The 57,671-nt window shown below is 69.0% G+C and carries 50 protein-coding genes and 2 riboswitches (2 of these 52 running past the window's edge); of the genes, 31 read left to right on the top strand and 19 right to left on the bottom strand.

Annotated features, from left to right (window positions below; translation table 11 throughout):
• Nucleotides 1-973, bottom strand: partial view of a sugar ABC transporter substrate-binding protein gene (locus ACQEU1_RS24355; protein ID WP_382442835.1) — the 5' portion only. It extends 302 nt beyond the left edge of the window; the window shows 973 of its 1,275 coding nt (coding positions 1-973); the start codon lies at nt 971-973; its stop codon lies off the left edge, out of view.
• Nucleotides 974-1,196: 223 nt separating this feature from the next.
• On the opposite strand from ACQEU1_RS24355, the gene ACQEU1_RS24350 reads away from it, so the two are divergent.
• Together ACQEU1_RS24350 and ACQEU1_RS24345 are read left to right on the top strand one after the other, a co-directional pair.
• Nucleotides 1,197-1,952, top strand: a complete 756-nt coding sequence (locus tag ACQEU1_RS24350; RefSeq protein ID WP_089910302.1) for a GntR family transcriptional regulator — start codon at nt 1,197-1,199, stop codon at nt 1,950-1,952.
• Nucleotides 1,949-3,409, top strand: a complete 1,461-nt coding sequence (locus ACQEU1_RS24345; protein ID WP_433205932.1) for an MFS transporter — start codon at nt 1,949-1,951, stop codon at nt 3,407-3,409. Before ACQEU1_RS24350 ends, ACQEU1_RS24345 begins: the two co-directional genes overlap by 4 nt.
• Here the strand turns inward: ACQEU1_RS24345 and ACQEU1_RS24340 are convergent.
• Both ACQEU1_RS24340 and ACQEU1_RS24335 read right to left on the bottom strand, forming a co-directional pair.
• Nucleotides 3,383-4,291 carry a threonine ammonia-lyase gene (locus ACQEU1_RS24340; RefSeq protein ID WP_433205929.1) on the bottom strand — a complete coding sequence of 303 codons (909 nt, stop codon included), beginning with the start codon at nt 4,289-4,291 and terminating at the stop codon, nt 3,383-3,385. The two genes, ACQEU1_RS24345 and ACQEU1_RS24340, sit on opposite strands and share 27 nt — an antisense overlap.
• Nucleotides 4,288-5,217 (bottom strand): threonine ammonia-lyase, encoded by a 930-nt coding sequence (locus ACQEU1_RS24335; RefSeq protein ID WP_433205926.1) that lies wholly within the window; start codon nt 5,215-5,217, stop codon nt 4,288-4,290. Before ACQEU1_RS24335 ends, ACQEU1_RS24340 begins: the two co-directional genes overlap by 4 nt.
• 64 nt (nt 5,218-5,281) lie before the next feature.
• Between ACQEU1_RS24335 and ACQEU1_RS24330 the strand changes: the two genes are divergently transcribed.
• Together ACQEU1_RS24330 and ACQEU1_RS24325 are read left to right on the top strand one after the other, a co-directional pair.
• Entirely contained in the window at nt 5,282-5,770 is a 489-nt protein-coding gene (locus ACQEU1_RS24330) for a hypothetical protein (protein ID WP_433205923.1), read from the top strand.
• A gap of 693 nt (nt 5,771-6,463) precedes the next feature.
• A complete protein-coding gene (locus ACQEU1_RS24325) occupies nt 6,464-7,282 on the top strand; it encodes a S1 family peptidase (RefSeq protein ID WP_433205920.1) in 819 nt (272 codons plus the stop codon).
• 56 nt (nt 7,283-7,338) lie between these two features.
• Here the strand turns inward: ACQEU1_RS24325 and ACQEU1_RS24320 are convergent, their stop codons facing one another.
• A complete protein-coding gene (locus tag ACQEU1_RS24320) occupies nt 7,339-8,238 on the bottom strand; it encodes an NADP-dependent oxidoreductase (protein ID WP_433205917.1) in 900 nt (299 codons plus the stop codon).
• A 49-nt stretch (nt 8,239-8,287) separates the two neighbouring features.
• Between ACQEU1_RS24320 and ACQEU1_RS24315 the strand changes: the two genes are divergently transcribed.
• Entirely contained in the window at nt 8,288-8,848 is a 561-nt protein-coding gene (locus tag ACQEU1_RS24315) for a TetR/AcrR family transcriptional regulator (RefSeq protein WP_433205914.1), read from the top strand.
• Here the strand turns inward: ACQEU1_RS24315 and ACQEU1_RS24310 are convergent.
• Together ACQEU1_RS24310 and thiE are read right to left on the bottom strand one after the other, a co-directional pair.
• Complete coding sequence (locus tag ACQEU1_RS24310) at nt 8,831-9,592, bottom strand: dioxygenase family protein (RefSeq protein ID WP_433205911.1); 762 nt, start codon at nt 9,590-9,592, stop codon at nt 8,831-8,833. The genes ACQEU1_RS24315 and ACQEU1_RS24310 overlap by 18 nt on opposite strands.
• A 31-nt stretch (nt 9,593-9,623) precedes the next feature.
• The gene (gene thiE / locus ACQEU1_RS24305) at nt 9,624-10,262 is read right to left on the bottom strand and encodes a thiamine phosphate synthase (protein WP_433205908.1); all 639 of its coding nucleotides are present in this window, start codon (nt 10,260-10,262) and stop codon (nt 9,624-9,626) included.
• A 26-nt stretch (nt 10,263-10,288) separates the two neighbouring features.
• Nucleotides 10,289-10,400, top strand: a riboswitch (TPP riboswitch).
• Between thiE and ACQEU1_RS24300 the strand changes: the two genes are divergently transcribed.
• The 5 genes from ACQEU1_RS24300 (at nt 10,395) to ACQEU1_RS24280 (ending at nt 13,255) form a co-directional block, all read left to right on the top strand.
• Nucleotides 10,395-11,348 (top strand): FAD-dependent oxidoreductase, encoded by a 954-nt coding sequence (locus ACQEU1_RS24300; protein WP_433205905.1) that lies wholly within the window; start codon nt 10,395-10,397, stop codon nt 11,346-11,348. (Overlaps the previous riboswitch by 6 nt.)
• Nucleotides 11,345-11,545: a sulfur carrier protein ThiS gene (thiS, locus tag ACQEU1_RS24295; RefSeq protein ID WP_433205902.1), complete on the top strand. Its 201-nt coding sequence runs from the start codon at nt 11,345-11,347 to the stop codon at nt 11,543-11,545. The genes ACQEU1_RS24300 and thiS overlap by 4 nt, the downstream gene beginning before the upstream one ends.
• A gap of 1 nt (nt 11,546) precedes the next feature.
• Nucleotides 11,547-12,302 carry a thiazole synthase gene (locus ACQEU1_RS24290; protein ID WP_433205899.1) on the top strand — a complete coding sequence of 252 codons (756 nt, stop codon included), beginning with the start codon at nt 11,547-11,549 and terminating at the stop codon, nt 12,300-12,302.
• A 125-nt stretch (nt 12,303-12,427) separates the two neighbouring features.
• On the top strand, nt 12,428-12,871 hold the full coding sequence (locus tag ACQEU1_RS24285; protein ID WP_245821941.1) for a MarR family winged helix-turn-helix transcriptional regulator: 444 nt from the start codon (nt 12,428-12,430) through the stop codon (nt 12,869-12,871).
• 3 nt (nt 12,872-12,874) lie between these two features.
• Nucleotides 12,875-13,255 (top strand): VOC family protein, encoded by a 381-nt coding sequence (locus ACQEU1_RS24280; RefSeq protein WP_433205896.1) that lies wholly within the window; start codon nt 12,875-12,877, stop codon nt 13,253-13,255.
• A gap of 5 nt (nt 13,256-13,260) precedes the next feature.
• Here the strand turns inward: ACQEU1_RS24280 and thiD are convergent, their stop codons facing one another.
• The 3 genes from thiD to ACQEU1_RS24265 all read right to left on the bottom strand — a co-directional run bounded on the left by thiD (nt 13,261) and on the right by ACQEU1_RS24265 (nt 17,197).
• Nucleotides 13,261-14,130: a bifunctional hydroxymethylpyrimidine kinase/phosphomethylpyrimidine kinase gene (gene thiD / locus ACQEU1_RS24275; RefSeq protein ID WP_433205893.1), complete on the bottom strand. Its 870-nt coding sequence runs from the start codon at nt 14,128-14,130 to the stop codon at nt 13,261-13,263.
• A complete protein-coding gene (gene thiC, locus ACQEU1_RS24270; RefSeq protein WP_433205890.1) occupies nt 14,127-15,767 on the bottom strand; it encodes a phosphomethylpyrimidine synthase ThiC in 1,641 nt (546 codons plus the stop codon). The genes thiD and thiC overlap by 4 nt, the downstream gene beginning before the upstream one ends.
• Nucleotides 15,759-15,881, bottom strand: a riboswitch (TPP riboswitch). It overlaps the preceding gene by 9 nt.
• A gap of 713 nt (nt 15,882-16,594) precedes the next feature.
• Complete coding sequence (locus ACQEU1_RS24265) at nt 16,595-17,197, bottom strand: LysE family translocator (RefSeq protein WP_433205887.1); 603 nt, start codon at nt 17,195-17,197, stop codon at nt 16,595-16,597.
• Nucleotides 17,198-17,288: 91 nt separating this feature from the next.
• Between ACQEU1_RS24265 and ACQEU1_RS24260 the strand changes: the two genes are divergently transcribed.
• Complete coding sequence (locus tag ACQEU1_RS24260; RefSeq protein WP_433205884.1) at nt 17,289-18,224, top strand: aldo/keto reductase; 936 nt, start codon at nt 17,289-17,291, stop codon at nt 18,222-18,224.
• Nucleotides 18,225-18,248: 24 nt separating this feature from the next.
• Here ACQEU1_RS24260 and ACQEU1_RS24255 read toward each other — a convergent pair whose 3' ends face one another.
• Complete coding sequence (locus ACQEU1_RS24255) at nt 18,249-18,824, bottom strand: peptide deformylase (protein WP_433205881.1); 576 nt, start codon at nt 18,822-18,824, stop codon at nt 18,249-18,251.
• 108 nt (nt 18,825-18,932) lie between these two features.
• On the opposite strand from ACQEU1_RS24255, the gene ACQEU1_RS24250 reads away from it, so the two are divergent.
• Nucleotides 18,933-19,211, top strand: a complete 279-nt coding sequence (locus tag ACQEU1_RS24250) for a DUF3263 domain-containing protein (RefSeq protein ID WP_382442815.1) — start codon at nt 18,933-18,935, stop codon at nt 19,209-19,211.
• The gene (locus ACQEU1_RS24245) at nt 19,211-19,816 is read left to right on the top strand and encodes a LytR C-terminal domain-containing protein (RefSeq protein WP_433205878.1); all 606 of its coding nucleotides are present in this window, start codon (nt 19,211-19,213) and stop codon (nt 19,814-19,816) included. The genes ACQEU1_RS24250 and ACQEU1_RS24245 overlap by 1 nt, the downstream gene beginning before the upstream one ends.
• A gap of 35 nt (nt 19,817-19,851) precedes the next feature.
• Here ACQEU1_RS24245 and ACQEU1_RS24240 read toward each other — a convergent pair whose 3' ends face one another.
• Nucleotides 19,852-22,005, bottom strand: a complete 2,154-nt coding sequence (locus tag ACQEU1_RS24240; RefSeq protein ID WP_433205875.1) for an AAA family ATPase — start codon at nt 22,003-22,005, stop codon at nt 19,852-19,854.
• A 210-nt stretch (nt 22,006-22,215) separates the two neighbouring features.
• Between ACQEU1_RS24240 and ACQEU1_RS24235 the strand changes: the two genes are divergently transcribed.
• The 4 genes from ACQEU1_RS24235 to ACQEU1_RS24220 all read left to right on the top strand — a co-directional run bounded on the left by ACQEU1_RS24235 (nt 22,216) and on the right by ACQEU1_RS24220 (nt 36,291).
• Nucleotides 22,216-25,482 carry a LamG-like jellyroll fold domain-containing protein gene (locus ACQEU1_RS24235; RefSeq protein ID WP_433205872.1) on the top strand — a complete coding sequence of 1,089 codons (3,267 nt, stop codon included), beginning with the start codon at nt 22,216-22,218 and terminating at the stop codon, nt 25,480-25,482.
• 168 nt (nt 25,483-25,650) lie between these two features.
• Complete coding sequence (locus tag ACQEU1_RS24230; RefSeq protein ID WP_433205869.1) at nt 25,651-28,884, top strand: LamG domain-containing protein; 3,234 nt, start codon at nt 25,651-25,653, stop codon at nt 28,882-28,884.
• A gap of 32 nt (nt 28,885-28,916) precedes the next feature.
• Nucleotides 28,917-35,603 (top strand): RHS repeat-associated core domain-containing protein, encoded by a 6,687-nt coding sequence (locus ACQEU1_RS24225; protein ID WP_433205866.1) that lies wholly within the window; start codon nt 28,917-28,919, stop codon nt 35,601-35,603.
• Nucleotides 35,604-35,712: 109 nt separating this feature from the next.
• Nucleotides 35,713-36,291: a hypothetical protein gene (locus ACQEU1_RS24220; protein WP_433205863.1), complete on the top strand. Its 579-nt coding sequence runs from the start codon at nt 35,713-35,715 to the stop codon at nt 36,289-36,291.
• Nucleotides 36,292-36,368: 77 nt separating this feature from the next.
• Here ACQEU1_RS24220 and pssA read toward each other — a convergent pair whose 3' ends face one another.
• The 4 genes from pssA to moeA all read right to left on the bottom strand — a co-directional run bounded on the left by pssA (nt 36,369) and on the right by moeA (nt 40,875).
• On the bottom strand, nt 36,369-37,337 hold the full coding sequence (gene pssA / locus ACQEU1_RS24215; protein ID WP_433205860.1) for a CDP-diacylglycerol--serine O-phosphatidyltransferase: 969 nt from the start codon (nt 37,335-37,337) through the stop codon (nt 36,369-36,371).
• A complete protein-coding gene (locus tag ACQEU1_RS24210) occupies nt 37,338-38,033 on the bottom strand; it encodes a phosphatidylserine decarboxylase (RefSeq protein WP_089908648.1) in 696 nt (231 codons plus the stop codon).
• 203 nt (nt 38,034-38,236) lie between these two features.
• Nucleotides 38,237-39,637: a M48 family metalloprotease gene (locus ACQEU1_RS24205; RefSeq protein WP_433205856.1), complete on the bottom strand. Its 1,401-nt coding sequence runs from the start codon at nt 39,635-39,637 to the stop codon at nt 38,237-38,239.
• Nucleotides 39,634-40,875, bottom strand: coding sequence for a molybdopterin molybdotransferase MoeA (gene moeA, locus ACQEU1_RS24200; RefSeq protein ID WP_433205853.1), 1,242 nt, complete (start codon nt 40,873-40,875; stop codon nt 39,634-39,636). Before moeA ends, ACQEU1_RS24205 begins: the two co-directional genes overlap by 4 nt.
• A 72-nt stretch (nt 40,876-40,947) precedes the next feature.
• Here moeA and ACQEU1_RS24195 point away from each other — a divergent pair, with 72 nt between their 5' ends.
• The 4 genes from ACQEU1_RS24195 to groL all read left to right on the top strand — a co-directional run bounded on the left by ACQEU1_RS24195 (nt 40,948) and on the right by groL (nt 45,014).
• Complete coding sequence (locus tag ACQEU1_RS24195) at nt 40,948-41,589, top strand: AIM24 family protein (RefSeq protein WP_433205850.1); 642 nt, start codon at nt 40,948-40,950, stop codon at nt 41,587-41,589.
• A gap of 88 nt (nt 41,590-41,677) precedes the next feature.
• Nucleotides 41,678-41,884 carry a cold-shock protein gene (locus tag ACQEU1_RS24190; RefSeq protein WP_030470913.1) on the top strand — a complete coding sequence of 69 codons (207 nt, stop codon included), beginning with the start codon at nt 41,678-41,680 and terminating at the stop codon, nt 41,882-41,884.
• A gap of 69 nt (nt 41,885-41,953) precedes the next feature.
• Entirely contained in the window at nt 41,954-43,189 is a 1,236-nt protein-coding gene (locus ACQEU1_RS24185) for a serine/threonine-protein kinase (RefSeq protein ID WP_433205847.1), read from the top strand.
• Nucleotides 43,190-43,394: 205 nt separating this feature from the next.
• Nucleotides 43,395-45,014, top strand: a complete 1,620-nt coding sequence (gene groL, locus ACQEU1_RS24180; protein WP_285642802.1) for a chaperonin GroEL — start codon at nt 43,395-43,397, stop codon at nt 45,012-45,014.
• A gap of 1,036 nt (nt 45,015-46,050) precedes the next feature.
• Here the strand turns inward: groL and ACQEU1_RS24175 are convergent.
• Together ACQEU1_RS24175 and ACQEU1_RS24170 are read right to left on the bottom strand one after the other, a co-directional pair.
• Entirely contained in the window at nt 46,051-46,527 is a 477-nt protein-coding gene (locus ACQEU1_RS24175; protein WP_382442885.1) for a carboxypeptidase regulatory-like domain-containing protein, read from the bottom strand.
• Between the two features lie 5 nt (nt 46,528-46,532).
• On the bottom strand, nt 46,533-47,138 hold the full coding sequence (locus ACQEU1_RS24170) for an RNA polymerase sigma factor (protein WP_093593868.1): 606 nt from the start codon (nt 47,136-47,138) through the stop codon (nt 46,533-46,535).
• Nucleotides 47,139-47,480: 342 nt separating this feature from the next.
• Between ACQEU1_RS24170 and ACQEU1_RS24165 the strand changes: the two genes are divergently transcribed.
• The 5 genes from ACQEU1_RS24165 (at nt 47,481) to ACQEU1_RS24145 (ending at nt 52,584) form a co-directional block, all read left to right on the top strand.
• Nucleotides 47,481-48,140, top strand: a complete 660-nt coding sequence (locus ACQEU1_RS24165) for a copper homeostasis protein CutC (protein ID WP_433205842.1) — start codon at nt 47,481-47,483, stop codon at nt 48,138-48,140.
• 82 nt (nt 48,141-48,222) lie between these two features.
• Nucleotides 48,223-49,500 (top strand): extracellular solute-binding protein, encoded by a 1,278-nt coding sequence (locus ACQEU1_RS24160; RefSeq protein ID WP_433211713.1) that lies wholly within the window; start codon nt 48,223-48,225, stop codon nt 49,498-49,500.
• 2 nt (nt 49,501-49,502) lie between these two features.
• Nucleotides 49,503-50,387 carry a carbohydrate ABC transporter permease gene (locus ACQEU1_RS24155; protein WP_433205839.1) on the top strand — a complete coding sequence of 295 codons (885 nt, stop codon included), beginning with the start codon at nt 49,503-49,505 and terminating at the stop codon, nt 50,385-50,387.
• A complete protein-coding gene (locus ACQEU1_RS24150) occupies nt 50,384-51,217 on the top strand; it encodes a carbohydrate ABC transporter permease (protein WP_433205836.1) in 834 nt (277 codons plus the stop codon). Before ACQEU1_RS24155 ends, ACQEU1_RS24150 begins: the two co-directional genes overlap by 4 nt.
• The gene (locus ACQEU1_RS24145; protein WP_433205833.1) at nt 51,214-52,584 is read left to right on the top strand and encodes a beta-N-acetylhexosaminidase; all 1,371 of its coding nucleotides are present in this window, start codon (nt 51,214-51,216) and stop codon (nt 52,582-52,584) included. Before ACQEU1_RS24150 ends, ACQEU1_RS24145 begins: the two co-directional genes overlap by 4 nt.
• On the opposite strand, the gene ACQEU1_RS24140 is transcribed toward ACQEU1_RS24145, so the two are convergent.
• Both ACQEU1_RS24140 and ACQEU1_RS24135 read right to left on the bottom strand, forming a co-directional pair.
• Complete coding sequence (locus tag ACQEU1_RS24140) at nt 52,585-52,815, bottom strand: PspC domain-containing protein (protein ID WP_433205830.1); 231 nt, start codon at nt 52,813-52,815, stop codon at nt 52,585-52,587.
• Nucleotides 52,816-52,898: 83 nt separating this feature from the next.
• The gene (locus ACQEU1_RS24135; protein WP_433205827.1) at nt 52,899-53,282 is read right to left on the bottom strand and encodes a VOC family protein; all 384 of its coding nucleotides are present in this window, start codon (nt 53,280-53,282) and stop codon (nt 52,899-52,901) included.
• Between the two features lie 29 nt (nt 53,283-53,311).
• On the opposite strand from ACQEU1_RS24135, the gene ACQEU1_RS24130 reads away from it, so the two are divergent.
• From ACQEU1_RS24130 to ACQEU1_RS24110, 5 genes are all read left to right on the top strand, one after another.
• Nucleotides 53,312-54,142, top strand: coding sequence for an AAA family ATPase (locus tag ACQEU1_RS24130; protein ID WP_433205824.1), 831 nt, complete (start codon nt 53,312-53,314; stop codon nt 54,140-54,142).
• Nucleotides 54,139-55,113, top strand: coding sequence for a vWA domain-containing protein (locus tag ACQEU1_RS24125; protein ID WP_433205821.1), 975 nt, complete (start codon nt 54,139-54,141; stop codon nt 55,111-55,113). Before ACQEU1_RS24130 ends, ACQEU1_RS24125 begins: the two co-directional genes overlap by 4 nt.
• Complete coding sequence (locus ACQEU1_RS24120) at nt 55,106-56,197, top strand: XdhC family protein (protein ID WP_433205819.1); 1,092 nt, start codon at nt 55,106-55,108, stop codon at nt 56,195-56,197. Before ACQEU1_RS24125 ends, ACQEU1_RS24120 begins: the two co-directional genes overlap by 8 nt.
• Nucleotides 56,198-56,277: 80 nt before the next feature.
• A complete protein-coding gene (locus tag ACQEU1_RS24115; protein WP_433205816.1) occupies nt 56,278-56,793 on the top strand; it encodes a (2Fe-2S)-binding protein in 516 nt (171 codons plus the stop codon).
• On the top strand, nt 56,790-57,671 hold the beginning of the coding sequence (locus ACQEU1_RS24110; protein ID WP_433205813.1) for a xanthine dehydrogenase family protein molybdopterin-binding subunit. 1,545 nt of this gene lie beyond the right edge of the window; only the first 882 of its 2,427 coding nucleotides appear in the window; its start codon is at nt 56,790-56,792; the stop codon falls past the right edge of the window. Before ACQEU1_RS24115 ends, ACQEU1_RS24110 begins: the two co-directional genes overlap by 4 nt.

Here is a 57,671-nt window from a genome sequence, read left to right as displayed (position 1 = left end):
CAGCGTTCTTGCTGGACGCCGGGATGGCGAGGTTCGAGCCGCCGAGGAACACCGGCGCGGCCGAACCGGCCTTCTTGGACGGGATCGGGAACGCCGAGGTCTTGTCGGCCAGGTCCGGCTTCGCCTTGACGGCGCCGCCGAGCTCCCACGGGAGGCCGACCATCATGCCGACGTTGCCCGTGCCGAAGACCTCCATCTGCTGGGGCTTCGCCTCGTCGATGTCCGCCGGGACCTTCTTGGCGGCCGACGCGTCGTAGAGCTCCTTGTACGCCTGGAAACCGGCCTTCGCCTGCGGCGTGTCGAGGGTGCCCGTCCACTTGCCGCCGTCCTGCTTGGCGATGTCGCCGCCCTCGTCCCAGATCAGGGACAGCAGGAAGTACCAGGACTGTCCAGGCAGGTACAGGGCCTGGAAGTCCGGGTTGGACGCGTTCGCGGCCTTCAGCTTGTTGATCGCGTCGAGCCACTCGGCGCGCGACGTCGGAGCCTTCTCCACGCCCGCGGCCTTGAGCAGGTCAGTGCGGTAGATCACGGTGCGGTTCGCGGCGTAGAACGGCACGCCGTACTGCTTGCCGTTCAGCGTCAGCGAGTCCTTGAGGCCGCCGAGCCACTCGCCACCGTTGAACTGGCCCGCGTCCGCGGTCAGGTCGGCGAGGGTGCCCTGGTCGGCGAAGCTCGCCGTCTGGGTGTTGCCGAGCTCGATGACGTCCGGCGGCGTGCTGCTCGCCAGCGCGGTGGTCAGCTTCTCCTGGATGCCGGTCCACTTCTGGACCTCGTACTTGACCTTGATCCCGTTCGCCGACTCGAACTCCTTGTTCAAGGCGTCGGTCAGGGTCGTCGGCGCGGAGCCGTCCATGAGCCACACGGTGATCTCTTTGGTCTCCGTGGCTCCACCGCTGCTCGTGCTCGTGCCACAACCTGACACGGCCACTGCCAGCGCGGCGGCACCGACAGCGAGTCCTCTCCAGCCCTTCACAGTTCGCGCCCTTTCACCAAGCCCGGCTCTCGGCCGGAACGTCCAAGTGGTGTAGACCAATGCGGAACAGCGTGTGCTGCGTCACCGCGTCTGTCAAGCGCGTTGCCAAGACGTTGCGAAGTCATCGGACGAATTTCGCGGCTCATGTCGGGGGTTCGGACGCACGAATCGGCACGGACAAGGCATCCTTGTGATGCGTGACATGGAGTGCGAGGAGGAGGCCATGCTGGAGACGACGCCTGCATCAGGCGTGGACGCCAGGACGCGTGCGCAACGCGAACCCAAGTACTGGGGTCTCAAGCGGCACCTGCTCGACCTGTTGAGGGCGCTGCCGCCCGGTTCGCCGATCCCCACGGAACGGTCGCTCGCGGCGGAGTTCGACGTCTCCAGGACGACCGTTCGCCAGGCGCTTGCCGAGCTGACGGTCGAAGGTCGCCTGCTCCGAGTGCAGGGCAAGGGCACCTTTGCGGCGGAACCGAAAGTCGCCCAGAGGTTGCAGCTGTCTTCGTACACAGAGGACATGCGGGCCCAGGGCCGCGTGCCGTCGTCGAAGCTGATCGAGGCTTCCGAGATGCCCGCGGAGGCCGAGCTCGCCCGGCTGCTCGGCGTGCGTCCGGGTGCCAAGGTGCTGCGCCTGCACCGCCTGCGCCTTGCCGACAACGAGCCGATGGCCATCGAGACCACGCACCTCGCGCTGGGCCGGTTCCGCGGTCTGCGCCGGTACCTGGCGCCCGGTGCGTCGCTGTACCAGGTGCTGTCCGAGCGCTTCGGCGTCGAGATGGGCCACGCCGAGGAGACGATCGAGACCGCCCTCGCGTCGCCTGAGGAGGCAGAGCTGCTCGGCGCCGACATCGGCCTGCCGATGCTGCTGCTCTCGCGGCACTCGTACGACACCGACGGCAACCCGATCGAGTGGGTGCGCTCGGTGTACCGCGGCGACCGGTACAAGTTCGTCGCGACCCTGAACAGGCCGTCTTGATCGCCTGGGGCACGCCGCGCGCCCGCTGGGTGCTGGCCACGACGATCCTCGGCTCGGGCATGGCGATGCTCGACGGGACGATCGTCAACGTGGCGCTGCCCCGGATCGGCGCCGAGTTCTCGGCGTCGGTCACCGATCTGCAGTGGATCCTGAACGGATATCTGCTGGCCCTGGCCTCGCTGATCCTGATCGCGGGGTCGCTGGGGGACCGGTTCGGCCGGCGCCGGGTGTACGTGATCGGCGTCGTGTGGTTCGGCGTGGCCTCGCTGCTGTGCGGTGCCGCCTGGAACGTTCCGGTGCTGGTCGCGGCCCGTGTGCTGCAGGGCGTCGGGGCGGCGTTGCTGACGCCCGGTGCGCTGGCGATCCTGCAGTCGTCGTTCAACCGGGAGGACCGTTCGCGGGCGATCGGCGCGTGGTCGGGTCTCTCCGGTGTGGCGACGGCGGTCGGGCCGCTGGTCGGCGGGCTGCTCGTGCAGGCCTGGTCGTGGCGGCTCGCGTTCCTGGTGAACCTGCCGGTCGCGGCGCTGTGCGTGTTCCTGGCGCTGAAGTACGTGCCGGAGTCGCGCGACGAGTCCGCCGGGCACCCGAACTACCTGTCCGCGCTGGTCGGGGCCGTGGGACTGGCCCTGCTGACCGGCGGGCTGGTCGAGCAGTCGTACGTCCTGGCGATCCTCGGCCTGGTCGCGATGATCGCGTTCGGGGTCGTGCAGAAGCGGTCGGCCGATCCGCTCGTGCCGCCCGAGCTGTTCCGCAACCGGACGTTCCTCGTGTCGAACGTGCTGACGTTCCTGGTGTACGCGGCACTGGGCGGCGTGATGGTGCTGCTGGTGCTGCAGCTCCAGATCTCCCTCGGATATTCGCCGACGGCCTCCGGCCTCGCGAGCGTGCCGATCACGATCATCATGCTGCTGGCGTCCTCGACGTCCGGCAAGATCGCCCAGCGCTACGGACCCCGGCTGCAGCTGATCGCCGGCCCGATCCTGGTCGGCCTCGGCATGCTGCTGCTCCGCAACGCCACGCCGGGCGCCTCGTACGTGTTCGGCGTGCTGCCGGGCGTGCTGGTGTTCGGCATCGGCCTCGCGATCGTGGTGGCGCCGGTGACGGCCACCGTGCTCGCTTCCGCGCCCGATCACCACGCGGGCGTCGCGTCCGGCGTGAACAACGCGGTCGCTCGCACCGGCAGCCTGCTCGCGATGGCCGTGCTGCCGGCGGCCGTCGGGCTGATGGGCGAGGACTACGCGAAGCCCGAGGTCATGACCGCCGGGTGGGAGATGGCGCTGGTGCTGTGCGCGGTCGCCGCGATCATCGGCGGGTTGCTGGCGATCGGGGTGGACAACGGCGTGCTGTCGGCCGCCCCGGAGCAGCAGGAGGCGCCGCATCCGGGGGAGTGCCTGCACTGCGGGGTGGAGGGACCGCCCACGCACATCCGCTCAGGCGGGGAGAAGGCTCACCAGTAGGTCCGGATCCACGTTCCCACCCGACACGATCGCGACGCCGGCCCCGCCGATCTTCTCCAGCGCCGCGACCGCCACAGCCCCGCTCGGCTCCGCGACCAGCCGCGCCCTTCGCGCCAAGCTGCCCACGGCCGTCAGGATCTCGTCCTCCGACACCGTGATCACGTCGTCCACGTGCGCGCGGATGTGCTCCCAGGTGAGCGCCGAGGGCTCGTCCCGCAACGCGTCAGCGGCCGTCTGAGCCCTTCGCAACGGGTCCCAGCGCACCAGTTCGCCCGTTTTGAGTGATTCGGCGATGTCGGCGGCCAGTTCGGGTTCCGCCCCGAGCACGCGGACGTCCGGGCGCAGCGACTTGATCGCCGTCGCCACGCCGGAGATCAGCCCGCCGCCCGACATCGGCACCACGACGGTCGACACGTCCGGCTGGTCGGCGAGGACCTCCAGGCCGATCGTGCCCTGGCCCGCGATGACGTCCGGGTGGTCGAACGGCGGGATCAGCGCGGCGCCGCGCTCGGCGACCAGGGCCTCGGCGCGTTCGACGCGTTCGGTGATGCCGACGATGAAGACCTCGGCACCCAGGGCCTTCGTGGCCTCGATCTTCACGGCCGGGGTGTTGTCCGGCATCACGATCGCGGCCGGGACGCCGTGCAGCCTGGCCGCGAACGCCACGGCCTGGGCGTGGTTGCCGCTGGAGTACGCGACGACGCCGTTCGCGCGGTTGTCCAAGCGCGCCAACGCGTTCAGGGCGCCGCGCAGCTTGAAGGCGCCGATCGGCTGAAGATTTTCCGGCTTGAGCCAGCCCTCGCCGTAAGACAGCAACGGCGTGCGCACCACGTGGGGCGCGATCACCGTTGCCGCCGAACGAACCTGTGAGAGCGTGATCATCCGAGGATCGACGCGAGCTGCGCCGGCTCGATGTTGCCGCCGGACACGACGGCGACCGCGGGACCGGAGGGCAGCGAGCGGTTCAGGTACGCGGCCACGGCGACGGCGCCGCTCGCCTCGGACACGACCCGCGTGCGGCGGGCGATCTGCTTCACGGCGTCGCGGATCTCGTCCTCCGACACGGTGATCACGTCGTCCACGTGCTCCTGGATGTGCGCCCAGGTCAGTTCGGACGGTTCGGCGCGCAGTCCGTCCGCGACGGTGCGGGCGCGGTCGTGCGCGTCCCAGTGGACCTGCTCGCCCGCGGCGAACGACGCGGCGGTGTCGCCGGCCAGTTCGGGCTCGACGCCGATGACGCGGACGTTGGGGCGCAACGCCTTCACGGCCACCGCGACGCCGGAGATCAGGCCGCCGCCGCTGACCGGCACCAGGACCGTTGCCACGTCGGGAAGATCCGCGCAGATCTCCAGGCCGACGGTGCCCTGGCCCGCGATCACGTCCGGGTGGTCGAACGGCGGGATCAGCGTCGCCTTGCGCTCCTCGACGAGCTCGTAGGCGCGCGACTCGCGTTCGGTGATGCCGACGACGAACACCTCGGCGCCGTGCGCGCGCGTCGCGTCGATCTTGAGCTGCGGCGTGTTCTCCGGCACGACGATCGCGGCCGGCATGCCGAGGGTCTTGGCGGCGTAGGCGACCGCCTGCGCGTGGTTACCGCTCGAGTACGCCACGACACCGCGCGCCCGGTCCTCGGAAGGTATGCGGGACAACGCGTTCACGGCACCGCGCTGCTTGAAGGCACCGATCGGCTGGAGCGACTCGGGCTTGATCCACAGTCCGGAGTCGAACGACAGCAGCGGGGTGTGGACGACATGCGGGGCGATCGCGGCGGCGGCCGCGTGGACGTCTTCGAGAGTCACCAGGCGCATGGCGTTGATGATGCACGTCACCGGGCCACAACCGGTGAACTGTGCCCAACGTCCTACGTGTGTCATGTCTGAGAAGGAGAAGATCACCCCCGTCAAGCTCGTCGCGAGTGTGCTCGCCGCCGCCACGGCGGCCGTGCTGAGCCTTCGCCTGAACCTCGTCGGCACCGTCATCGGCGCGATCCTCGCGAGCCTGGTGACCACTTTGGGTGCCGTGTTCTACCAACGGTCGATGGAACGCGAGAAGCGCTGGCAGGTCATCGCCGTCGGCGCGGTGCTCGTGTTCGTTGTGACCGTGCTCACAGCTACGAGCGTTCAGCTCGTCACCGGAAAACCCGTCACGGCCGATCCGGGCAAACCATCCACAAGCACTCATACCGAGACTCACACCGAGACCACGAAGACCGAGACGATCACCGTTTCGCCTAGTCCGACCACGTCCGTTCAGTCGCCGACCGAGAGCACGACGCCGACCGGACCGCCCTCGTCGACGACAGATTCCCGACAGTCTTCGGGCAGCTCGACGCCTCCGCCGACGTCCGACCCCATTCGGTGATCACGTCACTACGTTGAGCGATAGTTAACTGTCAATTGCTACGCACCGGAGTTGATCTGTCGTGAGCTGTGACACACTTCGTTCACGTTCGAGGCGGGGCGTCATAGCCGACAGGTCCGCAACTTCACTCGAACGGGCGTAAGGATTCGGTCCGAAAGAGACCGGGAGGAGGCGCAATGAGGCTCGTGGCACGTCCGCTTGAGCCCGGCGCCTGCCGTTCTGCCGAGAGGCAAGAAGGGATGGGAGGGGTGGGGCGACCCCTGCCGCCGCCCCACCACCCGTCCCCCTAGAGCCCCCGAGAGAGGTCCCTGCAACCGATCTCTCGGGTTCCCCTGCACCCGAAAGTGAGGGAGACGTCTGATGAACCGCACGAGTGCGGCCCGCGTAACCGGTGCCGTGGTTCTCGCCACCGGAGTCCTGACTGCTCTCAGCGTACCGGCGTTTGGCGCCCCTGCCGCACCAGTCGCCCCAACCGGTTCCGATACGGAGAGCTACCCGGCCGAATTGCTCCAAGCGGTCCAGCGTGATTTGGGCCTGAACGCTGACCAGGCCCGCGTCCGATTGGCCAGTGACGCCCAGTCAGGCCAAGTTGCCGAGTCCGCCAAGGCCTCTCTCGGTGACGCGTTCGGTGGAGCCTGGATCGACCAGGCCAGCGGCAGACTGACCGTTGCCGTGACCAAATCAGGACTCTCCGTGACCGGAGCGGACACCAAGGTCGTCGCGAACTCGCTCTCCCAGCTCAACGGGACCAAGTCGGTCCTCGACCTCATGACGGCCCCCGCGGCCATCACGAGCTGGCGCGTGGACGAGAAGTCGAACAGCGTCGTCGTCGAGGTCAACAAGAACGTCCGCGACGCCGCCGCCGACCAGTGGATCGCGACCGCGAAGTCGATCAGCGGCTCGGTGAAGGTCGACGAGGTCACCGAGAGCCCCACCCCGCTCTACGACCTGCGCGGCGGTGACGCCATCTACATGGGCGGCGGCCGCTGCTCGCTCGGGTTCTCCGTGTCCGGTGGCTACGTGACGGCGGGCCACTGCGGCACCACCGGCACGGCCGTCTCCGGCTACAACCGCGTCGCGCAGGGCACGTTCGCCGGTTCGGTGTTCCCCGGCAACGACTACGCCTGGGTCCGCACCAACGCGAACTGGACCTCGCGCCCGTGGGTCAACCGCTACAACGGCACGAACGTGACCGTGACGGGCAGCAGTGAGGCCGCCAACGGTGCCTCGATCTGCCGCTCGGGTTCGACGACCGGATGGCGCTGCGGCACCGTCCAGGCCAAGAACCAGACCGTGAACTACCCGCAGGGCCAGGTCCGGGGCCTCACCCGCACCAACGCCTGCGCCGAGGGTGGCGACTCGGGTGGTTCGTGGGTGGCGGGCTCCGGCTTCAGCCAGGCCCAGGGCGTGACGTCCGGCGGTTCCGGCAACTGCTCGTCCGGCGGCACCACGTACTTCCAGCCGGTCAACCCGATCCTGTCGCGCTACGGCCTCACGCTGACCCGCGGCTAGTTCTCTGACCGAAGCGCCGCGGCACCTTCACAGGTGTCGCGGCGCTTTCGCGTTGCTCAGGTGAGGACGATCTTGCCGTGGGCGTGGCCGGTCTCGCTGAGCCGGTGCGCGTCGGCGCCGCGGTCGAGCGGGAAGACCCCGGCCAGCGGAACGGTGAACGCGCCCCGCTCGGCGAGTTCCGCGGCGACGGCGAGGCCGTGCAACGCCTGCGGGTCGGCGCCGGGACCGCCGGCGGTGTGGGTCAGCCGGATGCCGTGCTCGCCGGACATGTCGGCGATCGTGACGACGCGGTCCGGTGAACCGGCGATCGTGATGAGGTCGGGCACGTCGCCCGCGCAGTGCAGCACGGCGTCGACCGCGCCGACGCGATCGACCTGACCCTCTCCGTAGACCACCGGAGTCGCCCCCAGGGACCCGACGAAGTCCTGCGTCGCGGGTCCCGCCGTGCCGATCACCTTCGCGCCCCGCGCGGTGGCCAGCTGGATCGCGACAGATCCGACCCCGCCCGCCGCGCCCGCGATCAGCAACGTCGTCCCGTCGCGCACCCCGAGCAGGTCCAGCGCCCTGGTGGCCGTCTCGGCGTTGGCCGCCGCGCCGCCCGCCTGCTCCCAGCTGAGCGTCGCCGGCTTGGGCGCCCACGCGGCCAGCACCGCGAACTCGGCGTTGGCGCCGCCGAGCCGTGCGATGTCGACCATCCCGAACACCTCGTCGCCCGCGCTCACGCCGGTCACGCCCGCGCCGACCTCGTCGACGACACCGGCCGCGTCCACCCCGGGCACGTGCGGCAACGGCAACCGGTCGCCGAACATCCCGGAGCGCAGGTAGGTGTCGCCCGGCGTCACCCCGGAGGCGCGGACGGCGACGCGGACCTGGCCCGCACCGGCGTGCGGTTCGGCCACCTCGGCGACGCGCAGCAGGTCAGCAGGGCCGTACTCGGAGAACTGGAGAGCTCGCATGCCGGCGAAATTAGTGGAACAGGGCGTCCACTTAGCCGAAACTGAGACGGTGACCGGAAATCTGACTCACCTGCGTTCGGACGCCCAGGACAACCGCGATCGGATCATGGCCGTCGCGCGCGAGGCGTTCGCGACGGAGGGCCTGGACGTGCCGATGCGTGAGATCGCCCGCCGCGCCGAGGTCGGCCCCGCGACCCTCTACCGCCGGTTCCCGACCAAGGAGGCGCTGGTCGTCGAGGCCTTCTCCGAGCAGATGGCTGCCTGCTCGGTCGCGGTCGACGAGGGCTTGGCGCACCCCGATCCGTGGGAGGGGTTCCGCCACACCGTGCAGGAGGTCTGCCGCCTGCACGTGCTCGACCGCGGGTTTTCGGCGGCGTTCACGACGGCCTACCCGCGCGCGATCGACTTCGCCTCGCTGCGTGAGCAGGCGTTCCGGTCGCTCGCCGAGCTCATCCGCAGGGCGAAGGCGACCGGACGGCTGCGCGCCGACTTCTCGGTCGACGACGTGGTGCTGCTGCTGATGGCGAGCGGGGGCGTCCGCAACGGGACGCCCGCCATCGCGCGGAGGCTCGCCACCCTGTTCCTGGACGGATCAGCTGAACTGCACTGACCGCTTCGACAGGCCGTACCAGAAGCCGTCGACGGTGCTCGCGGCCTTCTCGTCGCTCGCCGCGCCCAGCGCCACGAACAGCGGCGCGAAGTGCTCGGTCCGCGGGTGCGCGATCCCGGCGGCCGGCGCCTTGGTCTGGAAGTCCAGCAACGAGTCCACGTCACCGGCGGCGAGCTGTTGGCCGGCCCAGTCGTCGAACTCCTTCGACCACGACGGCGGCTCGTAGTTCGGGCCCTGTTCGAAGTGCACGCAGCTCAGGTTGTGCGTCATGAAGCCGCTGCCGACGATCAGCACGTTCTGGTCCCGCAACGGTGCCAGCCTGCGGCCGATCTCGTGCAGCTCGCGCGGGTCGAGCGTGGGCATCGACATCTGCAGCACCGGCACGTCGGCGTCCGGGAACATCTCCTTCAACGGCACGTAGGCGCCGTGGTCGAGGCCCCTGGTGGCGTCCTGCTCGACGTGGCCGCCGAGGAGTTTGCGCACGTCGTTCGCGAGTTCCGGCGCGCCCGGCGCCTCGTACGTGACCTCGTAGTAGCGCTGCGGGAAGCCCCAGAAGTCGTAGACCAGCGGCACGGTCGTGGTCGCGCCGATGGTGGTCGGCGCCTCCTCCCAGTGCGCGGAGACCATGAGCACGGCCTCCGGGCGCGGGAGGGTGGCGGACCAGTCCTTGAGCTCTCTGGTCCACGTCTCGTCGTCAGCCAGCGGGGGTGCCCCGTGGCTCAGGTACAGCACAGGTGCGCTCACGTCGTCGAGAGTACGCCTGATAGTTCAAATTTCAACGATCAAGTTCGGATTTGAACGACTCGGCCGCCTTGCGGGGGTCCTCGGCGTCGGTGATGGCCCGCACGACGACGACTCGGGTGGCGCCGGCCTGGAGCACCTCGTGCAGGTTGGTGAGGTCGATGCCGCCGATGGCGAACCACGGGCGTTCGGTGTGGGTGGCGCGGACGAGGTCGAGGCCCGGCGCCGGGCGGCCCGGCTTGGTCGGGGTCGGCCAGCAGGGGCCGGTGCAGAAGTACTCCACGCCGGGTTCCGCGGCTGCCGCGGTCATCTGCGCGACGTCGTGGGTGGAGCGGCCGATGACCACGTCCTCGCGGATGATCCTCCGTGCCAGCGGTACCGGCAGGTCGTCCTGGCCGAGGTGCAGCACGTCGGCGTCGACGGCGTGGGCGATGTCCGCGCGGTCGTTGACGGCGAGCAGTCTGGAGTGGCGTTCGGTGGCCTCGGCGAGGATCTCGATCGCCTTGATCTCCTGCTTGGCCTCGAGTGACTTGTCCCGCAGCTGGATGATGTCGACGCCGCCCGCGAGGGCCGCGTCTGCGAACTCGGCCAGATCAGGCCGGTTCGGCGTGCAGAGGTAGAGCGTCGCGTCGGCGAGTCGTTGCCTGATCAGGTTTCCGTCGAGTCCTGGCACGTACGCACGTTAACCGTTATGTTGGCTTTGGTCCGCACGGGAGCCTGGAGAACACCGGGCTGAGAGGGAGCGTGGTTCGCTCCGACCGTCGAACCTGATCCGGGTCATGCCGGCGCAGGGAGCGTGAATGCCTTGAGCAGTGTGGAAGTGGCCGTCCGGGGTGGCGGTGTCATCGGCCTGTCCGTCGCGTTGGCGTTGGCACGGGCCGGGTTCTCGGTTTCGGTGTTCGATCACGGGTCGCCGCACGCCGGTTCGCGGGTCGCGGGCGGGATGCTGGCGCCGTTGACGGAGGCGTGGCCGGGTGAGGAAGCCGTGGTGGCGCAGGGGGTTGAGGCCCTAGCGCTGTGGCCTGCCTTCGCCGCGTCGATCGGCGTGCCGTTGTTCGAGGCCGGAACGCTGGCGGTCGGCACGCAACCCGGTGACCTCGCCGACCTGCGGCACGCGGGGGAGTTGCTGACGTCACGGGAGATCCGCGCTCTCGAACCTTCTTTGGGCCCGGCGGTTCGGGGTGGCGTGTACGCGTCCGGTGACCTCGCCGTCGACAACAGGCTGCTGCTTTCCGCACTGTGGAAGGCTTGTCGGGCTTTGGGTGTGCGGTCTGATGTGGACGGACGGGTCCAGGTGATCGCCGCCGGGGCGTGGAGCGGGTCGTTGCACCCGGCGTTGCGCGACGTCATCCGGCCGATCAAGGGCGAGATCCTGCGGTTGACCCACCGCGCCGGAGCGTTGCCGCCGCCCCGCCACACCATCCGCGCCCTGGTCTCGGGTCGCCCGGTGTACCTCGTGCCGCGCGACGACGGGCTGGTCGTCGGCGCCACCCAGTACGAGGCCGGGTTCGACACCGACGTGTCCGTCGCGGGCGTGCGGGACCTGTTGCGGGACGCGGAAACCGTGCTGCCGGGCATCGCCGAGTACGCGCTGACCGAGGCCGCCGTGGGGTTCCGCGCGGGCAGCCCGGACAACGTGCCGGTGGTGCGCTGGCTCGAACCGGGCGTGATCGCGGCGACCGGCCACCACCGCAACGGTCTGCTGCTGGCCCCGCACACCGCACGTCAGGTCGTCGAGCTGTTGGGAGAAGGTTCGTGAAGGCACAGGTGAACGGGACTTCCCGCGACTTGGCCGACGGCACGTCGGTGGCCGCGGTCGTGACGCTGGTGGGCGCACCGGACAAGGGCGTGGCCGTGGCGCTGGACGGCGCCGTGGTGCCGAGGGCGTTGTGGGACAGGACGATCGTGCCGGACGGCGGCGTGGTCGAGGTGCTGACCGCGGTCCAGGGAGGCTGACGTGGACGATCCGCTGATCATCGCGGGCCGGGAGTTCCGGTCCAGGCTCATCACCGGCACCGGCGGTGCCGCGAACCTCTCGGTGCTGGAACGCGCGCTGGTCGCGTCCGGCACCGAGCTCACCACCGTGGCGATGCGCCGGGTGGACGTGGCCGGCCAGACCGGCGTGCTGGAGTTGTTGCGGCGCCTTGGAATCGAGGTGCTGCCCAACACCGCGGGCTGCCGCACGTCCGCCGAGGCCGTGCTGACCGCCCAACTCGCGCGCGAGGCGTTGGAGACGAACTGGGTCAAGCTCGAGGTCGTGCACGACGAGGAGACCCTGCTGCCCGATCCTCTCGAACTGCTCGACGCTGCCGAACGGCTCGTGAACGACGGTTTCGTCGTCCTGCCGTACACCAACGACGACCCGGTGCTGGCCAGGAAACTGGAGGACATCGGGTGCGCCACGGTCATGCCGTTGGGCTCTCCCATCGGCACCGGCCTCGGCATCCGCAACCCGCACAACATCGAGCTGATCACTTCTCGTGCTTCTGTTCCAGTAGTTCTGGACGCGGGCATCGGCACGGCGTCCGACGCGGCACTGGCGATGGAGCTCGGCTGCTCCGCCGTCCTGCTCGCGACCGCCGTCACACGAGCGCAGGACCCGGAACGGATGGGCGCCGCCATGCGTTGTGCGGTCGAGGGCGGACGGCTGGCGAGGCTGGCCGGACGCATTCCGCAACGCTTTTGGGCCCAAGCGTCTTCGCCGAGCCGCTGAGGTCGCTACCGTGGGTGCACACGTGCGACTTGAAGGCGAACGCGCCGCGCCGCCGGAGGCGGAGCCATTCAGCACAGTGGGATGATGGAGAACTACCTGAATCCCGCCGAGGAGGACGACAAGCCGTGACGGCCCCCATTGACGCCGAGGTCGAGGACGCGACCGCGCGCCTGTACCTGGCGATCGGCCGGCTGGCCCGGTTGCTGCGACGCACCGGTTCCCCCGGACTCGGCCCCGGCGCGGTCAGCGCGCTGGCCACCCTCGCGCGCTGCGGCCCCATGCGCCTCGGCGACCTCGCGAACAAGGAGGGCGTGGCACCTCCGACGCTGTCCCGCATCGTCGCCGCCCTGGTCGAGGCGGGCTACGTGAAGCGCGAACCCGACCCGCAGGACGGCCGTGCCTGGCTCGCCACCCCCACGCCCGAGGGCGAGACGATGGTGTCCGGCGTGCGGTCCGCGCGGGTGCGCGAACTGCAGCGCCGCATCGAACAGCTGACCCCGGAGCACATCTCGGCGCTGGTGGGCGCGCTGGACGCGTTGGAGACGCTGGTCGGCGAGGAGTCGAAGTAGCGCATGAAGTCCAGGACCGCCGGCATGTGGTGGGGCACCTCGATCGAGGCGCCCGACCCCGCCGCCCTCGCGCGCTTCTACTCCGAACTCCTCGGCTGGCACATCGGCCACGAGGAACCGGGCACCTCGATCGTCGCGTCGTCCCCGCAGGGCCCGTTCTTCGTCTTCCAGCAGGCAGATGACTACCAGCGGCCGGTGTGGCCGCCGGTCGGCGGCCGGCAGCGCCCGATGATGCACTTCGACTTCCAGGTGGGCGACCTGGACGAGGCCGTCGCGGAGGCCGTGGCGTTGGGCGCGACGCTCGCGGAACACCAGCCGCAGCCCAACGTCCGCGTGCTGCTGGACCCCGCCGGCCACCCGTTCTGCCTGTGCCTGGACGAGTAGCGCGTTCAGCCCTGACCTCGTTGATCTGCACGGTTGTCCAGCACGGTGGGCCGGTCCAGCGGTTTTTCCAGGCTCCAGAACGGCGACACCGGACCGGACCCGGCACCCAGCGGGTAGGCGGCGGCCACCGACCGCACGATGAACTCCTTGCCGAACCGCACGGCCTCCGGCACCGAAGCGCCACGAGCCAGGGCCGAGCTGATCGACGACGCCAACGTGTCACCGCTGCCGTGCGTGTGCTCGGTGTCGTACCGAGGGCCGGGCAGCTCGACGAACGACCGCCCGTCGTAGAGCAGGTCGAGGCACTCCGGGTCGTCCCACATGTGGCCGCCCTTCACCAGCACCCACTCCGGGCCCAGCGCGTGCAACGCCTCCGCCGCCACCCGCTGGTCCGCGCGGTCCTTCACGGTGATGCCGGTGATCAGCCGCACCTCGTCGAGGTTCGGCGTCACCAGCGTCGCGCGCGGGAACAGCAGGCCGCGCAACGCGTCCAGGGCGTTGTCGGCCAGCAGCTGGTTGCCGTGCATGGACGCCGAGACGGGGTCGACGACGAACGGGACGCCCCCTGACCCGATGCCCACGCGGTCCAGTGCCGGAGCCACCGCCTCGATGATCTCCGCGGAGGCGAGCATGCCGGTCTTCGCGGCCTGCACGCCGATGTCCGACGCCACCGAGACGATCTGGGCGGCGACGACGTCGGCCGGAACTTCGGAGACTCCCGTGACGCCTAACGAGTTCTGGACCGTCACGGCCGTCAGGGCTGTACAGCCGTGCACTCCGCACGCGAAGAGCGTGCGGAGGTCGGCCTGGATGCCCGCACCACCGCCGGAATCGCTTCCGGCGATGGTGAGCACCCTGGGAGGTGCGACGTTCACGAGGTCTCCACGACCGGCAGGTAGACCTTGTTGCCCGTGTCGGCGAACTCGCCGGACTTCTCCGCCATGCCGGCCTCGATGGCCTCCACAGTGGACAGTCCGCGTTCCTCGGCGTAGCGCCGCACGTCCTGGGTGATCTTCATCGAGCAGAACTTCGGCCCGCACATCGAGCAGAAGTGCGCCGTCTTCGCCGGCTCCGCGGGGAGCGTCTCGTCGTGGAACGAGCGCGCGGTGTCCGGGTCGAGCGACAGGTTGAACTGGTCCTCCCAGCGGAACTCGAAGCGCGCCTTGGACAACGCGTCGTCCCAGTCCTGCACGCCGGGGTGGCCCTTGGCGAGGTCCGCGCTGTGCGCCGCGATCTTGTACGTGATCACGCCGGTCTTCACGTCGTCGCGGTTGGGCAGGCCGAGGTGCTCCTTCGGCGTGACGTAGCAGAGCATCGCGGTGCCGAGCCAGCCGATCTGCGCCGCGCCGATCGCGGACGTGATGTGGTCGTACGCCGGCGCGATGTCCGTGGCCAGCGGCCCGAGCGTGTAGAACGGCGCCTCGCCGCACCACTCCTCTTCGAGCCGGACGTTCTCGGCGATCTTGTGCATCGGCACGTGGCCGGGGCCCTCGATCATCACCTGGACGTCCTTCGCCCGCGCGATGTGCGTGAGCTCGCCCAGCGTCCGCAGCTCGGCGAACTGCGCCTCGTCGTTGGCGTCCGCGATCGAACCCGGCCGCAGCCCGTCACCCAGCGAGAACGTCACGTCGTACGTGCGCAGGATGTCGCAGAGCTCCTCGAAGTGCGTGTAGAGGAAGCTTTCCTTGTGGTGCGCGAGGCACCACGCAGCCATGATCGAACCGCCGCGCGACACGATGCCCGTGACCCGCCGAGCGGTCAGCGGCACGTACCGCAGCAGCACGCCCGCGTGCACGGTCATGTAGTCGACGCCCTGCTCGCACTGCTCGATCACGGTGTCGCGGTAGACCTCCCACGACAGCTTCTCCGGATCGCCGTTGACCTTCTCCAGCGCCTGGTAGATCGGCACGGTGCCGACCGGCACGGGCGAGTTGCGCAGGATCCACTCGCGCGTCTCGTGGATCCGCTTGCCGGTGGACAGGTCCATGATCGTGTCGGCGCCCCAGCGGGTCGCCCACACCATCTTGTCGACCTCGTCCTCGATCGACGACGACACCGCGGAGTTGCCGATGTTGGCGTTGATCTTCACGAGGAACTTCTTGCCGATGATCATCGGCTCGGCCTCGGGGTGCTTGCGGTTCAACGGAATCACCGCACGCCCGATGGCCACCTCGTCGCGCACGAACTCCGCGTCGAGGTTCTCGCGCACCGCGATGTAGCGCATCTCCGGGGTGATGATCCCGGCCTTCGCGTACGCGAGCTGGCTGACAGCTCCGTTGATCGGTTCCCGTGCCGCGAGCCACCCGGACCTCAGGTCAGGCAGTCCACTGTGGACGTCGATGGTCGCGTTGTCGTCGGTATACGGACCGGAAGTGTCGTACAGATCGACATGCTCGCCGTTGGTCAGTTCCACCCTGCGGAAAGGCACACCGTCGCGGTACACCTTGCGGGAGCCCGAGATCGGGCCGGTGGTCACACTGGGCTTGACCGAACGGTCGTCAAGTGCCGTCACGACATTCCTCCCTACGCCGGCATTACCCGGTCAGGTTCAGGCGGTCGGTGACACCGGCACTACGGCCAGTCACCCTCTCAGCCCGCTCAGGCGCGAGCTCCCGCGTTCTTGTTGAGTTGTCGAGAACCGACCATAGTCAGCGCGCGCCGCTGCTGCCAAGGGCCCGGTTTGGCCCTAATCTCTTCCCCGTGGCTGATCACCAGCCGTTCCCGCCCGGCGCGCGACGCGGCCAGCGTCCCGCCGTGGTCTCGGCATGCCCGTCCTGCGGTGAGCTCGCCGGTCGCGGCTACCCCGACTGCGGTTTCTGCGCGGAGCTGCTCGACCAGTTCTGGCTCGCCGACTGGGAAGCGCTGCGCACGTCGTCGCAGCTCGCCGACCGGGAGCTGGCCGAGCTGGTGACCTCGGCCGACGTCGGGCAGTACCCGTGGACGTGCGTGGACTGGGCGATGACGCTGCTGGCGTGCTCGCGGTGCGGCGCCGAGCTCGGCACCGGGCCGGTCGAGTGCGTGCGGTGCGCGGTCACCGAGGAACGCCGCTGGAACTGGGACCACGCCGCGCACCCGTACACGATGAGCGCGAACGAGCACCTGCTCCGGGTCGCCCGCGCCGCGCTGCGGGCGCCTCACCGGCGTCGCCCCGCCGTCGTGCAGGCCTGGCAGCTGGTGCTGCCGTTCCTGATCGCCGGTGAGGTGATCGAGTTCGGACGCCTCGACCGCATCCGCGCGCACGTGCTCGCGGGCGGCTACGCGTCGATGGCCGCGTGCCACACGTTCGCCGAGCTGGCGGGCCTCCCCGAGCTGTTCTGGCGCCGTGGAGGCGACGCGATCTCAACGCGGGTCGAGTACCAGCCGGATTCCGAGCGCCAGCAGCACGCCGCCCGACAGCTTCTCCAGCGCGGGACGGACGCGCGGCCTGCTCAGCCAGCCGCGGATGGTGTGCAGGACCGACACGATGATCAGGTACCAGACGGTGTCGATCAGGACCCAGCCGGCGGCGAGGAAGAGCAGAACCCCCTGGCCGGCCTCCCCAGCAGGCACGAACTGCGGTAGGAACGAGATCGCGAACGCGCCGAGCTTCGGGTTGGCGAGGTTCACGACCAGGCCGCTGCGGAACGCGTGGCTCGCGGGCGGCGGTTCCGACAGCGGCACCGTCTTGCTGATCAGGGCCTTCACGCCCAGGTAGATCAGGAAGACCGCGCCGATGATCCGCAGGCCGTGGTAGGCGATCTCCGACGCCGTGAGCAGGACGCTGAGGCCGAGAGCCGCGGCGATCGCCCAGCAGGCGACGCCGACCTCCATGCCGAACACCGTCGCCAGCGCGGCTTTTCGCCCGTGCACCGACTGTCGCAGGACCATGGCCGTGCCAGGTCCGGGCGACAGTGCGATGAGGAACGAGGCCGCGACGAACGCGACGATGTTTTCGAGTGGCATGCCTCTGATGGTCGCTGGTAGCCGCAATCTCTTTTCTGGTCAGAAGCGGCCGGCTTGACCTGGAGCGCGCTCCAGGATGTTCGGTGAGCGCATGACTGTGGAACTGGGGAAGCTGGGTTTCGGCACGTGGGCCATGGGTGGCCCGATGTCGTACCAGGGGCAGCCGGTCGGCTGGGGTCCCGCGGACGACGAGGAGTCGCTGAAGGCGTTGCGGAGGGCCTACGACCTGGGCGTCCGGTTGATCGACACGGCGGACGTCTACGGCTGCGGGCACGCGGAGACGCTGGTGGGGCAAGCGTTTGCGGACGTGCGGGACGAGGTCGTGATCGCGACCAAGTGGGGCGACGAGTTCGACCCGGCGACGCGTGAGCTGACCGGGTACAACGGGTCCGTCGACTACCTGCGCCGCGCCGTCGAGGGGTCGTTGCGGCGACTGGGTACCGACTACGTCGACCTGTACCAGCTGCACCTCGGCGACCTCGGGCTCGACGAGGCGGCTGTGCTGCGCGACGAGTGCGAGGCGCTGGTCGCGGCGGGCAAGATCCGCGCGTACGGCTGGAGCACCGACGACCCGGAACGGGCGCGGTTCTTCTGCGAGGGCGAGCACGGGATCGCCGCGCAGGCCGACATCAACGTGCTGTTCGACAACCCCGAGATGTACGCCGGGGAGTACGCGGTGCTGTGCCGGCGGCCGCTCGCGATGGGGCTGCTGGCGCGGGAGGCGTTCGCGGAGCTGCCCGCTGACGACGTGCGCGCGTCCGACCCGGCCTGGCTGCTGTTCTTCGAGAACGGCAAGCCGACGCCCGCGTACTTCCAGGCGCGGGAGGCCGTGCGGGACGTGCTGACGTCCGGCGGGCGGACGCTGGTGCAGGGCGCGCTGGCGTGGTTCTGGGCGCGTTCTCCCCGCCTGGTGCCGATTCCGGGCGTCCGGACGGTGGCTCAGGTCGAGGAGAACGCGGGCGCGCTGGCGTTCGGTGCGTTGAGCGAGGAGGAGCTGGCGCAGGTGGAGTCGGTGCTCCGGCCCTGAGCCCTCACGCCTCGCCGTGCCGCGTTAGTCCTCGTCCTCGAAGTTCGCGGGGTCGGCCGGGTCCCAGGAGTTGCCCGGCCCGCCCCACTCGTTGTCGCGCAGCATCCGCTTCGACTCCTTCTTGTACCGGCCGACGAGGCGGTCGAGGTACAGGAGGCCGTTGAGGTGGTCGGTCTCGTGCTGCAGGCAGCGCGCGAAGAAGCCGGTGCCCTCGACCTCGAACGGCTGGCCGTCGACGTCGACGCCGGTGACCTTCGCCCACTGGGCGCGTCCGGTCGGGTACGCCTCGCCGGGCACGCTCAGGCAGCCCTCGAAGTCGTCGTCCGGGTCCGGCATGGTCTCCGGGATCCCGTCGGTCTCCAGCACGGGGTTGCAGATCGCGCCGCGGTGCTGCACGCCCTCGTCGTCAGGGCAGTCGTAGACGAAAACCCGCAGGTCGATGCCGATCTGGTTGGCCGCGAGCCCGACTCCGCGAGCGGCTGCCATCGTCTCGAACATGTCGTCGACGAGGGTCTTCAGCTCGGTGTCGAACTCGGTGACCTCGCGCGTCGGGTGGTGGAGCACGGGGTCGCCTGCGATGCGGATGCGGTGGACGGCCATGGTCAGACCATAAGCGGTCCAAAACTGTCGGTGTCGCGCGGTAGGTTGGAACGATCACGTGATTGAATTGCCCGCACCTGAGATGGTGTGGCGACCGTGGGGAGCCAGATGGATCACACCGAGACGCTCACCTCCGCTGACGGCCTGACCAGCCGCGAACGCACCATGCTCGCGTTCGAGCGCCAGTGGTGGAAGTACTCGGGATCCAAGGAACAGGCCATCAGGGAACTGTTCGACATGTCAGCGACCCGCTACTACCAGCTGCTCAACGCGCTCGTGGAATCCGAAGCCGCCCTGGCCGCCGATCCGATGCTGATCAAGCGGTTGCGAGGCGTCCGGACAGGCCGGCAGAGGGTTCGCGCACGCGCCAGGAGCACCGAGGACTGATGACCTCCCCCGAGTCCGCAAGCCCGTCCCGTCCCGCCAAGGCAGCAGGCTTCGCCCTGCTCGGCGTAGCAGCCGTCGCGCTGGTGATCGGCGTCATCTCGCTGTTCGGCGGGGGCTCCGACGACACACCGCCGGCCGCCGAGGGCTCGTCGACGGCACCGCCCGCCCAGACGACCACGGCCGCCTCCGAGCAACCGCCCGCCTCCACACCGTCGTCCGCGCCGCCCGCGACGACGACGGCCTCACCGACCGCGCCGGCGTCGTCCGCCGTGACACCGCCCCCGCCGGTCACCCAGCCGGGCGCGACCAAGGCCCCGGTCCGGGTCTACAACAACTCGACGATCACCGGCCTGGCCTCGAAGGCGTCCGACGAGGTCCGCTCCAACGGCTGGACGGTCGCGGAGACCGGCAACTACTCGTCCGGCACGATCCCGACGACCACGGTCTACTACCGCCCCGGCACCGAGGAGGAGGCCTCCGCGAAGGAGCTCGCCGCCACGCTGCGGGCGCGCGTGGAGCCCCGGTTCGACGGCATCCAGTCGGCGGCGGCCGGGATCATCCTGATCGTCACGAACGACTACCAGGGCCCGCCCAAGAGCAAGTAGTGGCTGGTGGGGGGCGGCGGCGCCGCCCCCCACGCTCAGCGGTTCGCCGCGTAGGCCGCCAGCCCGGCCAGCTGCACCGGGTCCAGCGACGGCCGCACCACGACCCGCGCCTTCGCCAGGTGCGCCTGCGTCACCTCGGCCGCGTCCAGCGACTCCCGCATGGCCGTCAGCGCCGCCTCGCGGATGAGCGCAGCGCAGTCCGCCGCCGAGTACATGTCCAGCTCGCCCGCCAGCGCCGCGAGGTCGACGTCCCCGGCCAGCGGCGTGTTGCGCGACGAGGCCTTCAGGATCTCCGTGCGCGCCTCGGCGTCGGGCGGCGGCACGTAGATGATCCGCTCCAGCCGGCCGGGCCGCAGCAACGCGGGGTCGATCAGCTCGGGCCGGTTGGTCGCGCCGATCACCACGACGTCCCGCAACGGCTCCACGCCGTCCAGCTCGGTGAGCAGCGCGGCCACGACGCGGTCGGCCACGCCGGAGTCCGACGACTGGCCGCGGCGCGGTGCCAGCGCGTCCACCTCGTCCAGGAACACCAGCGCGGGCGCGGCGTCCGCGGCCCGCCGGAACAGCTCCCGCACCGCCCGCTCCGACTCGCCGACGAACTTGTCCATCAGCTCGGCGCCCTTGACCGTCAGCACGTTCAGCTGCCCCGACCCGGCCAGCGCCCGCACGAGGAACGTCTTGCCGCATCCGGGCGGCCCGTAGAGGAGGAGACCGCGCGGAGGCTCAACCCCGAGCCGCGCGAAGGAGTCCGGATACCGGAGCGGCCAGAGCGCGGCCTCGGTCAGCGCCTGCTTGACCTCGGTCATGTCACCGACGTCCTCCAGCGTCAACCCTCCGGTTTGGACGGTGTCCGACGCCGACATGGAGATCGGCCGGACCGTGCCGAGCGCCGCCAGCAGATCCTCCTGGCCCACCCGGGGTTCCGTCACGTCCCGCTGGCGCAGCGCGGCCCGCACCGCAGCCTCCCGCCGCAACGCGCAAAGGTCCGCCGCCACGAAACCGGGAGTGCGAGCCGCCACCTCGCCGAAGTCCACATCGGACTCCAGCGGCACGTCCCGCAGCAGCACGCGCAACAACTCGGTGCGACCAGCCGTGTCGGGCAGCGGCAGCGTCAGCTCGCGGTCCACCAGATCAGGCGCCCGCAACCGCGCGTCCACCGACTCGGCCCGCGCCGACGTGACCACCAACGCCAGGTTGGGCCGGGAGATGGCCGTCCGCAGGATGTCCAGCACGACCGTCGCCACCGGCGGCGGCGCCGTGGGCAGCAACGAGTCGATGTCCGTCAGCAACAACACCGTTGGCTTCTCGGGAACGCTCGCGATCGAGTCCCCGAGCTGCTTGGCCATCGCACCGGGCTCCAGCACCGCGATGCTGGGCGCCGCGAGCTCGACGACCACGGCGTCCACGGACTTGGCCACCGCCCGCACCAGCGTCGCCTTGCCCACGCCTTCCGGTCCGCTGACCATCGCGGCCAGCCGTGCCGAAGCCCCCAGCTTCGTGAGCAGCTCCGGCTGCCGGAACATCAACTCGAGCCACTCGGTCAACCGCCGGGCCTGCTCCCGCTGCCCGACCAGGTCCGTCACCGGCAACGCCTCGTGCTTCTCCTGCACCACAACAGGAGTCACCTCGGCAGCGGGCGCGGAAGCCGACCGCCACCCCACCACGCTCGACGGCTGCACGGCCACCGGCCCGGCCGGATCGGTGGAGGTGATGGTGATCAGCTCGTTGGTCCACGTCATCCCGATGGCGTTGGACAGCCTGCGCCGCGTCTCCGACACGTTCGCACCAGGCGGCGGCGCAAGGTCCTGCGGCAGCAACGAAACGTTGTCGCCCACCGTCAGCACCTTGCCGGTCAACGCCATCCGCACGTGCTCGGGAGTCAACGCCGTGCTCGCGAGCCGCGACCCGGCCACGGTGATCGACCGCGCGGCCGTCACCTGAACCGGCGCCACGACGATCTCCGACCCCTCGACTACACCGAGGTTCGTGAGCGTCACGTCGTCCACCAGCACCACACCCGGCGGCTGCTCGCCCGACGCGGCCAGCGCCGCGCTCACACGGGCACCGGTGAGCTTCACGGCGTCCCAGGCGCGCAGCCCCAGGGCGTCGAGCACCTCGGGGTGCAGGCGGACGACGCCGCGCCGGGTGTCGAGAGCGGACGGGGACAGGCGAGCCGTCAGCGTGATCACCCGGACGACTCTAGTTCCTCCGGGACGGTCCGCAGCACGTTCCGGAGCAGGGCGAACACCCTTCGGAAGCAAACGCGGGAAGGAAGTGTGATTAGGCCAACTGGAGTCTTCCAGTTAAGGCCTGTGTAAAGGCACCGTGTAGTCGCCAAGCCTGGGGGTTCGGCCGTCGCGGCGACGCGATGCACAAGGTCCTGGGGGATCACGAACATCATGCGCCACAGACAGGCGCGCGTCTTCGGCGTGCGCGCATTCGCCCTCGTGCTGGCCGTCTCGGCCGGTCTGGTCACTCCTGACGCTCTCGCGGCGCCCGCTCCCGCGGAGCTGCCCGACGAGGTGTCCGCGATGGCGGCGGCCGAGAAGTACGACAAGCCGGTGAAGGTCGCGGGCCTCACGACCGAGGCGTCAGAGACCGTCGCGCAGCCTGACGGCCGGATGGAGCTGGTCCAGTCCCTGAAGCCGGAGCGGGTGAAGCAGGGGAACAAGTGGGTTCCCGTGAGCACGAAGCTGCGCAAGGGCGCGGACGGTCAGTTCCGCCCGGAGGCCGCGGCGGTCGACCTGAAGGTGTCCGGCAAGGGCAGGGGCAAGCCGCTCGCATCGGTCTCCAAGGACGGCGTCGAGGTTGGTCTGACCTGGTTGGACGCACTGCCCGAGCCCAGGGTGGACGGTGCGAAGACGACGTACTCGGAGGTCTGGCCGGGCATCGACCTGACCGTCGAGGCGACCGCGACCGGGTTCACCCAGCTGCTGGTGGTGAAGAACGCCGACGCGGCGAAGTCCGACAAGCTGCGCAAGATCACCTACGGCTCGCACGTCCAGGGCGGCACGCTGACCGAGCGCGACGGCCTGCTGGAGGTGAAGGACGGCAAGGGCACCGTGCGGTTCACCGGTGACGCGTCGCGGATGTGGGACGCGACCGGCCGTCCGGCGCGGATGGGCGTCGAGCTCACCGACACCACCCTGTCCGTGGTGCCCGACCAGGCGTTTCTCGCCTCACCCGACACGAAGTTCCCGGTGTCGATCGACCCCAGCTACGACTGGGCCGGGTTCAAGAACCACCACCTGGTGACGCAGCAGTCCTTCCCGGACGCCCGCAACTACGACCGCACCGACGGTGACCTGGGCGACCTGAAGGCGGGGTGGCACAGCAGCACCGGGTTCTCCCACAGCTACGTCGAGATGAACACCAGCCCGATGGTGGGCAAGAAGATCCACTCGGCGAAGCTCGCGATGAAGGTGATCCACTCCTCGAACTGCACGGCGGCCGAGCCGACCGGCCTGTGGCACACCGGGGCGATCAACCGCGACACCCACTGGTGGTCCGAGCCGGCGTGGTTCGGGAAGCAGTCGTCGACCAACAGGACGAACAACGGCACCTTCTGCCCGTCCGACGGGCAGACCGAGTTCGACGTCATCGGCGCCATGAAGTTCACGGCCGAGAACTGGTACCACAACCTGACCTTCGTGCTCGCGAACGACAACGGGGCCAACGCCACCGACAAGGGGTGGCGCCGCTTCGACCTCAACCCGGTGCTGCGGGTCACCTACAACTCGTACCCGCTCAAGGCACGCGACCTGAGCCTCGAACGCGGCCTGCGCCCGTGCGGGGTGGGCGCGAACAAGGCGTACGTGCCGACGCGGACGCCGCGGATGCGCGGCCAGCTCGCCGACCCGGACGGTGGCCTGCTCGTGGCGCACTTCCCGCTGCGCAAGGGACCGGTCGGGAACGGCACCTCCATCGGTGACTACTTCGTGTGGGACACGCCGTCAGGTTCGTACGTCGAGAAGCAGGTACCCGACGGTGTGATCACCGAGGACGGGACCTACTACTGGGCGCTCAACACGGGCGACGGCGAGCTGGAGTCCGGTTTCACCGAGAACTGCGAGTTCGTCGTCGACACGGTGGAGCCCGAGAAGCCGCTGGTGAGGTCGGTGGAGTACCCGGAGAACGCGCCTGGCGGTGGTGTGGGTGTGACGGGCACGTTCGAGTTGGACTCGCAGAAGTCGTTGAGTGGTGACGTGGCGAAGTTCATCTACTCGTTCACGTCGGACGGTGCTGATGGTCTGGGCAAGGAGCAGGCTGTGGGTGCGGACGGCAAGGCGACGATCCGGTGGACGCCGTCCAGCGGTAAGCCCGAGACGTTGTACGTGAAGACGGTGGACCGCGCCGGCAACCAGTCCAAGCTGACGACCTACAACTTCCTGGTGCTGCCGGGTGGCCCGCCCGCCGCGCACTGGGCGTTGGACGGCGCGTTGACCGACAGCAACGGCGGCAACGCGTTGACGGCGAACGGCAGTCCGAACCTCGCCGCGACGGGTCACGTGGGCAAGGCCGTCACGTTGAACACGACCCAGGACTTCCTCAGTGGCGGAGCCGTAGTCGACACCTCGAAGGGCTTCACGCTCTCCGCGTGGGCGAAGCTCACCAACACCGGCGCCAGCCAGGCGGTGTTGTCCACTTCGGACGCTTCGGCGCTGAGTGCCAGCCTGTACTACGACCAGCCCACCAAGCGCTGGACGTTCGGCATGACGCCGGCCGTCAACCACGGTGACCTCAGGGTCTTGCGGGGTCAGAGCGAGGCGTCGGCTGGGGTGTGGACGCACCTCGCGGGCACCTACGACTCGGCGACGAAGAAGTTCGTGCTGTACGTCGACGGCAAGAAGCAGGCGGAGGCGGACGGGCTGGAGAGCTGGCAGGCGTCGCAGCTGCTGGTGGGCCGGCACCAGTGGGGTGGCCAGGGCACCGCGGGCCTCACCGGTTCGGTCGACGAGCTGAAGGTCTACGGCCGGACGGTGAACGAGTCCGAGGTCCAGTCGCTCGCCCAGCAGGCGGGCATCCGGGCCCACTACCAGATCTCCGAGGGCACGGGCACGACGACGAAGGACGAGATCACCGGCCGCACCGCCACGTTGAACGGCAAGACCACCTGGGAGACGGACGGCACCGACACGTCGTTGCTGCTCAACGGCCCGGACGAGGACGGCAACGCACAGGACCTCGCCGCCTACGCGTCGGCTCCCGCGCCGGGGATCCGCACCGACCGGTCGTTCACGGTGTCGACGTGGGCGCGCCTGGACCTGGACGCGCACGAGGACAAGCCGCGTTCGATCTTCAGCCTGGTGAACGGCGGGACCTCCCAGTTCGACATCCGTTACGGCGGTGCGTCGAAGAAGTGGGAGTTCGTGATGGGTGGCACCACCGTCGCGACCGCGTACCGCTCGGAGATGTACGAGTGGGTCTACCTGACGGCTGTGCACGACATGACGACGTCGGAGATGCGCTTCTACCTCAACGGCATCTACATCACGCGGGCGCCGTTCACCGGTGGCACGTCGTCGACCGACTCCACCGTGGAGTTCGGCAGGCTCTCCCCGGCCACCGCTGCGGGTGGCTTCTGGAAGGGCGGCATCGACGACACGCGTGTCTACGCGGGTGTGTTGCCGGACAACGAGATCAAGGCGCAGGCGGTGCGCAGCTGACCTGGGGTGTGGGCGCCGTCTCCGGTGCCCGCACCCCCAGCCAGATGTCTTCACCACAGGTCGTGGTGATGTGAGAAGCCGGGCTCAGCTCCCGGCGTCAAATCCTGGGGGCAAGACTTGATGCGCCACAAACAGGGGCGTGCGTTCAGAACGCGCGCCTTCACTCTGGTGCTGGCCGTTTCGGCCGGCCTGCTCGTGCCGGACGCACAGGCGATGGCGGCTCCGCTGGAGCTGCCGAGCGAGACGGCCGCCAAGGCGGCGGCGAAGAAGTACAAGAAACCGGTGAAGGTCTCGGCCCTGACGACCGAGGTCTCGGAGACCGTCGTCGAGCCGGACGGCAAGCTGGTCTTCACCCAGTCCCTCAAGCCGGAGCGGGTGAAGCAGGGGAACAAGTGGGTTCCCGTGAACACCAAGGTGCGCAAGGGCGCGGACGGTCTGATCCGCCCGGAGGCGGCGGCGGTCGACCTGAAGGTGTCCGGCAAGGGCAGGGGCAAGCCGCTCGCATCGGTCTCCAAGGACGGCGTCGAGGTCGGCCTGACCTGGCTGGAGTCGTTGCCGGAACCGAAGGTGGACGGCGCGAAGACGACGTACTCGGAGGTCTGGCCGGGCATCGACCTGACCGTCGAGGCCACCGCGGGCGGCTTCAGCCAGCTGCTGGTGGTCAAGAACGCCGATGCGGCGAAGTCCGACAAGCTGCGCAAGGTCACCTACGGCTCGCACGTCACCGGCGGCAAGCTCACCCAGCAGGACGGGTTGCTGGAGGTCAAGGACGCCAAGGGAAACCTCCGCTTCACCGGTGACGCGTCGCAGATGTGGGACGCGACCGGTCGCCCGGCGAAGATGGGCGTCGAGCTCACCGACACCACCCTCTCCGTCATCCCGGACCAGGCGTTCCTCGCCTCGCCGGAGACGAGGTTCCCGGTGTCGATCGACCCGAGTTACAACTGGGCAGGCCTCAAGAACCACCACGCCGTCGCCCAGGAGCTCTTCCGGGACGCCCGCAACTACGACCGCACCGACGGCGAGCTGGGCGACCTCAAGGCGGGGTGGCACAGCAGCACGGGCTACTCGCTCACGTATCTCGAGATGGACATGAAGCCGGTGGTCGGCACGTACATCCACTCGGCGAAGCTCGCGATGAAGGTGATCCACTCCTCGAACTGCACCGCGGCTGAGGCGACCGGCCTGTGGCACACCGGCCCGATCGGTCCCAGCACCAGCTACGGAGCCGGCCCGCAGTGGTACGGCAGGCAGTCGTCGATCAACAGGACGAACAACGGCACCTTCTGCCCGTCCGACGGGCAGACCGAGTTCGACGTGCTCGGCCTGGCCAGGTTCCAGTCGCAGAACGGCTACGAGAGCATGACCGTCGGCCTCGCGACGGACAACGGCGCCGCGAACGACAAGGCGTGGCGCCGGTTCGACCTCAACCCGGTGCTGCGGATCACGTACAACTCGTACCCGCTCCCGCCAGTCGACCGCAGCATCGAGCGCGGCCTGAAACCGTGCAACGAGGGCGGTCCGGCCAACCTGACCTACGTCCCGACGAGGACGCCCCGCATGCGGGCCAAGCTGCAGGACCCGAACGGCGGCCTGCTGTGGTCGTACTTCCGGCTCTTCAAGGTCACCAACGGCTGGCCGGCCGAGATCCAGGGCTACCAGAACGAGGGCACCCCGTCCGGGTCGTACTCGGAAGCCCAGGTGCAGCCGGGCACGATCACCGAGGACGGCCTCTACCAGTGGTCCGTGAACACCGGTGACGGAGAGCTGGAGACTCCCGCGGCGAAGCTGCCGCAGCCGTGCCACTTCGTGGTCGACACGGTGGCGCCCGAGAAGCCGCTGGTGAAGTCGGTGGAGTACCCGGAGAACGCGCCTGGTGGTGGTGTGGGTGTGACGGGCACGTTCGAGTTGGATTCGCAGAAGTCGTTGAGTGGTGACGTGGCGAAGTTCATCTACTCGTTCACGTCGGACGGTGCTGACGGCTTGGGCAAGGAGCAGGCTGTGGGTGCGGACGGCAAGGCGACCATTCGGTGGACGCCGTCCAGCGGCACGACCGAGACGTTGTACGTGAAGACGGTGGACCGCGCGGGCAATCACTCCAAGGAGACGACGACCTACAACTTCCTGGTGTTGCCTGGCGGGCCTCCTGCGGCGCACTGGGCGTTGGACGGCGGTTTGACCGATTCCAACGGCGGCAACGCGTTGACGGCGAACGGAAGCCCGGACCTTGCCGCGACCGGCCAGGCGGGCAAGGCCGTGACGCTGAACGGGACGCAGGACTTCCTCAGCGGCAACGCGGTGGTCGACACGTCGAAGAACTTCACGCTCTCCGCGTGGGCGAAGATGACCGCCGGTGGCGGCGGCCGCATCGTGTTCTCCACCGTGGACGCCACTTCGCTCAGTTCCAGCCTGTTCTACGACACGAACAACAACCGCTGGGCGTTCGGCATGACGCCCAGGACGAACAAGGCCGACGCCAAGCTGGTGCACTCCACAGCCGAGGCGCAGCAGGGTGTCTGGACGCATCTCGCCGGTACCTACGAGGCCACGAACAAGACGTTCGTGTTCTACGTCGACGGCAAGAAGCAGGGAGAGTTCGCCGGGCTGGAGAGCTGGCAGGCGACGCAGGTGCTGGTGGGCCGGCACCGGTGGAACGGCCAGGACATCGGCAGCTTCGCCGGTTCGGTCGACGAGCTGAAGGTCTACGGGCGCACGCTGAACGAGTCCGAGGTCAGGACGCTCGCGCAACAGGCGGGCATCCGTGCTCACTACCAGATCTCCGAGGGCACGGGCACGACGACGAAGGACGAGGTCACCGGCCGGAACGCGACGCTCAGCGGGAAGACCACCTGGGAAGCGGACGGCACCGACACGTCGTTGCTGCTCAACGGCCCGGACGTCGACGGCAACCCGCAGGACCTGTCCGCGTACGCGTCGGCTCCCGCGCCGGGGATCCGCACCGATCGGTCGTTCACGATCTCGACGTGGGCGCGGCTCGACCTGGACGCGCACGAGGACAAGCCCAGGACGATCGTGAGTCTGGTCAACGGTGGCAACTCCCAGCTCGACATCCGCTACGGCGGTGCGTCGAAGAAGTGGGAGTTCGTGATGGGCGGCACCACCGTGGCCACCGCCTATCGCGCGGAGATGTACGAGTGGGTCTACCTCACGGCCGTGCACGACACGACGACGTCCGAGATGCGCTTCTACCTCAACGGCATCTACATCACCCGTGCTCCGTTCACCGGTGGCACGTCCTCGACCGACTCCACCGTGGAGTTCGGCAGGCTCTCCCCGGCCACCGCTGCGGGTGGCTTCTGGAAGGGCGGCATCGACGACACGCGTGTCTACGCGGGTGTGTTGCCGGACAACGACATCAGGGCGCAGGCAGTTCGCAGTTGATCGGGCACCGCTACTTCTAACAGAGGAATCCTATGCGTAACCACAAGTGGTGGTCACGCGTCCTGGCCGTATCGCTGGGTTCGGTCATGATCGCGGGCGTCATCTCTCCGACGCCGTCGATCGCCCAGCCCGAGGACAGAGACGCGAAGAAACCCAAACTCCAGAACGAGAAGAGTATTCCGGGCACGCCCGCGACGATCCGGACGGATACTCCGATCGCGGCGAACAACCAGCCCACCCAGAAGGTGAGCTGGCCTGCGGCGAACAAGTCAGAGGTCGCGGCGGAAGGCGGCTTCCGCAAGGCAGGCGCGTCGCCGGTCGAGGTGAGCAAGCCGGACGCGGCTCCCGTCCAGGTCGAGACCTTCAACCAGGACGTCTCGGCGAAGGTCGGCGTGGCCGGTGTCGTGCTCAAGGTCTCCGACAAGGCCGGCAAGTCTCCCGGCAAGACGTCGGTCCAGGTCGACTACTCGGGCTTCGAGCACGCTTACGGCGGTGACTACGGCTCGCGCCTGCGGCTCGTGCAACTGCCGGAGTGTGCACTGTCCACACCGGACAAGGCGGAGTGCAAGAAGCGCACCCCCGTCGAGTCCCGCAACGACATCAAGAACAAGAAGCTGACCGCCGCCAACGTCGCTCCTTCCTCTGGCGCGATGGTGCTGGCGGCCGAGCCCGCCGCGGGTGGTGCTGGTGGTTCGTTCCAGGCGACGTCGTTGTCGCCGGCGGGCAGCTGGTCCGCGGGTGGCTCTAGCGGTGACTTCACCTTCAACTACCCGATCAAGCTGCCGGGTTCGGTCGGGGGTGCCGCGCCGAGCGTGGGTCTGGGCTACTCGTCGGGTGGTGTGGACGGCCGCACCAGTGCGACGAACAACCAGGCCTCTACGTCGGGCGACGGCTGGGACCTCAGCGCGGGCGGGTTCATCGAGCGCCGCTACAAGAGCTGCGGCGAGGACCTGAACGCGGCGATCGGTCAGAAGAAGACCGCCGACCTCTGCTGGGTGACCGACAACGCCACGATCCAGCTCGCGGGCATCTCGTCGGAGCTCGTCAAGATCGGCGACACCGACACGTGGCGGGCGAAGAACGACGACGGGTCGAAGATCGAGCGCCTGCACCGGCAGACCCCGCTCGCGAACGGTGACAACGACGGCGAGTACTGGAAGGTGACGACGCCGAACGGTACCCAGTACTTCCTGGGTTCGCGCGAGGCGGAGTCGACGTGGACGGTGCCGGTGTTCGGCAACCACGACGGTGACCAGTGCTGGCAGGCGGGCAAGCAGTTCAAGGACCTGTCGTGCCGTCAGGCGTGGCGGTGGAACGTCGACTACGTGGTGGACCCGAAGGGCAACGTCACCCGGTTCTACTACCAGGTCGAGAAGAACCGGTACGGCCGCAACCTGGACGCCGGCGACGGCGTCGAATACGACCGCGCCGGTCAGCTGGTGCGCATCGACTACGGCCTGCACAACACCGACGAGAACGCGCCGGCGCCGGGCCAGGTGCTGTTCCACCACTCGGAGCGGTGCGTTCCGACCTCCGGTTTCGACTGCGCTCCCGGCAAGCTGACCAAGGAGAACGCGAAGCAGTGGCCGGACGTGCCGTTCGACCAGATCTGCGCGCCGGGCGCCCGGTGTGAGAACCAGTACTCGCCGACGTTCTTCACCAGGCTGAGGCTGTCGAAGATCAGCACCCAGGTGCGCAAGGAGAACGTCGCCGCCGAGTGGCGTCCGGTCGACCAGTGGGAGCTGGAGCAGTCGTTCCCGCCGTCACAGGACGGCCTCGACCCCGCGCTGTGGCTCGACGGCGTCAAGCACACCGGCCTCGCCGTCGAGGGACAGCCGAAGTCGTTGCCTTCGACGAAGTTCGAGCGCATCACGCTGGCGAACCGGGTGGACGGCGACAGCGACGTGTACCCGCCGTTGCTGCGTGGCCGGATCAAGCGCGTGCAGCACGAGGCCGGCGGCATCACCGAGGTCGACTACTCCGGCGCGGACTGCGTGCCGGGTCAGCGAATGCCGACCCTGGCGAACGCCCACGAGAACACGATGCGCTGCTTCCCGTCGTACTGGACGCCGGAAGGTGCGCTGGAGCCGCAGCTGCACTGGTTCCACAAGTACGTGGTGCGCTCGGTTGTCGTGGACGACCGGGTCCGTCAGCTCAGCGAGCAGACGAAGACCTACTACGAGTACGAGAGCATCGGCAACGCCGCCCTGTGGCACTACGACGAGAACGACTTCGGTGACCCGAAGTACCGGACGTGGTCGCAATGGCGCGGCTACAACAAGGTCCGCACGATCGTCGGTGACACCACCGAGCCGGACCGCCTGGTCAGCGAGAAGATCTACCTGCGCGGCATGGACGGCGACACCATGCCGAGCGGCAAGCGCGACGCGTGGGTCGAGTACGACGGCGACCGGATCGAGGACGTCGAGCGGCTCAAGGGCGCCGAGTGGAAGACGTTGTCGTACAACGGGAACGCGGTCCACTCGAAGACCACGAGCGAACCCTGGATCTCGCCCGTCACCGCCGAGCGCGGTGACGACAAGGCGTACCTGCTCCAGACGAAGTCGGTGACGACCAAGACGGCGGTCGGCAACGGCTGGCGGACCAAGCGGGCGACCACGACGTTCGACGACGCCCACGGCCAGGCCCTCAAGGTCGAGGACGAGGGCGATGTCGACGTCACCGGCGACGAGCGGTGCACGACGACCACCTACGCGCCCAACCAGACCGCGTGGATGTGGACCTACGCGAGCCGCATCCTCACCTACGCCGCCAAGTGCAGCGCGCCCGTGACCGACGACAACACCGTCAGCGACACGATTTCAGCGTTCGACGGTCAGCAGTCCGGTGCGGCCCCGACCAAGGGCCTCGTCACCACAGCGTCGCGGTGGAACGGCGAGCGCACCACCCCGCGCGTCTACCAGGCCGTCACGACGACCGAGTACGACGTGTACGGCAGGGTCAAGAAGACCACCGACCCCGCGATCGGCGACACGACGTCGGTGATGGAGCCGGCGTTCGGCTTCCCGACGCGCAAGGTGACCACGACCAACGCCAAGGGGCACACCTCGGTCGTCGAGTACGATCCGGCGCTGGGGATGCCCGTCGCGCAGATCGGGCCGAACGGCGAGCGGGTCGACGCGAAGTACGACTCGCTGGGCCGGCTGACCCACACGTGGTTGCCGCATCGCGCACGGGATCTGAGCGCGAGCGCGCAGTACGAGTACATCTACGACGAGTCGACCGCGACCGTCGTGGAGGTCGCGAAGTCGTTGCGCGAGCGCGACGAGGGGTACAACGTCTCGTACAAGATCTTCGACGGCCTGATGCGGCTGCGGCAGACCCAGGTGCCGGACGGGGAACAGAGGGCGGGAGAGCTCGGCCGGATCATCTCCGACACGTTCTTCGACACCCGCGGGCTGGTCCACAAGACGTCCGCCGCGTACTTCAACAACCAGGCGCCGGACGGCAAGTTGTTCGTCGTGCTGGACGCCGAGGTGCCCAACCAGGAGATCACGAAGTACGACAAGCTGGGCCGCCCGGTCAGCGTCGCCTTCAACAAGTTCGGCACCAAGCAGTGGGACACCACCACTGTCTACGCCGGTGACCGCGTGCACGTGACGCCTCCGGCAGGCCAGACCCCGACCACCGTCGTCAGCGACGCGCACGGCCGTGAGGTCGAACGCATCCAGCACAACGGCGTCGGCGCCGACGTCACGAAGTCGAAGTTCAACTTCAAGGGCCAGTTGGAGCAGGTCACCGACCCGGCGGGCAACAAGTGGTCGTACGAGTACGACCTGCTCGGCCGGCAGAAGAAGCAGACCGACCCCGACCGCGGTGAGACGACGGTCGAGTACAACAACCTCGACCAGGTCGTGAAGACGACCGACTACGAAGGCCGGTCGTTGTCGTACGTGTACGACCAGCTGGGCCGCAAGACCCAGATGCTCTCCGGCACCACCAAGCTCGCCGACTGGGCCTACGACGCCAAGAAGAAGGGAATGCTCGACTCGGCGACCCGCTACGCCGGAGGCCAGGCCTACGTCCAGCGCGTCACCAGGTACGACGAGTTCAGCCGCATCCGCGACACCGAGGTCGTGATCCCCGCGGTGACCGAGGGTGCTCTGGGCCGGACCTACAAGTTCAGCCGTGACTACACGCCCGTCGCGGGCGCACCGCAGTCCGTGCAGACGCCCGCAGCCGGTGGACTGCCGCAGGAGCGGGTGTTCACCACCTACAACGACCAGGGCGCACCGATCACGACCGGTGGCCTGAACACCTACGTCAACGAGCAGGTCTACTCGAAGTTCGGCGAGACCCTGCGCCTGAGCCTCGGCGAGACCAACAGCCTCAACCAGCTGTGGCTCACCAACTACTACGACCAGGGCAGCCGCCGCCTCGAACAGGCCATTGTGGACCGTTCGAAGGACACCGACTGGCGCATCTCCAACCAGAAATACACCTACGACCTCGGCGGCAACATCACGAAGATCGCCGACGAGCCGAACGACACGTCGGCGCGGGACACCCAGTGCTTCCGCTACGACAACCTGCGCAGGCTGACCAAGGCGTTCACCCCGCTCTCGGGTGACTGCGCGACCACGGCTGTCGGCGGTGCGGCGGCGTACAACCACGAGTACGAGTACGACGTGATCGGCAACCGCACCAAGGAACGCACGATCACCGGTGCCAACGTCGTCGAGCGCAAGTACAACTACGACCCGGCCAAGCAGCCGCACGCCGTGCAGTCGATCGACGAGACGGGCCCGTCCGGCACCGCGCGGGACGAGTTCGTCTACGACAAGACCGGCAACACCACCGCCCGCAAGATCGCCGGCAACACGCAGACGGTCACCTACGACGTCGAAGGCCGCACCTCGAAGGTCGTGGAGGCCTCCGGCAAGGAGTCGTCGTACCTGTACGGCGCGGACGGCAACCGCCTGATCAAGCGCGAGCCGGGCCGCACCACGCTCTACCTGCCCGAGGGCATGGAACTGGTCCTCGACACCGGTACGCAGCAGGTGAGCGGCAAGCGCTACTACGCCCACGGCAGCAACGTCGTCGCGATGCGCACGTCCGACGGCAAGGTGACCTTCCAGGTGGGCAACCACCAGGGCACCCCGACCGTCTCGGTCAAGGCAGAAGACCTGAGCTACCAGCGCCAGTACTTCGACCCGTTCGGCAAGGCCCGCGGACCCAACGGCGGTGGCTGGCCGAACGACAAGGGATTCGTGGGCGGCACACGTGACGCCTCCGGCCTGACGCACCTCGGCGCACGCGAGTACGACCCGGCGACCGGCCGGTTCCTGTCGGACGACCCGATCATGAACACCGCGAACCCGCAGCAGGTCAACGGCTACTCGTACAGCAACAACAACCCGGTCACCTTCTCCGACCCGTCAGGCATGTACCTGGAGGGCGGCACCGGTACCGACGGCCACAACTACGGAATCGACAAAGAACGCAACATCATCGTCGGCAACCCGCCGGACAACACCGGGATCGCGCAGGCGTACCCCAAGGCGGGCAGGAACCAGCAGCGAGGCCAAGCATCTACCGCGGCGGCACAGCAGGCCCGCTACGACGCCGCCGGCGGCAAGGACAAGTACGAGGAGTACCTGCGCGAGGCCAACAGCTCGCACTCGTGGTGGGACGTCATCGTCGCGGAACTCCCCGACCTGTTGATGGACCTCACGGGCATCAACGACGTCAAGAACTGCTTCACGAACTTCGACATCCTGGCGTGCGTCAGCCTTGTGCCCGCGGCGAAGGCCTTCAAGCTGCTGCAGGCAGGGGAGCGGATCGCTCGGGCGATCATCAAGGCGAACCGCATCTTCGACAAGATCGCGGAGGCGGCCAAGAGGTTGCGCCGGATCGAGGAGAAGGTCGAAGAAGCGGCGGAGGTGGCGTCCGAAGCCCTCGATGCCGCGTCGTGTCTGGTGAACAGCTTCAAACCAGGCACACGCGTTTTGATGGCCGATGGCTCGTCGAAACCGATCGAGGAAATAAAGCTCGGTGACAAGGTTCTTGCCACAGATTCGGAGACTGGTCAGACCCAGGCTCAGGACGTGGTGCGGACCATCACCGGTGACGGCTTCAAGAACCTCGTGGAGCTGACGATCGAGGGTCAGGACGAGAAGATCGTCGCGACCGACGGGCACCGGTTCTGGTTGCCGGAGCTCAAGGAATGGGTGCGGGCCGATCAGGTGACCGCAGGCGCCTGGCTGCAGACTTCATCCGGTACCTGGGTGCAAGTTGTGCAGGCGCGGAAGTGGACCGCCGAACAGCGCGTTCACAACCTGACGATCAGCAACATCCACACGTACCACGTGCTTGCGGGATCCGTTTCCGTTCTCTCACACAACTGCGGAAAAGTCGTGAAGGAGAACGATGCCGGAGCGTACGGCGATCTGAGTCCAGGTGTGGTAGGTGACGGGCTGGAGGCGAATCACATGCCTCAGGCCGCACTGGGGCACACGAGCAGGTCTGAAGGCGGCGCGATCGTCATGAAGGCGGAGGATCATGCCCTCACCAGGACGTACAAGGGGCGAGGTCGTGCGACGAAGAAGGCGGAGGCAAACCTTCCATTCAGGACGGTGCTGGCTCGTGACATTCTTGACCTGAGAAGAATTGGCGAGAAGCAGTACGGAGATCCGAGCTACTACAACCAGGGAATCCGGGGTCTTCTCGATTACTATCGGCAAATCGGAAAGATCTGATTGATTGGGTGTCGCGGCGTGCGGCGTGGCCAGGTCGACTCTCTGCCGTCGCGACACCCCTCGTGGATTGATCTGCAACAAGGATTGAAGGGCTTGGTACTCTGTGGTCATGGAGCCTAGCGGTCTGAAGGCAGTCCTCGGTGAGCAACCCTGGGTAGCCGAAATGCTTGCGCAAGTCTTTGACTTCGACGTTTCCAGAGGCGATGAGGTCGGCGGTCTCGAGACATCGTCGGGCTGGGTGCTACGGCCGATTGCCGGCGATTTGGCGGGTGGTTCGTTCTTTCTTTGCGGTCCTGCTGAATTCGGTGATGCTGTCGTCTATGTCAGTTCTGAAGGCCAGGCGGGAGTGATCTCCGGAAGTTTGCAAGAAGCTCTGGAGCTTATTGTCGGCCTTCCCTGCTGGCAAGACTGTCTTACGTTCTCGGGAGACGGAGACGCTGCTGTCATGGCCGCTGCCGCGCGGTACTCCATGAAAGAATTCGTAGCGAGGAATCCGGAACTCCCCGTTCTGCAGAGGCGGATTTCCGATACACTTTCGCTTGAAGTTTTGGGCGCGTCCGAGCTGGTGGACCGCTTGCATGGCGCTGTCGCGAGTACTCAGCCTGACTACGCCATCTCTGATGAGGATGGCGAATACGAGACGTTGTTCGGTTCGTTCCGTCCTGAGCGCAATCCCAAGTGGCGATAGGGTCGTGATTGACTGAGCGCGCATAGGGCCGGACACGATCATCGTGTCCGGGCCCTCGGCCTTCGTGCAGAACTGGGTCAGCGCTTCGGCTGGCGCCTCAGGCCCAGCTGCCGCCACGAACGGCGGCGGCCGTTCCCGGAGACCTCCACGGTCTCCGCCGCGACACCGGAAGAACCATCACGCCGAGGCCGGCGAACGGCCCGCATGGCCGCGCCGGCCACCCGGCCGCGCAACGGCTGACGCAACCCGAGCCGGCGGGCCGCCACGCCGTGGGCCCGCTTGATGGCCCGGCGGTCAGCCCCGGTGACGGTCCACGCCTCCGGATGCTTCGACAGCCACATGTACCGCTTCACCGAGTAAGGCAGGTGTCCGAGGTACACGACCATCGCGATGATCAACGCCACCAGCGGGTAGGTGATGACGGCGGCGGCCAGAAGACCCACGGCCACCAGCAGGGGTGCCACCGCGCGCGGCGGCACCTTCACCGTCTTCACCGACAGCGTCGGAATGCGCGACACCAGCAGCATCGCGACGAGGACGGTCCAGGCGGCGACGACGTAGGAGTTGTTCCACCAGCCGTCGGTGCGGACCTGCTCCTCGATGATCAGGGGCAGCAGCAGCAACAACCCGCCGGCCGGCGCCGGCACGCCCACGAAGAACTCCTTCGCGAACGGCGGTTGTTCCTTCTCCAGCAACGTGTTGAAGCGGGCGAGGCGGACCACCATGCAGACCGCGAAGATCAGTGCGATGACCCAGCCCGCGCGGTTGCCCTCGAACTTCCAGAGGTAGATCGCCAGGGCGGGCGCGACGCCGAACGAGATGGCGTCGGCCAGCGAGTCGAGCTCCGCGCCCATCTTCGACGTCGCGTCCAGCAGGCGGGCGATGCGGCCGTCCAGGCCGTCGAAGACGGCCGCCGCCGCGATCGACGCGATGGCCGCGCCCCACATGCCGACGTTCGCGAAGTGCACCGCGGACAGGCCCGAGCACATGGCCAGGACCGTGATCGCGTTCGGCAGCAGGCGAACGCCGGGCCCGCTGGGTGCCACTTACGCCTCCGGGAGTTCGGCGAGAACGGTCTCGCCGCCGATGGTGCGCTGGCCGGCCTCGACCAGGACGCGGCTGCCGCGCGGCACGTAGAGGTCCACGCGCGAGCCGAAGCGGATCAGGCCGTAGGTCTGGCCCGCGGTGACCTTCTCGCCCTCGGCGACCTCGCACACGATGCGGCGGGCGACGAGGCCCGCGATCTGCACGACGACGAGGTCGTGGCCGTCGACGGTGCGCAGCCACACGGTGTTGCGCTCGTTCTCCTCGGAGGCCTTGTCGAGGTCGGCCGAGAGGAACTTGCCGGGGTGGTACGAGACCTGGACGACCTCGCCGTCCGCGGGCACGCGCTGCACGTGCACGTCGAAGACCGAGAGGAACACGCTGACGCGCGTCATCGGCTGCGAACCGAGGCCGAGCTCGGCGGGCGGGACGGCGTCGACCACGTGCGAGACGGTGCCGTCGGCCGGGGCCACGGCGAGGTTCGGACGGGTCGGCGTCACGCGCTTCGGCTCGCGGAAGAACCACGCCACCCACGCCGTGACCAGCGCGAGGACGACGCCCAGGCGCTTGAAGCGCAGCCGGACGAGGAGGGTCGCGATCGCCGCACCGGCGACGAACGGGCGCCCCGCCGGGTGCATCGGCGGCACCATGCCGCGCGCGAGTTCGAGGAAGTGGGAGACGGGCTTCTCGCTGCTCATCGTGTCTGTGGGTTCCGTAGGTTCGGGGATCGTCGGGCTGCTTCACGCTACGGCAACGGCCCAAAGCGCCCATCGGGACTGCCGGAAAGACAAGTGGCCGGTCGGCCCGTGCATCCCCCGACGAATGCACGGGCCGACCGGCACCTGCGGGCAGTGTAATCCCCGTCACATGGAGTTAACAACGTCGCTCGGTGAGCGTTCCGTCACAGTCCGTCCACTCCGAGAGACCGCAGCCGCGACCGCAGCTCGGCGACCCGGTTAGCGTCACGGACGGCGGGCTCGACCAGGTCGTCCGGGTAGACCGCAGCTCCGTCGGCCGTGCGCAGGACGAACAGGCCGCCCCAGTTGAGTTCCAGCGTCGCGCGGTTAGCGGTGACGAGCTGGTCGGCGACCATGCAGCCGAGGAGTTCCGTCACGGCTTCGACGGCCGCGGAGTGCACCTGCGATGACGACAGCGAGGCGTCCACGGGACGTCCGGTGAGGTCGTGCAAACGGCCCTGTTCCAACGCCGCGAGCACGTCCGGCAGGGTGTCACCGATCTTGCTGACCCTGCCCGCGTGCCGCAGGGCGTCCGCCTTCCAGCGCACCAGCGCGGGCCCGGCGAGCGGGGCGAGCTCCGCCCACATGATCGGCGGCCCCGACACCCCGACGAGGTCCGCGACCTGCGTCCCGGCCAGCAACGCGTGCGCGGGGCGTTCGTCGACGGCCTCCGCCACCTGCGACAACGCCCTCATCGCCGCGACCCGCTCGCGGACCGGCGGGTGGCTGTCGAACACCGACGTCGGCTCCAGCTCGGCCATCAACGGCTCCAGCTCGCGCAGCTGGTGCACGCGCCGCGGGTGGTCGAGGTACGCGCGGAACCCCTCGACCAGCGGCGGGGTGCGGCCCGCGTGCGCCGCGAGCGAGACGTACCAGGTCAGGTAGTCGCTCCAGGCCTCGGTCACCGGCCCGATCCGCAGCATCGCCCGCGCCGCCGCCTCCCGCCCGGCCGCCGCGACCGCGACCTCGTCGGCGAACAGCTCGTGCTTGCGGCTCTCCGGCGCGGCCACCAGCGCGTACAGCCGGGCCCACGCGTAGAGGACGCCGGTCGTGTCGAACCGCTCGGTCGTGAGCCGGAGCGTGAGCGTCGCGCGGTACGTGAGGGCGGAGAGCCGGGTGTGCCCGCCGCTGTAGTGGCCGAGCTCGTGCGCCAGCACCGACCGCAGCTCGCCGATGCCCATCCCGGCCACGAACGGCAGCCCGAGCGACATGTACCGCGCCCCGCCGTGCTCCCACACGCTCGCGTTCGGCTCGCTGATCAGCCGGATGTCGTCGGGACCGGGGGTGCCCGCGATCCGCGCCAGCTCGTCGACGTGCCGCCACAGCTCGGGGTGCGCCTCACGGGTCAGCGGCACGCCGTCGGGCCGCGGCGTCACCCAGAGCGCGATCCCCATCGCCACCAGCGGAGGGCCGCCCAGCGCGAGCGCCATCAGGGCCAGCGCGCCGCCGGCGACGACCTCGCCCTGCTCGAACTGGGTGAACGACAGCACGCCCAGGACGGCGAGCAGCCCCAGCGCGAGCACGAAGAAGCCCGCCAGCAACGCCAGCGCGAGCGCCGCTCTCACAGCAGGTATCGCACGGTGACCTCGGAGCCCGCCGCCAGCTCGGTGACGTCCTCCGGCACCTCGATCAGGCAGTTCGACAGCGCGAGCGCCGACAGCAGGTGCGACCCCGGCCCGCCGACGGGCGTCACGACCTCGCCGGACGACGGGTCGTGCAGGCCGCGCCGGAACTGGGTCTTGCCCGCCGGCGACGTCAACGCCGTCGTGATGCGCGCACGGGCCGTGCGACGTTCCGGCTCCGTGTGCCCCATGGACGCCATCAGCGCCGGACGCACGAACACCTCGAACGACACCTGTGCGCTCACCGGATTGCCCGGCAGCGACAACACCGCCACGCCCTCGTACCGCCCGGAGCCCTGCGGCCCGCCCGGCTGCATCGCGACCTTCGTGAACTGCACGTCGTGGCCCGCCAGAGCGTCCTTGACCACCTCATACGCGCCCGCGCTGACACCGCCGGACGTGACGATCGCGTCCACCTGTCCGACGTACGGCTTCAGCGCGCTGTGGAACGCCTCCACGTCGTCCGGCACGAACCGCAGCTGGATCGCCACGCAGCCCGCGTCCCGCACGGAGGAGGCGAGCATCATGCCGTTCGACTCGTAGATCTGGCCCGGCAGCAGCGGCTGCCCGGGCTCGACCAGCTCGGAGCCCGTCGACAGGACCAGCACGCGCGGGCGCCGCCGGACGGGCAGTTCGGGCAGACCCAGCGCGGAGGCGAGGCCGATCGTGGACGGCCGCAGCACGGTGCCGGCGAGCAGCACCGGGTCGCCCTTCCGCACGTCGTCGCCGCCGACGCGGATGTTCTGGCCGGGCTCGACGGGCCGGTGGATCGTGACGGTCCCGGTGCCGCCGTCGGTCCACTCGACCTGGACCACGGCGTCGGCGCCGGGAGGCACGGCCGCGCCGGTCATGATCCGTTGCGCGGTGCCGGGGGCCAGCGGGTTCAGCTCGGTGCGGCCGGCCGGGATGTCGTCGGTGACGACGAGACGAAACGTCTCGTCTCGTTGGTTTTCACGCTCGGCGCCCGCGAGACGACACGGATCGTCTCGTTTCAGGTCGGCGGCCCGCACCGCGTAGCCGTCCATCGCGGAGTTGTCGAACGGCGGCAGGTCGAGCGGCGCGATGACGTCGGCGGCGAGCACCAGGCCCAGGCACTCCTCGAGCGGCAGCTGCACCACGGGCATCAGCCCGACGAGCTCCGCGACGCGCTGGCGGTGTTCGGCGACAGAGGTGGGGGACACGACTGCATACTGCCAACGTCGCGCCGATCGTGAGCGCCGCGTTGCCCCCAATCCTCACCGGAGGTGTTGTTCGTGCAGGTCCGGACCAGGCACACACCCACGTTCGGCGTGGCGAGACTCGTCCTCGCGCCCGGCGAGGCGGTGCTGGTCGACCCGTTGACCATCGCGGCCACCAGCTACGGGCTCGCGGTCGAGGTGAAGGGCGCGGGCTCGGTGGCCGTCGCGCTGGCCACCGCCGGAGCGGAGGGCGGCTGGCTCGACGCGGCGCCGGTGCTGCCCGGCGACCTGCACCAGGTCGAGCTCGACGGCAAGCACGGCTGGTGCCTCGCGCGGCACAGCTGGATCGCGCAGAGCAGCACGGTCGCCATGAACCCGGACGCGCCGCCCATGCAGGCGATCTTCGGCGGCGCCGAGGGGTTCATGAACTACGCGCACGGCCAGGGCGTCGTCGTCCTCGCCTGTTGCGGCGCGCTCGACCTCGTGACGCTGGAGGCCGGCGAAGCGGTGACCGTCAGCAGCGACCACGTCGTCGCGTTCGCCGACACGCTGCAATGCCGGCTGCGGCCGTCGGTACCGGATGGCGTGCAATCCATTCAGACCGGTGAGGGCCTGGTGTTCGACTTCGCAGGTCCCGGTGCCGTGCTCACCCAGACGCGCGGTCCCCGCAGACTCACCACCTGGTTGCGCGCCAACGGAGTCAGCCCCCGTTCATGACTCCGTAAGGAGGTATCCGAGTGAGTTTTCTTCTTTTAGCGTTGCGTTCTGCGCTTTGCGTGAGATGCGTGATCTGAAGGAGGACGTCTTGGCTCTCGGTACCGTCAAGTGGTTCAACTCCGAAAAGGGATACGGCTTCATCGCGACCGATGGCGGGCCCGACGTGTTCGTGCACTACTCGGCGATCCAGATGGAAGGCTTCCGGACGCTCTCAGAAGGCGACCGGGTGGAGTTCGAGGTGCAGGCGGGCCGGGACGGGCGCAGCCAGGCGTCGGACGTGCGCCGGGCCGGCTAGACGTCGCTCTGATCACGGCTTCGGCGAACCCGGGGCGAGCCGATCTCGCCGGACGTTAGGCTGCCTCGCGTGTCGGAGGACCTGAGCGGACGGCGAATCGCGCATTACCGGATCGACGGGGTGCTCGGCCGCGGTGGCATGAGCGTGACGTACCGGGCCACGGACGTGAGGCTGGGCCGGAAGGTCGCGCTCAAGGTCATCGGTGAGCACCTGGCGCCCGACGCGGAGTTCCGCGAGCGGTTCGTCGACGAGGCGCGCAACACCTCCGCGATCGACCACGCCAACATCGTGCCGCTGTACGACTTCGACGAGGTCGACGGCCTGCTCTACATCGCGATGCGGCTCGTGGACGGCCAGGACCTGGCCGGGCACATCAAGGCTGGTCCGCTCACGCCCGCGCGCACGTTGACGCTGCTCGGCCAGGTCGCCGAAGCGCTCGACATGCTGCACGGCAAGGGCCTCGTGCACCTCGACGTGAAGCCGGCGAACGTGCTGGTGACCGAGAAGGAGGGCGTGCGCGAGCACGTCTACGTCGCCGACTTCGGCCTCACCCGCCGCGGCGCCACCGGCCACCGCACCCGAACGGGTGATTTCCTCGGCTCGCCGACCTACGCGGCGCCGGAGCACCTGCGCGGTGAGCCCGTCGACGGCCGCACCGACCAGTACGCGCTCGCGTGCATGCTCTTCGCCTGCCTGTCCGGGCGCCCGCCGTTCCAGGGCGGCGTCCAGGAGGTCATCGCGGGCCACCTCGGCAGCCCGGTTCCGGCGTTGTCGCAGCTCGTGGCGTTGCCGCCGGCCATCGACGAGGTGATCCGCAAGGGCACCTCGAAGGACCCGGCGCACCGGTACGCGAACTGCGCCGAGCTGATCGCCGCCGCCCGCATGGCCCTCGCCGGGGTCGCGCAGGGCTCGGCTCCCGCTCAGGCCGGGCCGCAGTCCGGCTCGTTCCCCGCTCAGGCCTCGCCGGTGTCCGGGCCGATGCCCGCGCAGCAGGGCGGCCCGTACCAGGGCGGTGGCGGGTACCAGCAGCCGTTGCAGGACCCGGTCCGGCTGCGCCCGCCGAACCAGGTGGGCGTGAGCGCGTTCACGTCGTCGGGCAAGAAGGAGCGCCCGGCGTGGTTCGCGCCGGTCATCGCGGCCGCCGTGGCGATCGTGGTGATCATCATCGTCGTGGTGATCCTCTCGCCTGGTGACGAGCCCGCGCGTCAGCCCAAGACGAGCTCCGCTCCGTCCCTGCACATCGGGGACGACCCGACCTCGAACAAGCCCCTGCCGACCTCCGTTCCCGTCCGCACCTCACGCTGAGTTCGCTTGCACTCGTCGTGCCCGAGTGCTAAACACGAACTAGCACTCGGCTCCGTCGAGTGCCAAAGAAGTGAGGCTAGGAAGGTGAGGCCCTCCGGGGTCGTCCGTCGCGGGCACCGAACCTTGCCACTCGCATCGTGTTCCGCTGTGGGCTCTGCCGGCTCACAGTGGCCCAGAATCCACAAAGGCGGAGGAACACACCGCAATGGCCAAGATGATCGCGTTCGACGAGGACGCCCGCCGCGGTCTCGAGCGGGGTATGAACACCCTCGCCGACGCCGTCAAGGTGACGCTCGGCCCGAAGGGTCGCAACGTCGTTCTTGAGAAGAAGTGGGGTGCGCCGACGATCACGAACGACGGCGTCTCCATCGCGAAGGAGATCGAGCTCGAGGACCCGTGGGAGAAGATCGGGGCCGAGCTCGTCAAGGAAGTTGCGAAGAAGACGGACGACGTCGCCGGTGACGGCACCACGACCGCGACCGTTCTCGCCCAGGCCCTGGTTCGCGAGGGTCTGCGCAACGTCGCCGCGGGCGCCAACCCGCTCGGCCTCAAGCGCGGCATCGAGCAGGCCGTCGAGGCCGTCGCCGAGCAGCTGCTGAAGGCCGCCAAGGAGATCGAGACGAAGGAGCAGATCGCTGCTACCGCGTCCATCTCCGCCGCTGACCCCACGATCGGCGAGCTCATCGCCGAGGCGATGGACAAGGTCGGCAAGGAAGGCGTCATCACCGTCGAGGAGAGCAACACCCTCGGTCTCGAGCTCGAGCTCACCGAAGGCATGCGCTTCGACAAGGGCTACATCTCCGGTTACTTCGTGACCGACCCCGAGCGTCAGGAAGCGGTCCTCGAGGACCCGTACATCCTGCTGTTCGGCTCCAAGATCTCCACGGTCAAGGACCTGCTCCCGCTCCTCGAGAAGGTCATGCAGGGCGGCAAGCCGCTCCTCATCATCTCCGAGGACGTCGAGGGCGAGGCCCTCGCGACCCTGGTCGTGAACAAGATCCGCGGCACCTTCAAGTCCGTCGCCGTCAAGGCGCCCGGCTTCGGTGACCGTCGCAAGGCCATCCTCCAGGACATCGCCACCCTCACCGGTGGCCAGGTCATCACCGAGGACGTCGGCCTGAAGCTGGAGAACGCCGACATCTCGCTGCTGGGCAAGGCCCGCAAGGTCGTCGTCACCAAGGACGAGACGACCATCGTCGAGGGCTCGGGCGACGCCGACCAGATCCAGGGTCGCGTCAACCAGATCCGCGCCGAGATCGAGAAGTCGGACTCCGACTACGACCGCGAGAAGCTCCAGGAGCGCCTCGCCAAGCTCGCCGGCGGCGTCGCCGTCATCAAGGCGGGCGCGGCCACCGAGGTCGAGCTCAAGGAGCGCAAGCACCGCATCGAGGACGCCGTTCGCAACGCGAAGGCCGCCGTCGAAGAGGGCATCGTCGCGGGTGGTGGCGTCGCGCTGCTGCAGGCCGCCGAGGCTGCCTTCGCGGGCCTGAAGCTCACGGGCGACGAGGCCACCGGTGCCAACATCGTGAAGGTCGCCGTCGAGGCGCCCCTCAAGCAGATCGCGGTCAACGCCGGCCTCGAAGGCGGCGTCGTGGTCGAGCGCGTCAAGTCCCTCCCCGCCGGCGAGGGCCTCGACGCCGCCACCGGCGAGTACAAGGACCTGGTCGCCGCGGGCATCATCGACCCGGCCAAGGTCACGCGTTCCGCGCTGCAGAACGCCGCGTCCATCGCCGCGCTGTTCCTGACGACGGAAGCCGTCGTCGCGGACAAGCCGGAGAAGAACGCGGCCCCGGCCGCGCCGGACGCCGGCGGCATGGACTTCTGAGTCCGCCCGCAGCACCACAGCACCACCCAGGAAGGCCCGACTCGCTCCGCGAGCCGGGCCTTCCGGCTGTCTGGGGCCGGGTCGGTGGGGGCGCGGGTGTGCGGCCGAGGTGAGTGGGCGGCTGTGGTGGGGGTGCGCGGTACGTCGGCGGTGGCGGCTCGGCCGGTTTGGGCGGTGGAGGGCTCACGGCTGGCGGGGTGGGGCGCGGGACGGTGCCAGGCGGCGCAGCGAGGGGCGAGGCGAGGGCAGGGGAGCCGGGCCGGGCGAAGTCGGCCGGGCGGGGGTAGAGAGGCCGAGCCGGGCTAGGCAGGCGAGGAGCCGGGCGGGGTTGGGCTGGCTGGGCGGGGCCGGGTCAGGTTGGGCAGGCGAGGAGCCGGGCGGGGTTGGGCTGGCTGGGCGGGGCCGGGTCAGGTTGGGCAGGCGAGGAGCCGGGCGGTGTTGGCCGGGCCGGGTCGGGTTGGGCTGGCCCGGCTGGGCAGGTGAGTGGCTAGGCAGGGAGACCGCGCCGGGCGGCCGGGCCGGTTTGGGGGCGGTGGAGGGTTCGTGGCTGGCGGGGGTGGGGTCGCATGGGACGGCGCCAGGCGGCGCAGCGAGGGGCCTGAGCGAGCCGAGGGCAGAGGAGCCCGAGCCGGGCGAGGTGGCGGGGCAGGCAGGGTCGGGCGGGGCGGGAGTCGCGGAGCAGGGCTGAACGGGCTGGGCGGCGAGGCGCGATGCCGAAGGCGAGGCGTCACTCCTGGAACCGCTGTCCAAGCGGTATCGGTGACGTGTCGACTCAATCAGCCACGCACGCGAAGAGATTGGGGCTTGACTTTGGGTGCGAGGTGCTACCACTTGTGGCTCGGCCGGGCCTCTTTTCAGCCCGGCCTTTTCCGGTCCGACAAGCGCCTCGCAAGGGCCCCGAAGTCAAGTCCCAATCTCTATCGACGCGTCAGCGGCGATGACTCAACCACGCCCGTCAAAGTCTTTGCACCCCAACCCAGCCACCTGCGCAAAGGTGACCGAAGAAACCCCCAGCAATCCCCAGAAAGCCGAACCTCTAAAGCATGATCGTGGGCGTGACCACGGTCCGCCCAGGCTCCCCGCGGGAATTCACCAAATGCACCAGGATCTGGGTCGTCCCGGTAGGAACATCGGGCAGGACAAAGCGCCCGCCGTCATCGGCCCGCGTGCAGGAGGACTGGTGGTCGGCCACCCGCACCTCCACCTCGTGCTCCCCGGCCGGCACCAGCCAGCCGTCTATCCGGTGCCGTGACCCGGTCGAGGTGAAGTTGACCATCAGGGTCAGGTTGTCCACGGTGAACGTGATGGTGCCGGTCTGCCCGCCCCGCACTCCGGCGAACGACCCGGCACGTTCCCACCGCGCCACTTCCACGTCCAGGGACTCCAAAGCGATCGCGAACTTCACGCGGTCCACCAGGTCGGCGGGTGGCGGGTCCAGTTCGTCGACGAGCCTGTTCAACTCGGAGAGGACTGCGGTGTCCTCGGGGCCCCTGCGGTCGTCGCGCGGGTCGATCTCGTTCACCGCGATCCTCCTTCCGTCTCCAGGTAGTTGCGCAGCAGTGTCAAACACCGTCCCCTGGTCGGACCGATGCTGCCGTGGGGCATGGCGAGGGCTTCGGCTACTGCCCGGTACTCCGCGCGGCCCGCGAGCACGGTGAGTCGGAGCAGTTCCTGGCACCTCGTGGTCAGGCGGCCGAACGCGAGCCACAGGCGGCGGTCGCGGTCGTCCAGCAGCGTGACGTCCTCCGGCAGGCCGGTGTCGGACTCCAGCTGTTCGGCGTACTCGTCGGAAAGGTGCGTTTCACGTTTGTTGGGTGTCCAAGTTCGGCGCGCTTCACGCCTCGTTGTGACGACCAGGTAGCCGACCAGGGCTTTGGGCTCGTTGATGTTCTCGATGTTCTTGAGGAACGCGAGCCACACCGTCTGCACCACGTCTTCGGCTGCGGCGCGGTCCAGGCCCTGCCCTCGCGCCACGTGCCACAGCAGTGGGGTCAGCTCCGTCACGAGCACGTCCAGCGCGTTGCGGTTGCCCTCTCGTGCGGCCGCCACGCACATCGCGTGTCGTTCGGTGCCTTCAAGCCCGTCCCACGGCGGACGGTCATCCGCCGTGTGCAGCTCGTCCATGTGGCACCTCCGATCGGCCGCCCTGTCAGCGCCGTCCGCCAACTCATGAAGGGCTAACTGGGCGGTAGATACAAAATTCACTCGATTGGAGCAGTATCACCGCCAAGGTGATCCTCATCTTCCTCCGGGTACGCCAGCGGCCCGTGAATCCCCCTCCGAGTCACGGGCCGCCAGTGGTGGGAGCTCGCGTCAGCCGGCACCCCTCGAACCGGCTGACGCTCGCTCCACGCCTGAACGCTCTACGAAGAAGGAGCGGAACTCAGGCGGGCAGATACAGCCCTCTGACGCGCGAACCGCGACAGAGGCTCCCGATTCACGAAAGCACACGTTATGGTCTAGACCATGCCGATTCTCGAAGTGATCGCACTGACCGCGAAGGACGCCGAGGCCGCCCAGGCCGGTGGCGCTGACCGGCTCGAACTCGTCGCCGACATGGCGAGCGACGGCCTCACGCCGTCGACGGCCACCTTCAAAGAGGTCCTCAAAGCGGTCGACATCCCCGTCCGCGTGATGCTCCGCGACGCCCCGGGGTTCGCGCCGGGCAACCTCAAGCAGCTCCGCCGGCAGGCCTGGGAGCTGCGGGAGGCGGGGGCGACGGAGTTCGTCCTCGGGTTCCTCGACGCGGAGAACGAGATCGACGAGGGCGTCACTCTCAACCTCCTCGCGGAGTTGGAAGGATGTGCCTGGACGTTCCACCGCGCCCTCGACAACTCGAACGACGTCTTCCGCTCGTGGGCGACCGTGCAGACCCTCGGCTGCGACACCGTGCTCGCCGCGGGTGCGAAGACCGGTGTGAAGGACGGAATCGAGAACCTGAAGAAACTCGTCAGCCAGGGCCCGCCCGCGTTGCTCGTCGGCGGCGGTCTGCAGCAGCACCACCTGCCGGAACTGCTGGCAGCGGGCGTGAACGGTTTTCACGTTGGCAGTGCCGTCCGCCCTGGTGGATGGGACTCGGCGGTTGATTCGGCATCAGTTCGGGAATGGGTCAATCGTCTGGTCTAGACCCTTGCCTAATCGCGTTCTACAGTCACGTTGCTTCCTGTGAAATAGCTGTTGCAACATACGCAACGTGAAGGGCGCGACGATGCGGCTGAAGACACTTGCGGCGGTGCTGGGCGTGGGCGCGGTGGTCGCCTGCGCACCGGTGCAGTCGGGACCGACGAACGCGGGCACGGACGAGCAGACCGGACAGCTGCGGGTGTGGCTGTTCGACGAGGTCAACCGTGCTCCCAAAGAGGCCGTGGTGAAGGAGGCGATCTCCGAGTTCCAGGGCAAGCACAGCGGCGTGACCGTCGACGTGCAGTACATCCAGGTGGCCAGCCGGGCGGAACGCTTCAAGGCCGCGTTCAGCGACCCCAAGAGCGCCCCGGACGTCGCGGAGTTCGGCAACACCGACCTCGCGGGCTACGTCTCCGCCGGTGGCTTCTCCGAGCTCGACCTGTCCAAGTGGGACGAGTCCAAGGACCTGGTCCCGACGATCCTCGACACGGCCAAGGTCGACGGCAAGACGTACGGCGTCCCGTGGTTCGTCGGCGTGCGCGCGTTGTACTACCGCACGGACGTGTTCACCGAGCTCGGCCTCAAGCCGCCGACGACGCTGGACGAGATCGCGACGACGGCCCGCGAGATCAGGCAGAAGAAGCCGGACATGATCGGCATCTCGGCCGGCGGCAAGTACCTCTTCGCCGCGCTCCCGTACATCTGGGCGCAGGGCGGCGACCTCGCCAAGTCCGACGGCGGCAAGTTCACCGCCACGATCGACAGCCCCGAGGCCAAGGCCGGTGTCGCCAAGTACACCGAGCTGATCAAGGACGACATCTGCCCGCCCGCCGCCTGCGCGGGCAACGGCGGTGACGCGAGCGTCGAGGCGTTCCGGGCCGGCAAGGCCGCGATGACCATCGGCGGCGACTTCAACCGCAAGTCCGTGGACGCGTCCAGCGCCGCCGGCAAGTACGCCGTCGTGCCGCTGCCCGGCAAGGACAAGGGCTCGGTCGCGCCCGCGTTCGCCGGCGGCAACCTGCTCGGCGTCATGAAGGGCACGCAGCGCAAGACGCTCGCGAACGAGTTCACGCAGCTGCTGGCCTCGAAGAAGTACCAGCAGAAGATGTACACGGCGATGGGCAACCTGCCGACGTTCGCCGACGTGCAGAAGCAGGTCGCGGACTCCGACAAGTTCCTGGAGCCGTTCACGAAGACGCTGCAGTCCGGCACGAAGTTCGTCCCCGTCACGCCGGCGTGGGCGAAGATCGAGGCGCAGACCGTGGTGCCGACGATGATCCAGGAGATCGTCACCGGCGCGAAGAACGTCGACACGGCCACCGCCGACGCCGCCAAGACGATGAACGCGGCCTTCACGTCGTGAGCATGACCGCCAAAGGCCAGGGGCGGACCGCGTTCGCCTACCTGGCTCCAGCGCTGCTGATCCTCGGGGGCCTGCTGGCCTACCCGATCTATCAGCTGGTGCTCATCTCGCTCTACGACTACGGCCAGGAACAGGTCAGCGGCGGCGCGCCGCTCGAGTTCCTCGGTCTCGGCAACTACCAGAAGCTGTTGGGAGACCAGCAGTTCTGGACTGTGCTCGGGCAGACCGTCGCGTTCGCGGCGGTCTGCGTGGTCGGCACGTTGCTTGTGGGCGCGTTCCTCGCAATCCTCGCCACCCGCGTCCGCACGTGGGTGCGGATGACGTTGTTCCTGGCGGCGCTCGGCGCGTGGTCCACGCCCGCGGTCGCCGGCTCGACGATCTGGCTCTTCCTGTTCGACGCCAACTTCGGGTTCGTCAACGAGGTCCTCGGCATCCAGGGCTTCTCCTGGACGTTCGACAAGTGGACGGCGTTCGGACTCGTCGCGGCACAGGTGATCTGGTGCTCGTTCCCGTTCGTCATGGTGACGCTCTACGCGGGCATCAAGGCGATCCCGGGCGAGGTGCTGGAGGCCGCCGCGCTGGACGGCGCGTCGGCGTTCCGCACGGCGTGGAGCGTCATGCTGCCGTTGCTGCGGCCGATCCTCCTCGTGGTGACGATCCAGTCGATCATCTGGGACTTCAAGGTCTTCACGCAGATCTACGTGATGACCAACGGCGGTGGCATCGCCGGGCGCAACCTCGTGCTCAACGTCTACGCCTACCAGCAGGCGTTCGCGGCCTCGGAGTACGGCCTCGGCGCGGCCATCGGTGTCGTGATGACCGTGCTGCTGCTGGGAATCACGATGTTCTACCTGCGTGCGCTCAAGAAGTCGGGGGAGGTCCTGTGAGGCGCTGGCTGACCGAGGGCTTCGTCCTCATCATCGCCGCCGTGGTGGCGTTCCCGCTGTTCTGGATGGTGCTCAGCGCCTTCAAGCCGGAGGACGAGATCATCTCGGCCGACCCGGTGCCGTGGACGACCCGGCCGACGCTCGACAGCTTCACGCGGGCGCTCACGGTCGCGAACTTCGGGCGCTACTTCGTGAACAGCATCGTCGTCGCGCTGATCGTGGTCGCCCTGAGCATCCTGATCTCGTTCCTCGCCGCGACCGCGCTGACCCGCTTCCGGTTCCGCAGCCGCACGACGCTGCTGATCATGCTGCTGGTCGTGCAGATGGTGCCGGTCGAGGCGTTGACCGTGCCGTTGTTCTTCCTGATGCGGTCCGTGGGTGACAGCGTTCCGGTGTTCGGCCTGAACCACCTCGGCTCGCTCGTGCTGGTGCACCTGGCCTTCAGCCTGCCGTTCGCGATCTGGATGCTGCGGGGCTTCGTCGCCGCGGTGCCGGTGGAACTGGAGGAGGCCGCCACCCTGGACGGCGCCTCGCGCTTCCGGTTCCTGTGGCAGGTGCTGTTCCCGCTCGTGGCGCCCGGCCTGGTGGCCACGAGCGTGCTGTCGTTCATCCACGCCTGGAACGACTTCCTGTTCGCCAAGACGTTCATCATCTCGGCCGTGGAGAACCAGACCCTGCCGCTGGCTCTCCAGGTGTTCGTCAAACCCGACCAGAACGATTGGGGCGCGATCATGGCGGGCTCCACCCTGATGACCATCCCCGTGCTGATCTTCTTCGTGCTCGTGCAGCGCCGTCTCGTGTCCGGCCTCGCGGGGGCGGTGAAGGGATGAACCTGCTGCCCCGCCCGGTGTCCTACGTGGACGGTGGAAGGCTGTGCGAGTACAAGGGCTGGCAGACCGTCCAGGCGGACGTCCCGCCCGGCGGCTACCGGCTCGTCTCGTCCGACGACGGCGTGCTGATCGAGGCGAGCGACTCCGCCGGCGAGATGAACGCGCTGCAGACCCTGCGGCAACTCCTCGGCGTGCAGGCGTTCCGGGCGGCGGGCGACAAGCCGTCGGTCATCCCTGCGTGCGAGGTCGTGGACCACCCGCGGTTCCAGTGGCGTGGCGTGATGCTCGACGTCGCCCGGCACTTCCTGCCCAAGCGGGAGGTGCTGCGCTACGTCGAGCTGCTGTCCGCGCACAAGCTCAACGTCCTGCACCTGCACCTCACCGACGACCAGGGCTGGCGCTTCGAGGTCGAGCGCTACCCGAAGCTCACCGAGGTCGGGTCGTGGCGCGAGGACTCGCGGTTCGGCGACCGGCGCGCAGGCGGGCTGAAAGGCCGTCCGCACGGCGGTTTCTACACCCAAGCCGACCTGCGCGAGATCGTGGCGTTCGCGCAGTCCCGGTACATCACGGTGATCCCGGAGATCGACATCCCCGGCCACTCGCAGGCGGCCATCGCGGCCTACCCGGAGCTCGGGCTGCACGGCGGGGGCGTCTGGACCGACTGGGGCGTCAACGAACGCGTGCTCAACACGGAGGAGTCCACAGTGGACTTCTACCGGAACGTGTTCGACGAGCTGATGGACGTCTTCCCGGCGGAGATCATCGGTCTCGGCGGGGACGAGGCACCCGGTCACGAGGACGGCACCCTGGTCCGCGCGATCGCCGAGCACATCGTGAGCAGGGGACGCAGGCCGTACGGGTGGGACGAGGTCCTGGACGCGCGTCCGCTGCCGCACGGCACGGTCGTCGCGTCGTGGCGCGGGGTCGAGGGCGGCGTCACGGCGCTCGGCGCGGGCCACGACGTCGTCATGTGCCCTGAACAGCACGTCTACCTGGACTACCGGCAGTCGGAGTCGCCGGACGAACCGATCCCGGTCGGCACGGTGACGACGCTGGAGGACGTCTACGCGTGGGAGCCGGTGCCCGAGGGCCTCACGGGCGAGGAGCCCGGACGGCTGCTGGGCGCGCAGGCGAACATCTGGACCGAGCACCTCGACTCGGCCCGGCGGGTGGACTACGCGGCGTTCCCGAGGCTGGCCGCGTTCGCCGAGGTCGTGTGGTCCCCGGCGGAGAAGGATCCCGGGTTCGTGACGAGACTGCACGAACACCACCTGCCCAGGCTCGACGCCCTGGGGGTGGAGTACCGACCCCTCACCGGTCCCCACCCCTGGCAGCGACTACCTGGTGTTCCTGGTTTTCCACGGTGATCACATCGCGGCGTCTTCCTCGGGCATGAGGATCCAGGCGGCGACGTAGAGGATCGCTCCGGTGCCGAACCCGAGCAGCGTCGCCGCCACGAGGGCGATCCGCAGGATCGCGGCGTCCACGCCGATCATCTTGGAAACGCCGCCGCAGACGCCGGCGACCATCTTGTCGCTGCGGCTCCTGCGGAGCTTCTTGACCTGGGCCGTTGCGTCGTCGAGAACGTTGTTCGTCATGCACCAAGAATCGCGTTCTCACGCGCACCGCACATCGGGAACCACCCCGAACCTGACCCTGATCCGGGGTCGGGACCCCAGGGTCAGTCGAGGCAGAACTCGTTGCCCTCGACGTCCTGCATGACGATGCACGACTCGTTCTCCTCGTCGGCCTCCATCACGCGCACGCACACAGCGCCGATGGCCTCGAGCCGCGCCCGTTCGGCCTGCAGCACGGCCAGCCGCTCCGCACCGACGAGCCCGATCCCGGCCTTCACGTCGACGTGCACCCGGTTCTTCACGACCTTGCCCTCGGGAACGCGCTGGAAGTACAGCCGCGGCCCCACCCCGGCGGGATCGGCGCACGCCGACCACGACCCATCGCTCTCCGGCGGCGCGTCGTAGCCGAGCACCTGGCTCCAGAACTCCGCGACCCGCACGGGTTCCGCGCAGTCGAACGTGATCTGGACTTTCTTGATCGACGCCATCCGCCCACCGTAGTCGTACCCTGAGGCGCATGGAGTCCCCAGAGGAGCTCGCGGCGGCCCTCGACCGCGCCGGGTACCTGCCGGACGGCGGCATCGCCACGGCGGCGTTCCTCGCGGTCGCGATGGGACGGCCGCTGTTCCTCGAAGGCGAGCCCGGCACCGGCAAGACGTCGCTCGCGCTGGCGCTCGCCAAGGCGCTGGACGTGCCGTTGATCCGGCTCCAGTGCCACGAGGGCATCGACGCCACCCAGGCGTTGTACGACTGGGACTACCCGCGCCAGCTCATGCACCTGCGCGTGCTCGAAACGCGCGGCGAGGTCGACGAGGCGTCCCTCTACACGCGACGGTTCCTGCTCGCGCGGCCGTTGTTGCAGGCGCTGGAGAACGCGCCGTGCGTGCTGCTCGTCGACGAGATCGACCGGGCGGACGACGAGTTCGAGGCGTTCCTGCTGGAGGTCCTGTCCGAGAACGCGGTGAGCATCCCCGAGTTCGGCGAGATCAGGGCGACCACGCCACCGTTGACCGTGCTGACCTCGAACCGCACCCGCGAGGTGCACGACGCGTTGAAGCGCCGCTGCCTCTACCACTGGCTGGAGCACCCGGCGCTGGACCGCGAGGTCGCGATCCTCCGCCGCACCCTGCCCGGCCTGGACGAACGGCTGGCGCGCAAGGTCGCCGAGGCCGTGCAGCGGATGCGGGGCCTTGACCTGCTGAAACCACCCGGCGTCGCGGAGTCGCTGGACTGGGCGCGCGCGTTGCGGGCGTTGGGGCGCAGCGAGCCGGACGCCGACACGCTCGGCGCGGTCCTGAAGTACCGGGAGGACGCGGAGCGCGTGACCGGGAGCACAATCGTGGGGTGACGGAAGCCTGCGTGGGGTTCACGAGCGTCCTCAAGGGCGCCGGACTGCCGTGCGGGCCCGACCGCGTCCAGGCGTTCCTGAAAGCCACCGAGCACGTCGACCTCTACTGGGCCGGGCGCCTCACGCTCTGCGCCGACCCCGACGACCTGCCGCGCTACGACGCCGCGTACCGGGCGTACTTCGGTGGCACCCCGCCCCGGCAGCGCACGACGGTCGAGCTCGACTCGGTGACGGTCGGGGTGGCCGCGTCCGACGTGGAAGTGCTGAAGCACAAGGACATCTCCGAGTTCGCCGCCGGTCCGTTGATCGCGCGGCTGAACCCACTGCCGCCGCGACGCAGGTCTCGCCGCCTCCGCAAGGCCCGGCGCGGACGGCTCGACCTGGCGAGGACCGTGCGCGCGATGATCGAGACCGGCGGCGAGATCGCCCTGCCGCGGCACCGCCGCCGGAGCACGAAACCCCGCCGCCTGGTGCTGCTGATCGACGTGTCCGGCTCGATGGCCGCCTACTCCGACGCGCTGCTGCGGTTCGCGCACGTCGTCGCCCGTGCCATGCCCGTCGAGGTCCGCACGATCGGCACGAGGCTCACCCGCGTGACCCGGCAGCTGCGCGAACGCGACCCCGAACGGGCACTCCGAGCCGTCGGCCGGGCCATTCCCGACTACGAGGGCGGCACGCGGCTCGGCGACTCGCTGCGGCGCTTCAACCAGCAGTGGAGGCAACGCGGCGCGGTGGTCGTGCTGTTCAGCGACGGCTGGGAACGCGGCGACCCGAGCCTGCTGGCGGCCGAGATGGCACGGCTGAGACGGGTGAGCCACAAGGTCGTCTGGGCCAACCCGCACGCGGGCAAAGCGGGTTACCGGCCGGTGCAGAGCGGTGTCGTCGCCGCCCTCCCGCACGTGGACGTCATGATCGCGGGTCACAGCGTGCACGCGCTGGAAGAGCTGCTGAAGGAGGTGCGCCGTGCGTGATGTCCTCTACGACCTGGCCGGACGGGTGGCGAACGGCGAGACGGTCGGCGTCGGCACGGTGGTCGCCACCTTCAGCTCGGCGCCGCGGCCTCCCGGCGCCGCGATGCTCGTGACGCAGGACGGCGAGGCGGTCGGCAGCGTGTCCGGCGGCTGCGTCGAGGGCGCGGTCTACGACCTCGCGCAGGAGACCGGCGGCCCGGTGCTGCAGCGGTACGGGGTGAGCGACGACGACGCGTTCGCGGTGGGGCTGACCTGCGGCGGGATCATCGACATCTACGTCGAGAAGATCAACGCCGAGACGTTCCCACAGCTCGGCGAGGTCGTGGAGACGGTCCGCGCCGAGGAACCGGTGGCCGTCGCGACCGTCATCGAACACCCGGACGGCATCGGCCGGCGCATGGTCGTCTGGCCGGACCGCCGAGACGGCACGCTCGGCTCGTCCCGCATCGACGACGCCGTCGCCGACGACGCGCGCGGCATGCTCGCGTCCGGGCGCAGCGGGGTGCTCCAGTACGGACCGGACGGTCAGCGGCGCGGCGAGGGCATGAGCGTCTTCGTGAACTCGTTCGAACCACCGCCGCGCATGCTCGTGTTCGGAGCGATCGACTTCGCCGCCGCGATGGCGCGGCTCGGCGCGTTCCTCGGCTACCGAGTGACGGTGTGCGACGCACGACCCGTGTTCGCGACACGCAGCCGTTTCCCGGAAGCGGACGAGGTCGTGGTCGCCTGGCCGCACAAGTACCTCCAGGCCGAAGCGTCCAAGCTCGACGAACGCACGGTCATCGCCGTCCTGACGCACGACCCGAAGTTCGACGTGCCACTCCTCGAGGTCGCATTGCGACTGAAAGTGGGCTACGTCGGCGCGATGGGGTCGCGGCGGACACACGAAGATCGACTGAACCGCTTGCGGGACACGGGTTTGACCGAATCCGAACTTGCGGCGTTGTCGTCGCCGATCGGGCTCGATCTCGGCGCCAGGACGCCTGAGGAAACCGCAGTTGCGATTGCCGCCGAGATCATTTCCTTGCGGTGGAAGGGAACCGGTCAGCGACTCACGGTGCTGGAAGTCCCGATTCATCGGTGATCGGGTTGTTGAATCCGCAAACGGGGAGCAAGCTGAAGTGACCCTCGTCACTAAAGGCCCACCACCCTGGGAGGGTTCGAATGCACATCTCGGTCAACGTCGACGGAGTCACGTACGCCGACGAGGTCGAACCACGCCTCCTGCTCGTGCACTACCTGAGGGAGCGACTGAGCAAGACCGGCACCGTGGTCGGCTGCGACACCGGAAACTGCGGCGCCTGCACCGTCCACCTCGATGGCCACAGCGTGAAGTCGTGCCAGATGCTGGCCGTGCAGGCCAACGGCCACGACGTCACGACCATCGAAGGCCTCGCTCGCGACGGCAAGCTGCATCCGGTGCAGGAGGCGTTCCACGCGAACCACGCGTTGCAGTGCGGTTTCTGCACGCCCGGCATGATCATGCAGGCGATCGACCTGCTTGCCGACGAGTCCGATCCCGACGACGAGACCGTGCGCAAGGGCCTCGAGGGCAACCTCTGCCGGTGCACGGGCTACCAGAACATCGTGCGCGCGGTGCAGGACGCCGCCCAGCGGATGAAACCCGGCGCCGGTCCCGAGCTCGAACAGCGCACGCCGCACGCGGTAGGTGGCGAATGACCGCCACGGCCGAGCCGGAGGTCGGCAAGGCCCGGCTCCGCAAGGAAGACGCCCGGCTGATCACCGGGCAGACGAGGTGGACCGACAACCTGCAGCTCACCGGCATGCTGCACATGGCCGTGCTGCGCAGTCCCGTCGCCCACGCCCGCATCACGAACGTCGACGTCAGCCGCGCGACGGCGATGGACGGTGTGGCGCTGGTGCTGACCGGTGACGACTTCGCCGCCGAACAGGGCTCGCTGCCCTGCGCGTGGCCGATCACCGAGGACATGAAGTCGCCCGCCGCGCCCGCGATCGCCGTCGACCAGGTCAACTTCGCCGGCGAGATCGTCGCCGTCGTGATCGCCGACAGCGCCTATCACGCCGCCGACGCGCTGGAAGCGATCGACGTCGACTACGACGAGCTCCCAGTCGTGCTCGACATGGAAGAAGCGTTGCAGGACAACGACCTCGTGCATTCCGACCTCGGCACGAACAAGTGCGCGACGTGGGTCTTCGACTCCGCCGAGGCCGGTTCGGGCACCGACGTCGAGGCCGAGATCGCGGCCGCCGAGGTCGTGATCGAGCGGACGTTCAGGCAGCAACGGCTGATCCCGGCGTTCATGGAACCGCGCTCGGTCGTCGTGGACGTCACCGCCGGCATGTACACGGTCTGGTCCGCGACGCAGATCCCGCACATCCTGCGGTGGATGCTCTCGGCCGTCACCGGCATCTCCGAGCACAAGCTGCGGGTGATCGCGCCGGACGTCGGCGGCGGCTTCGGCGGCAAGCTCCAGGTCACGCCGGAAGAGCTGCTGTGCCTGCTGATCGCGCGCCGGATGGGCCGCCCGGTGAAGTGGACCGAGTCGCGCACCGAGTCGATGCTGTCCGCGCACCAC

Origin of the sequence: Lentzea sp. CA-135723 (assembly GCF_050936595.1) — a bacterium.
GTDB lineage: Bacteria > Actinomycetota > Actinomycetes > Mycobacteriales > Pseudonocardiaceae > Lentzea.
This window is presented reverse-complemented; position numbering and strand designations above follow the sequence as displayed.

Bases quoted from the DNA above. Each gene is read 5' to 3' on its own strand.
- ACQEU1_RS24320 (WP_433205917.1), bottom strand. From the start codon at position 8,238: ATGCGAGCTCTCCAGTTCTCCGAGTACGGCCCTGCTGACCTGCTGCGC.
- ACQEU1_RS24340 (WP_433205929.1), bottom strand. From the start codon at position 4,291: ATGATCACGCTCTCACAGGTTCGTTCGGCGGCAACGGTGATCGCGCCC.
- ACQEU1_RS24115 (WP_433205816.1), top strand. From the start codon at position 56,278: ATGCACATCTCGGTCAACGTCGACGGAGTCACGTACGCCGACGAGGTC.
- ACQEU1_RS24265 (WP_433205887.1), bottom strand. From the start codon at position 17,197: ATGCCACTCGAAAACATCGTCGCGTTCGTCGCGGCCTCGTTCCTCATC.
- ACQEU1_RS24330 (WP_433205923.1), top strand. From the start codon at position 5,282: ATGTCTGAGAAGGAGAAGATCACCCCCGTCAAGCTCGTCGCGAGTGTG.
- ACQEU1_RS24245 (WP_433205878.1), top strand. From the start codon at position 19,211: ATGACCTCCCCCGAGTCCGCAAGCCCGTCCCGTCCCGCCAAGGCAGCA.
- ACQEU1_RS24335 (WP_433205926.1), bottom strand. From the start codon at position 5,217: ATGCGCCTGGTGACTCTCGAAGACGTCCACGCGGCCGCCGCCGCGATC.
- ACQEU1_RS24350 (WP_089910302.1), top strand. From the start codon at position 1,197: ATGCTGGAGACGACGCCTGCATCAGGCGTGGACGCCAGGACGCGTGCG.
- ACQEU1_RS24220 (WP_433205863.1), top strand. From the start codon at position 35,713: ATGGAGCCTAGCGGTCTGAAGGCAGTCCTCGGTGAGCAACCCTGGGTA.
- ACQEU1_RS24130 (WP_433205824.1), top strand. From the start codon at position 53,312: ATGGAGTCCCCAGAGGAGCTCGCGGCGGCCCTCGACCGCGCCGGGTAC.
- ACQEU1_RS24145 (WP_433205833.1), top strand. From the start codon at position 51,214: ATGAACCTGCTGCCCCGCCCGGTGTCCTACGTGGACGGTGGAAGGCTG.
- ACQEU1_RS24165 (WP_433205842.1), top strand. From the start codon at position 47,481: ATGCCGATTCTCGAAGTGATCGCACTGACCGCGAAGGACGCCGAGGCC.
- ACQEU1_RS24250 (WP_382442815.1), top strand. From the start codon at position 18,933: ATGGATCACACCGAGACGCTCACCTCCGCTGACGGCCTGACCAGCCGC.
- ACQEU1_RS24210 (WP_089908648.1), bottom strand. From the start codon at position 38,033: ATGAGCAGCGAGAAGCCCGTCTCCCACTTCCTCGAACTCGCGCGCGGC.
- ACQEU1_RS24225 (WP_433205866.1), top strand. From the start codon at position 28,917: ATGCGTAACCACAAGTGGTGGTCACGCGTCCTGGCCGTATCGCTGGGT.
- ACQEU1_RS24135 (WP_433205827.1), bottom strand. From the start codon at position 53,282: ATGGCGTCGATCAAGAAAGTCCAGATCACGTTCGACTGCGCGGAACCC.
- ACQEU1_RS24260 (WP_433205884.1), top strand. From the start codon at position 17,289: ATGACTGTGGAACTGGGGAAGCTGGGTTTCGGCACGTGGGCCATGGGT.
- ACQEU1_RS24255 (WP_433205881.1), bottom strand. From the start codon at position 18,824: ATGGCCGTCCACCGCATCCGCATCGCAGGCGACCCCGTGCTCCACCAC.
- ACQEU1_RS24160 (WP_433211713.1), top strand. From the start codon at position 48,223: ATGCGGCTGAAGACACTTGCGGCGGTGCTGGGCGTGGGCGCGGTGGTC.
- ACQEU1_RS24280 (WP_433205896.1), top strand. From the start codon at position 12,875: ATGAAGTCCAGGACCGCCGGCATGTGGTGGGGCACCTCGATCGAGGCG.
- ACQEU1_RS24140 (WP_433205830.1), bottom strand. From the start codon at position 52,815: ATGACGAACAACGTTCTCGACGACGCAACGGCCCAGGTCAAGAAGCTC.
- ACQEU1_RS24170 (WP_093593868.1), bottom strand. From the start codon at position 47,138: ATGGACGAGCTGCACACGGCGGATGACCGTCCGCCGTGGGACGGGCTT.
- groL (WP_285642802.1), top strand. From the start codon at position 43,395: ATGGCCAAGATGATCGCGTTCGACGAGGACGCCCGCCGCGGTCTCGAG.
- ACQEU1_RS24155 (WP_433205839.1), top strand. From the start codon at position 49,503: ATGACCGCCAAAGGCCAGGGGCGGACCGCGTTCGCCTACCTGGCTCCA.
- ACQEU1_RS24235 (WP_433205872.1), top strand. From the start codon at position 22,216: ATGCGCCACAGACAGGCGCGCGTCTTCGGCGTGCGCGCATTCGCCCTC.